The sequence below is a fragment of the Streptomyces sp. NRRL F-5135 genome, assembly GCF_000719775.1.
Classification (GTDB): Bacteria; Actinomycetota; Actinomycetes; order Streptomycetales; family Streptomycetaceae; genus Streptomyces; species Streptomyces hebeiensis.
Genome location: NZ_JOHR01000011.1, coordinates 172666 through 229242, shown reverse-complemented (window position 1 = coordinate 229242; position 56577 = coordinate 172666). Strand labels below are relative to the sequence as shown.

The window sequence follows — 56577 nt, the reverse complement described above, 5'->3', positions numbered from 1 at the left end:
TCGCACATGCCAACCCTTTGCTGTCTTTTCGCAACTCGGGTGTCGAAGGTTGGCCAACTTCTTACTTGATTCTCACATTTGTTGACGCTTAGCGTCTGCGCGATCACATCGTTCAGATGCTTAAGATGGGGGAGAGCTGTGCAGCAACTGTTGAGGCAGTTGCGCTATTTGGGCCACTGGCATAGATCCGTGTCATTCGTGGTCTTCATGGCGTTTTTCATCAACTTCATACCGGCGGACCCGGCAGCGGCCGGATCCGGCAAGGTGCGGCTGGCCGAGTTGAAGCGGGACAAGTCCGTCTCCGGCCGCGAGTTCACGCCGGACCGCCCGCGGGTCAAGGACGACGCCGCCCAGGACTGGCGGCCGGACCGGGCGAAGGTCCCGGTCGGCGAGTACCTGGTCCAGGTGGCCGGCGCCGGCGACGGGAAGTCCGCGGAGCAGTCCGGACGGAAGCCCGTCGGCAAGGGCCTCGGTGCGGGCTCCGACGCGGGCCTCGGCTCCGACACCGGCACCGGCCTCGGTTTTGGCTCCGGTTCAGGTTCCGGTTCCGGGCTGGGTGAGACCCCGGCGAGCGGTCTCACCACCGCCCCGGTGACCCTGCGTCCCACGCCGTCTTCCAAGGCCCAGTCCTCGGCCAGCACGCGCGGCGCCGCCCCCGACGCGTCCGCCGCGCCCGCGGCCCCCGGCACCGCCGCGCGCGTCGCGATGAAGGACGCCGCCACCGCCCGTAAGGCCGGTGTCGACGGCATCGTCCTCACCGCCGCCCCGGCCGGCGAGTCCGCCGAGCGCGCCGCCTCCGGAGCCGTCGAACTGGCCCTGGACTACGCCTCGTTCAAGCACCTCTACGGCGGCGACTGGGGCTCCCGGCTCCGCCTGGTCCAGCTGCCCGGCTGCGCGCTGACCACTCCCGAGCTGGAGCGCTGCCGTACCCGTACGGCACTGCCCAGCACCAACGACGCGACTGGCGAGACCGTCTCGGCGACCGTGGACCTGACCGCACCGGCGCAGGCCAAGGCGGCGTCCGGCGCGTCCGGCGCCTCCGCCGCCCCCGTCGTCCTCGCCGCCGTCGCGGACGCCTCCGGCCCCGGCGGCAGCCACGAGGCCACCTCGCTCTCCCCCTCCGGCTCCTGGATGGCGGGCAGTTCGTCCGGCGGCTTCTCCTGGACGTACCCGATCGAGGCGGCCGAGGTCCCCGGCGGACCGCAGCCCGAGGTCGAGCTGTCGTACTCCTCGCAGGCCGTGGACGGCCGTACCGCGTCCACGAACGCGCAGTCGTCCTGGATCGCCGAGGGCTGGGACTACGAGCCCGGCTTCATCGAGCGCCGCTTCCGCTCCTGTTCCGACGACAAGGGCAAGGTCGACGACAAGGCGCCCAACAACACCGGCGACAGCGGTGACCTGTGCTGGGGCTCCGACCACGTCGTGATGTCGCTCGGCGGCAACTCCACCGAGCTGGTCAAGGAGGTCAAGGACGGCAAGGAGACCTGGCGTCCGGCCGACGACGACGGCTCCCGCCTGGAGCACGCCTCCGGCGCCGAGAACGGCGCCAAGGACGGCGAGTACTGGATCCTGACCACCACCGACGGTACGAAGTACCACTTCGGGCTGAACAAGCTGCCGGGCGCCCCCGCCGACAAGCGGACCAACTCGGCACTGACCGTCCCGGTGTTCGGCAACCACCCCGGCGAGCCCTGCCACGCCACAGCGTTCATGGACTCCGACTGCGCGCAGGCGTACCGCTGGAACCTCGACTACGTCGTGGACCCGCTGGGCGACGCCATGTCGCTGTGGTGGAACAAGGAGACCAACTACTACGGCCAGAACATGAAGGCCGACCAGCAGATCGCCTACACCCGCGCCGGCTACCTCGGCCGGATCGACTACGGCCAGCGCTCGGACACCCTGTTCACCGCGCAGCCCGCGGGCCGGGTCGTCTTCGACACCGCCGAGCGCTGCATACCGGCCGCCGGGGACACCTTCGACTGCGCCGTCTCCAATCGGACCAAGGAGAACAACGCCAAGTACTGGCCGGACGTCCCGCTGGACCAGGAGTGCAAGTCCGGCGAGAAGTGCACCGACAAGTACTCCCCGACCTTCTGGTCCACCAAGCGGCTGACGAAGATCACCACCCAGGTGCTCTCCGGCACCGCGCTGAAGACCGTCGACTCCTGGGCGCTGGAGCAGTCGTACCCGAAGACCGGTGACGGCACCTCCCCGGCCCTCTGGCTGGAGTCGATCACCCGCACCGGTTACGACGCCGCGGGCGCCACGGCCGCCATGCCGAAGGTCACCTTCGCGGGCGTCGAGATGGACAACCGCGTCGACAAGGTCGAGGGCCTGCCGCCCTTCTCCCGCAAGCGGATCCACGCCATCGACACCGAGACCGGCGGCCGGATCGCCATCACGTACTCGCAGCGCGAGTGCTCGGCGCTGGCCCCGGTGAAGATGCCGGCCTCGCCCGAGTCGAACACGATGCGCTGCTTCCCGCAGTACTGGACGCCCAAGGGCGCGCTGAACCCGGTGAAGGACTGGTTCCACAAGTACGTCGTGGAGCAGGTCCGCGAGGAGGACCTCGTCACCGACAGCCCGGCCAAGGTCACCAGCTACGAGTACCTCGACGGGGTCGCCTGGGCGTACGACGACAGCGAGTTCACCGAGAACAAGCACCGCACCTGGTCCCAGTACCGGGGCTACGAGCGGGTCCGCACCCGCCTCGGCGCGGGCGACGACGTCAAGCAGCTCTCCGAGCACCGCTACTTCCGCGGCATGCACGGCGACAAGCTGCCCTCGGGCACCCGTACGGCCCGGATCGAGGACTCCGAGGGCGGCACGTACGACGACCTGCCGCAGTACCAGGGCCAGCTGCGCGAGCAGATCACCTACGAGTCCGACGGCGGGCAGATCGACTCGACGGTCGTGACCACCCCCTGGTCGGTCAAGACCGCCACGCGTCCGCGCACCGGGACCACGCCGCTGGAGGCGTGGATGACCCGGCCCGCGACCGTACGGACCCGGGAGCGCGTCAAGGGCGAGACCTGGCGCACCTCGACCGAGACCACCAAGTACGACGAGTACGGCATGCCGTACGAGGTGGACGAGACGACGCCGGGCGGCACTCGCAAGTGCGCCACGACGACGTACGTCCGCAACGAGAGCGCGTATCTGATGGAGTCGGAGTCCCGCGAGGTGACCCGCCTGGGCGCCTGCGGCAGCACCACCGGCGAGGTCATCGAGGACACCCGCACCCTCTACGACGGCAAGGCGTTCGGCGCCGCGCCCACCAAGGGCCTGCCCACCGAGGTGCAGGAGCTGGACGAGAACGGCACCGGCTACCTGACGATCGACAAAACCGAGTACGACATCCACGGCCGCGAGAGCGCGACCTGGGACGCCGAGAACCGCAAGACGTCCGTCGTCAACACGCCGGCGACGATCGCGCCGCCGGTCAAGACGGTCTCCACCGACCCGCTGGGCTTCACCGAGACGACCGAGTTCGACCCGCTGCGCGGCCTGCCGCTCGCGGAGACGGACACGAACGGCAAGCGGTCGGCGATGGAGTACGACCCGCTGGGCCGGCTCCTGAAGGTGTGGGAGATCGACCGTGACCAGAAGACCCAGACGCCGAACGCGACGTACGACTACACCGTCCGCCGCGACGGCCCGACGGTCGTCACGAACCGCTCGCTGAAGGACAACGGCGAGTACGCGGTCTCCTACGAGCTCCTGGACGGCCTGCTGCGCGAGCGGCAGACGCAGGACGCGGCGGTCGCGGGCGGCGGCAGGATCGTCAACGACACCTTCTACGACTCGGCCGGCCGGGAGTGGAAGACCAACGACGGCTACTTCAACAGCGCCGAGCCGGAGCCGAAGCTGCTCCAGGTCGGGGACAACGAGGTACCGGCCCAGACCCGCACCGTCTTCGACGGTCTCGGCCAGCCCAACGCGGAGATCAGCTACCACAAGGGGAACGAGCAGGTCCGCAGCACCACCGAGCGGGACGGCGACGTCACCACCAGCATTCCCCCGAAGGGCGACACGGTCACGGCGACCTTCGAGGACGCCGAGGGCCGGACGGAGAAGCTCCGCGAGTACACGAAGGAGGACCGCAGCGCCTGGCGGGACACGCTCTACGAGTACGACGCCCTGGACCAGATCAAGAAGATCACCGGTCCCGGCGGCGCGGTGACGACGTTCGAGTACGACAGCCGGGGCAGGCAGAAGTCGATCACGGACCCGGACGGCGGCACCGCCACCTTCGGGTACGACAAGACCGACAACATGGTGTCCACGACGGACCCGCGCGGCAACACGCTGGTCACCACGTTCGACGCGGGCGGCCGGCCCACCACGCTCCGCGAGGGCAGCGAGACCGGGCCCAAGCGGATCGAGTGGACGTACGACACGCTCGCCAAGTCCCTGCCGACGGCAACGATCCGGTACGAGAACGGCCGGGAGTACCGGGACGAGGTCACGGAGTACGACAACGCCTACCGGGTCAAGTCGACCAAGACAGTGATCCCGGCCGAGGAGACCGGCCTCGGGGGCACGTACACCTACAGCTACGACTACACCCCCACCGGACAACTCGCCTGGGCGCAGGTTCCCGGACTCGGCGGGCTCACCACGGAACGAGTGGTGTTCCGGTACAACTCCGACGACCTGCCGATCTACATCGGCGGCGCGTCGACGTACCTGAACGACGTGCAGTACTCGGCCTTCGGCGAGATCCTGCGCACCGAGGCGGGGCCGCTCAACCGGAAGGTCTACGGCTCCTACGTCTACGACGAGTTCACGCGCAGGCTCAAGCAGTCGACGTTCGACCGCTCGACGGCACCGGCCAGGATCACCGACACCGGCTACACGTACGACCAGGCCGGCAATGTCACCAAGATCGTGGACACGCCGGGAGCGGCGACGCCGGGTGACGGCAAGACCGACACGCAGTGCTTCGTTTACGACCAGCTGCGTCAGATGACCTCGGCGTGGACGGCCACGGACGGTTGCGCGGCGGCTCCGTCGAAGGAGACCGTCGGCGGGCCGGACGCGTACTGGCACACGTACGAGTTCGACGAGGCGGGCAACCGCAAGAAGCTGGTCGAGCACGACACCACCGGTGACACCGCCAAGGACGTGACCCGTGACTACACGTACGGCAAGTCCGGTGTCGGCGGCCCGAACGCGCTCGCGGAGGTGAAGTCGGCCGGCCCCGGCGGGGAGCGGCTGAACACGTTCGAGTACGACAAGGCGGGCAACACCACCAAGCGTCAGCAGAACGGCACCACCCAGACGCTGAAGTGGGACATCGAGGGCCAGCTCCAGTCGGTCTCCGAACCGGTGGAGGGCGGCGGCACCAAGACCACGTCGTACCTCTACGGCGCGGACGGCGAGCGGCTGATCCGCACGGGCGCGGACGGGGCGAAGACCCTCTACCTGGGCGAGGCCGAGCTGACGGTCAGCGCGGACCAGCTCTCGGTCAAGGCGGAGCGCTTCTACGGCCACCCCGACGGGTCGACGACGGTCCGTTCCACGGGCGGTGGCCGCCAGCTGATGCTGGCCGACCACCACGGCACGTCGAACACGGTGATCGACATGGTCGGCGCCGCCATGGAGGTCACCCGGCGCAAGTCGATGCCGTTCGGTGACGAGCGCGGTGGGCAGCCGGACTCATGGCCCGGTCATCGGGGCTTCGTGGGTGGCACGGTGGACCAGGACACGGGGCTGACCCGGCTCGGTGCCCGTGACTACGACCCGGCGACGGGCCGGTTCATCTCGGTCGACCCGATGGTCGACTACGCCCAGCCGGCCACGATGAACCCGTACGCCTACAGCAACAACGCGCCGGCCACGTTCTCCGACCCCGACGGGCTGTTCTTCCCGATCCTGATCGGTATCGCGGCCCGGATCGCCATCCAGGCGGCGATCCGCGCGGCGGCCCGCCGCGCGGCGCAGATCGCGGCTCGCAAGGCGGCCCAGGCACTGGCCAGGCGGCTCGCGGCCCAGGCTCGCAAGCGGGCGCTGGCGCTGGCCCGGAAGAAGGCGGCGGCCAAGGCGCGGCGCGAGGCGGCCAAGCGTGCCGCGGCGCGTCGAGCAGCGGCCAAGCGGGCGGCCCAGCGCGCGGCGGCGAAGCGTGCCGCCCAGCGCAGAGCGGCGGCACAGGCCAGGGCACGCGCCCAGCGTGCGGCGGCCAAGCGCGCGGCGGCGCGTCGTGCGGCGGCCCGCAAGGCGGCGGCACGACCGAAGCCGAGGGCGAAGCCCAGGAGCCAGCCGAAGCCGAGGCAGAAGCCGTCCCAGGCGAAGAAGCCGGCGCAGAACCGGGGCTCGAAGATCCGTGAGGAGATCAAGTCCGAGGCCAAGGACCAGGCGGCGGACTCGGTGCAGCAGGACATCGAGCGACGGTCGCAGGGACCCAACCCGCCCTCTTCGTCGGCCGAAGGCGACCGACTCAACGAGCACCTCAGCCAGACGCAGAAGTACGGCAAGGCGGGTGTCCGTGAGCTGGAGGACGGTAGGATCCGCTACTACGGGGAGATCAAACCCCCCAACACACCTGGTGAGATGATCGGCCGGCGCACCGTTCGGGAATGGAATCCGGCGAACGGAAACAAGCGCACGTGGCAGGAGACTCTGGACGGTGAGGGGAGAATCCGTCAGGTCCGGCCGCAGGAGTCGATCACTGGAGGCAAGAAGGTGCATTACGTGTTCGACCGGCTCGGAAAGTTCATCAGAAAATGGTGAGCGACGAGATTCCCACGCTGGACGTGGTCAGGGACAAGCTCGTCGGTCTGATCAACGGGACGATGAACCGGGAACAGGTTGCGAGCTGGGCGTGGCAGTGGATTGCCGAACGGGACGACGAGGTCACGGACCTTCGGCTGCACGACCACTTGGACACGTTGAGCGGCGCTGACAGCAAGGTGGATCCGGAGACGTATCTGTACGACCAATCGGACTTCGAGGACTGGCTCAGAGATCTCCCGACGGAGCAGTGACCGTATGACCGTGTGAACAGGTGGCCGGCCGTCGATATCGATGGCCGGCCACCTTCATACCCGCACGACGACGGAACGCCGGCCGTGACCCTGCCTGCGGATGTCGCAGTGCGACACGCGCGGGCGCCTTCAACGGCGGGTGTATGACGGCTGTGTTCGTCAGCGCGGCGAGATGCCCAGGGGCGAAGCATTGCAACTGAGGCTACTGCGGAGAAAACCATGATGAGCACAGCGCATTACGGAACGCACCCGGAGGTGCTGTCACGTCTCTTGAGCGATCTCACGCCGAAGGAGCGGCGACGGGTGCGCTATCTCGACGCGGCGGAGAACGCGTGCGTCGAGGAACGCAGCCTGAACAGGTACCCGCAGACCGGCGGAAGGCTTGAGTTCCAGGACGAGTCGGTCCTCGAACGGCGCGAGGCGGACACGGAGGTGGTAGTCGCGGAGCTGCTGGCCGAGTGGGTGAACACTCACATCGATCCGGAGACGGAGGTGGTGGCGATGTGGGGCAACTACGTTGTGCCGTCACTCGCGATGCCGTCAAATGTTCTGGCAGATCACGCTGGAGCGGTGGTGGCGTCGAGCAGCGACGTGTGGGTCTATGCCGATCGAGAGAGCCTGATCACCGAGCGCTTTCATGACGGACGCACAACGCTGGCGCGAGTAGAGTGAGTCCACTCCCATCTCATTGCCCCTGGCCGGGACAGGACAGATGAGCGCCCGTCGGAGATGTCCGTCCGGTCTTGCGTCCTGTCTTGTGTTCTGTGTTGCGTTGTGCGCTACGTTCCGCCCGACAGGGCGGTGACAGGCGTCGCGATCGCGGGCCGCGGGGCGGCCCCGGGCCGGAGGGGCGGCGGGGCTGCCGCGCCCAGCACGTGGTGGCTGGTCGGCCGAGTGCCGATGGGGAGGTATCCGGTGAGCAAGAGCTTGGCCGAAATCGAGGTCTCACGGATCGCCTGGGAGGAGTTCCGCACGCTGGGAGACCGGTCGGAGGGCGTCCCGGGCGCCCTGCGGCGGCTGTTCGCCGCGCGGACCGAGGACGAGGCGGCGAGCGCGTACTGGGAGCTTGAGAACGTGGTCGTCGTGCAGGGGCAGTTGTACGCGGCCGCGCTGCCGACGGTTTCCGTGCTGCTGGCGGCGTTGCTGGACGATCTCTCCGCCGACGCGCGGGATCTGGTGCTGGAGCTGATCCACCAGATCGTCGCGGGCGAGGCCGCGGAGGACGAGGTGGCGCGCGGCAACGGGGATCTCGGGGACCGCTGCCGGGAGGCCGCCCGTGCCGGACTGTGGCTTGTGTACCGCGAGTTGGGGACCCGGCGTCGGGAAACGGCGGAGGCCGTCCTGGAGCGGATCGAGGCCGACGGGGCACGGCGCGCCGCGTTCCTCGCGGGGCTACGAGGTAAGTGAGTCAGCCGGGCGGGGGAGGGCTCGTGGACTACGACTGGGCAGCTCTGCGCTGTTTCGCGGGGAGCGCCGAAGGGCTGCCGGCGGCCGTGCGGGATCTGCTCTCCGCCGCGACCGGGGCGACGGCGGAGGAGGCGTACTGGCGTATCGACGGCGTCGCGCTGGTACAGGGCCGGCTGTCGGAGTCCTGTACGGCGGTGTGCGCTGTCTTGGTGAACGGGCTGCCCGGCGCGACGGAGCACGGCCGTCGGCAGGCCCTCGACCTGCTGGCGCAGATCTCGGGCGGCTACGAGGAGCATGTCGATTCCACCGTCGTGGGGCCTGTCTCGTACGCGGCGTGCATGCGGGAGATCGTGCACGGGTTTCCGCTTTACCGGGAGCGTGTTGAGACGGATCTCGACGCCAGTTGTGTGGACCTCGTCCTTATGTGCGGTCTGGCCGACGAGCGGCTGCGGGGCGAGGCGGTGCGGGTGCTGGAGCGCGCTCTGGATGCCGCGTCCGGCCGCGATGTGAGGGGGCTGATCGTCAACTCCCTGGAGGATCTGAGGGGTGAGGCGTTCGACGCGTGAGCCGTTGCGACGGTTCTCCGTTGTTCGGCGCCGACGTACTGGCGGTGGTCGTCGGGTCTTGTGTCCTGCGTTGCGTTACGCGCTACGTTCCACCCGCTTGACGGTGACAGACGTCGAGGAACAGCAGTACGGACAGCAGCCAGGCGACGGTGAGCCCGAGCGTCGTGGCCCCGCGCCGCAGTCGGCGCGCGTGGGCGTGGCCGTGGGCGACGTCCCGCGTGCGGCCCCGCGTGCGCGTCATGTCAGGTCGGCGATGAGCAGGGACGCGGTCGGTGCGAACGCGCCTCGGCACTCCCGTTCGTACACGGTGCGGATCACCGGCGCGACCTTCAGCCGGAAGAAGACGGCCTTGCCGCCGTCCACCGGGCGCGAGCCGTAGTCGGCGGCCAACTCGGCAACCAGGGCGAGGCCGCGACCGCCCTCGTCGTCCCCGGCGGGCTGTCTGGGTACGGGGACGCCGCGCCCGGTGTCGACGACCGCGAGGGTGAACACGTCGGCTGCCACACCGAATTCGACGCGGCAGCCGAGGGTGCCGTGGGCGTGCAGTACGGCGTTGGTGACCAGTTCCGAGGTCAGGAGGGCGGCGGTGTAGGCGGTGTCGCGGTCGTACTCCCAGGCCAGCAGGGCGAATTGGACGGCCCTCCGGGCCTTGCCGGGGGCCTCGTCGGTGGCGTCGAAGCGATAGCCGCGCCAGATGTGGACCTTCATCTCGCTCTCCCGGTGGATGAAGTCGGCCGGCTCGGGCCACGAGGCCGTGAGCGGGCATGGGACGACCCGGCATCCGTTCCGGAGAGTGTCCGTTCGGGTGCGAAGGGTTACCTGTCTGGGGTAACGTAGGGCCGAAACGGATGGAATAGCAAATGATCGATCTGCACTTGTGCAGATCGGGCCGCCTCTCCCCGTCGCAGCGGACGGGCGAGTGGGTGCGCCGCAGAAAGGGGAAGGGCTGTGGCGAGTACGGTGCGAAGCCGTCGACTTGGCGCTGAGCTGCGTAAACTCCGCGAGGCGAAGAAGCTCAAAGCTGACGCCGTCGCCGAGGAGATGGGCTTCTCGCGGCCGAAGCTGAGCCGCATAGAGTCGGGCGAAGTCCGAGTCTCGCTCAACGACGTCAAGGCGCTTCTGCAAGCGTACGGAATGGACGACGAGGCGCAGGTGCGGTACTTCCTGACGGCCTCGCGCGAGGCGCGGAAGGCCGGCTGGTGGCACCGTTACCAGGACTCGCTGCCGCGTGAGTACGCCGAGTACATCGAACTCGAGGCTGCCGCGAGCGAGATCAGGAACTTCGAGCCGATCATGATCCCCGGCCTGCTCCAGACCGAGGCGTACACGCGCGCGGCCATCCTGGCCAACCCCGCGATCCTGCCTCCGGCGGACATTGAGGCACTTGTCGCCATCAGGATCGAACGCCAGAAGGCCGTCGGCGGTGAGAGCCCGGTGCGGCTGTGGACCATCGTCGGTGAGTCGGCGATCCGCCAGGCCGTCGGGGGCGCGGCCGTCCTCCGCGAGCAGCTGCACCACCTTGAAGAGCGCGCGAGGCAACAGCACGTGGTGGTTCAGGTCTTACCGCACCGTGTCGGCGCGCACGCCGGTCTCAACGGTGCGTTCGTAGCCTTCGGATTCCCGAGCGAGCATGAAGCGGACATCGTGTGCGTGGAGAACATGACGGGCACGCTGTACATGGACGAACCAGGGGAATGCGCGGCGTACGGGGTGGCGTTCGACCATCTTCGGGCGACCGCGTTGAGCCCTGACGACTCGCTCACCCTGATCCGGCATGTGGCACAGGAACTTGAGGACGATGAGACGAACGGAACCCGGTATAGCCAGCGTCCCATGGCGTAGGAGCAGCTACAGCGGAGCCAATGGCAACTGTGTCGAAGTTGCCCTTTCTGCCAATGGCCACGTCGCCGTCCGGGACAGCAAACAGCCCGGCCGCCGTACTCGGTTCCAAGCACGCGAGGCATGGCAGTGCTTTGTGTCGGGGGTGTGCTCCGGTGAGTTCGGCGGGTGAGTCGTACGCGGTGAGCGGTGACGTTCCGACGCTGGAGGGCATCAGGGCCCGACTCGTCGGGCTGGCCGACGGCACCGTGGACCGTGAGTCCGCCGGCGGCTGGGCCTGGGTGTGGGTGGCCGAGCGCGACACCGAGGTCACGGATCTGCGGGTCTGGCGTCATCTGGACACGCTGAGCGGGGCCGACAGCAGGGTGGACCCGGACACCTACCTCTACGACCGCACGGACTTCGAGGACTGGCTCCGGAGACTGCCGCCACCGGGTTGGTTCCCGGCGGGTCCGGACTCGTACCGGCTCCTGCTGGACCTCGCCCCGGCCGGGAGCCCGGAGCGTACGGTCGTGACCGCCTTCGGCGCCCCCGACGCCGACGGAGCCTCCGCCGTGCTGGACCTTCTCGCCGAGCGGCTCGTGAGCGTCGGGTACGACGGGGACTGGGAGGAGCCCAACATGACCGGGCGGCGGATCGAGGCCCTCATCGACGCGTTCGGCGGCCTGGGCGAGGAGTGAGGGGGCGATGCGGCGCGGAACTCGCCCGCACCGATGAGGCGGACGGGCCCTGACGGGCCGCCACCACCCCGGCACGCCGATGCGCGGGCGCTCCCGTCGCCGCTGACGACCGAGCCGGGACGCGGCTGTGCCCCGCCGGGTCACCAAGGGCCCGGCGGGGCACAGCCGCGATCGTCGGACCGGACGTCAGTCCTTGATCTCGCAGATCGTCGCGCCCGACGTCACCGACGCGCCGACCGTCGCCGCCAGGCCCTTGACCGTGCCCGAGCGGTGCGCGTTCAGGGGCTGTTCCATCTTCATGGCCTCCAGGACGACCACCAGGTCGCCCTCCTTGACCTCCTGGCCCTCCTCCACCGCGATCTTGACGATCGTGCCCTGCATCGGGGAGGTGAGCGTGTCACCGGACGCCGCCGAGGCGGACTTCTTGGCCGCCCGGCGCTTGGGCTTGGCGCCGGCGGCGAGGCCGGTGCGGGCCAGGGACATGCCCAGGCTGCTCGGCAGCGACACCTCCAGGCGCTTGCCGCCGACCTCGACCACCACCGTCTCGCGGCCCGGCTCCTCGTCCGCGTCCGAGCCGACGGGGGCGGCGAAGGGGGCGATGTCGTTGACGAACTCCGTCTCGATCCAGCGCGTGTGGATCCGGAACGGGTCGGACGTGAACGCCGGGTCGGTGACGACCTTGCGGTGGAACGTCAGCGCCGTCGCCATGCCCTCGACGGTGAACTCGTCCAGCGCGCGCGCCGCGCGCTGCAACGCCTGCTCGCGCGTCGCGCCCGTGACGATCAGCTTGGCCAGCAGCGAGTCCCAGGCCGGGCCGATCACCGAACCCGACTCGACCCCCGCGTCCAGCCGGACGCCCGGGCCCGCCGGCGGGGCGAAGGCGGTGACCGTGCCGGGCGCGGGGAGGAAGTTGCGGCCCGGGTCCTCGCCGTTGATACGGAACTCGAACGAGTGCCCGCGCACCGGCGGGTCGTCGTAGCCCAGCTCCTCGCCGTCCGCGATGCGGAACATCTCACGGACCAGGTCCAGGCCCGTGACCTCCTCGGTGACCGGGTGCTCCACCTGAAGACGCGTGTTGACCTCCAGGAAGGAGATCGTGCCGTCGGCGCCGACGAGGAACTCGACCGTCCCCGCGCCGACGTAGCCCGCCTCCTTGAGGATCGCCTTGGACGCCGCGTACAGCTCGGCGTTCTGCGCGTCGCTCAGGAACGGCGCCGGGGCCTCCTCGACCAGCTTCTGGTGGCGGCGCTGGAGCGAGCAGTCACGCGTCGAGACGACGACCACGTTGCCGTGCTGGTCGGCCAGGCACTGGGTCTCCACGTGCCGGGGCTTGTCCAGGTAGCGCTCCACGAAGCACTCACCGCGGCCGAACGCCGCGACAGCCTCGCGCACCGCCGAGTCGTACAGCTCCGGGACCTCTTCGAGCGTACGGGCGACCTTCAGGCCGCGACCGCCGCCGCCGAAGGCCGCCTTGATGGCGATCGGCAGGCCGTGCTCCTCGGCGAACGCGACGACCTCCGCCGCGCCCGAGACCGGGTCGGGGGTGCCGGCCACCAGCGGGGCGCCGGCGCGCTGCGCGATGTGGCGCGCGGCGACCTTGTCGCCGAGGTCGCGGATCGCCTGCGGCGGCGGGCCGATCCAGGTCAGGCCCGCGTCCAGGACGGCCTGGGCGAACTCGGCGTTCTCGGACAGGAAGCCGTAGCCCGGGTGGATCGCGTCCGCCCCCGAGTCCTTGGCGGCCTGGAGCACCTTGGCCATGTCCAGATAGCTGGCGGCCGGGGTGTCACCGCCCAGGGCGAACGCCTCGTCTGCGGCGCGGACGTGCAGGGCGTCCCGGTCCGGGTCGGCGTAGACGGCTACGCTCGCGATCCCGGCATCCCGGCAGGCACGGGCGACGCGGACAGCGATTTCGCCACGGTTGGCGATGAGCACCTTGCGCACGATGGCTCCCTCCTTGAATCGAGCTGAGTTTAGGGACTGCCGACACGCCCCATCGAGCAGTCCCCACTGGTGAGCTTGCCCACACGGAGCGTGATCCGGCGCGATCCTGGGCGTGCCCAAGCCGGGAAATCCCTTGTGACCCCACGGTACGCCGGGAATCCCCGTCGCACAGTAGCGGGCGAGTGTGCGACGACTCTCTGTCCGAGTGCCCCTCGGCGCGCGGGGTTTCTTTGTCGAGTCCCTACGAACGGACCAATGAATCTTTGCCGTCGGGCGGACCCTTGTCCGACGGTTTACCCGTGAGTAGCGTGCGTGACGGGTGCCGTACCGAGGTCCCGTCGACGGTGACACGAGAGGAAGGGGCGGCCGTGATGAGCGGACGGACACGCCGGGCCGTGGCCGGGACGACCGCGGTCGTCCTGCTGCTGGAGGCCATCGGCGTCGTCTTCGTCAACGGCGTGCTGGCCACGGTCGTCGACAACCAGCGGATGTCCCTGGCCGGCCTGGACCCGTCGGCCATGTCCGCCGGCACCTGGGTGACGGGCGGCGGCTTCGGCGGCTGCCTGTTGCTGTGCGCGGGGGTCCTTGCCCGTACGGGGATACGGGACCGGGCCCCCGGCCGCTTCGGCAGGACCGTGCTGGTCGGCTGCGCGGTGGCGCACGGGGTGCTGGGTGCGGTCGCGGTGGGGCTGGTGGGCTGGACGGCGTTCGGGGTGCTGATGGTGGTCCTGGGGCTGTTGGTGCTGACGTTGCTGGCGTACGAGCCGACGCCGACGCCGATGCCGTCCCCGATGCCGACGCCGTCCCCGGGCAGGTCTGCCGAGGGTCCTCACGGTCCCGACGACACCCCGGACGCGGTCAGACCCACAGGTCCGTGATCGTGACCCCGTGCTCCCCGAGCAGCCGACGCAGCAGCGGCAGCGACAGGCCGATCACATTGCCGTGATTGCCCTCGATCGCGTCCACGAACGGCGCCGAGCGGCCGTCCAGCGTGAACGCGCCCGCGACGTGGAGGGGTTCGCCCGAGGCGACGTACGCGGCGATCTCGGCGTCGGACGGGTGACCGAACCGTACGGTGGTCGACGCCGTCTCCGCCGCGTCGGCGCCCGTCACCGTGTCGATCACGCAGTGCCCGGTCCGCAGCACGCCCGCGCGGCCGCGCATCGACTTCCAGCGCGCCGTGGCCTCCTCCGCGTCGGCGGGCTTGCCGAGCGCGTCGCCGTCCAGTTCGAGGACGGAGTCGCAGCCGACGACCAGCGCGCCCGCCGCCTCGGGGCGGGCCGCGACGGCGGTGGCCTTGGCCCGGGCCAGGACGAGCGCCAGCTCGGTGGGCGTCGGCGCGGACAGCGCGTCCTCGTCGACCCCGCTGACGATCACCTCGGGGGCGAGCCCGGCCTGTCGGAGCAGCCCGAGGCGGGCGGGGGACGCGGAGGCGAGCACGAGCCGGCGGCGCGGCGCGGTCTGCTGATCGGTCATGGGGCCATCGTAGGAGCTTCGTGCTCGGCGCCGGTCGGCGGAGTGGTTCCGTACGGACGCCGATGCCGGGGGCCGCCCGCACCGCGCCCGCCGGGCGCGGCCCCGTACCCGCCTTTGGCGGGGGCCGAGGAGCCCCCGTACCGCCCGTCCTGCTGGAGAAGCCGCCGCCTCTCAGCGCAGGCCCAGAACCACCATCGCCAGCACCACCGCCAGCGCCAGCAGCGGCCCGGCGCGGCGCATCATGCCCTGCGCCTCGCGCATGTCCTCGGGGGGCCTGTTCTCGGGTTCGGACCACAGCATGTCCTCGATACTCCGGCCGATGGGGCCCTGACGCCTGAGTACCCGTACTCAGGGTGCGGCCGGGCGCCCCACCCGCTCAGGGAGCGCCCTGCCGGCCCCTGCGGCCCCGGCCCCCGCCCGCACCGGCGCCCGCCGCCACTCCCGTACCCATGCCCGCGCCCGCACCCGCGCTCATACCCGCGCCCGTACCCGCGCCGACCGGTGTGCGGCGGCGCGGGTGGGGGATGCCGGGGAAGCCGCCCGTGCGCCGGGGGAGCACCGACTGGAGGCGGATGACCGCCTTGAGGCCACCGCCCGGCGCCGGGAGCAGAAGCGCCTCGCCGCCGCCGGCCAGGGTCAGGCGCTGGACGAGGGCCAGGCCCAGGCCCGTACCGCCCTTCGGCGAGTCCGGCGCGCGCCAGAACCGGTCGAAGGCGCGGCGGCGCTGTTCCGCCGTCATCCCCGGGCCCTGGTCGGCGACATGCAGCTCCGCGCCGGTCGTGCGCAGCCGCCGGCCGACCGTCACCGCGCTGCCCCTCGGGGCCACGCGCAGGGCGTTCGAGAGCAGGTTGTCCAGGATCTGTTCGACGGCGCCCGGCACGGCGAGGGCGGTGCCGATCGGGTTGCCCACGGCCACGAGCCGTACCCCGTACCGCTCGAACAGCCCGGACCAGGCAGCCACCCGCTCCTCCACCGCCAGGTCCAGGTCCACGGGCTCCGGCGTCAGCGCCTTCTCCTCCATGCGCGCCAGCGCCAGCAGGCCCTCCACCATCCGGGCCAGCCGCTCGGTCTCGGTCATCGCCGCGGTGAGGTTTCCGCGCAGATGGGGCGGGACGTCGGCCTCCAGGTTGTCCAGCCGCAGGCGTAGCGCGGCGAGCGGGGTCTTGAGCTGGTGGGACGCCTCGCCCGCGAACGCGCTCTGGGAGGCGAGCAGTTGTTCCAGCAGCGCGGCCGTACGGTTGAACGTGGCGGCCAGGACGCGCACTTCGGGCGGGCCCGTCGTGACCGACGCCGGGGTGGCGAGGCTGCCGCTCGCCAGTGTTTGCGTGGCCCGCTCCAGTTCACGGATGGGCCGGCCGATCCAGCGGGCGAGAGCGAAGGCCACCGTGGCCACGGCGACCAGCACCCCGAGTCCGCCCAGCGCCAGGCCCAGCCACACGCGGTGCACGTCGGAGGCGATCGCCTCGGTGGGAACGGCCAGGCGTACGGCACCCTGCAGCGTCCGGCCGTGCTTGACCGGGACGGCCACCGAGAGCCAGCTGACGCCCCCGACGCTGGTGGTGTGGACATCGGCGCCGCTGCCGCCGCGCAGCGCCTCGGCGATCTCGGGGCGGTTCGCCAGAGCAGCCTGTTCGTCGGCGGCGAGCGGGTGCGAAGTGGCGATCAGGCCACCGGCGGCGTTCACGACGAGGACCTGGCCGCCGATCCGGTTCGCGCAGGTGACGACCCGTGCGGCGAGTTCGCCCGAGCCGTCGTACGCGAGGGAGAGGGAGGCGTAGTCGGCGACCGACTCGGCCTCCTGGTGGGCCGCGTTGGTGGCGCGCTCGCGCTCGGCCCGGCTGTAGACGTAGCCGAGCGGCAGCTCCAGGCAGAGGAGGACGAGGGCGGAGAGGGTCAGGTAGCTGAGCAGCAGTCGGCGCGTCATCCTGCCCGCTTCTCCCGGTAGTCGGAGCCCGTGTACGTGCCGGAGCCCGTGTACGTGCCGGAGCCCGCGTACGAGCCGGAGGCCGAGGGGGAGCCTGACGGGGATTCCGCGCCCGGGGCGGGGACACGGACGGCCAGGCGCAGCCCGACCCCGCGCAGGGTCTGGATCCAGGCCGGGTTGCCCAGCTTGCGCCGCAGGGTGGCCACGTGCACGTCCAGGGTCTTGGTCGGGCCGTGGAAGTTCGGGTCCCAGACCCGGTCGAGGATCTGCTGCCGGGAGTAGACCGCTCCGGGGTCCTCGGTCAGCAGGGCCAGCAGGTCGAACTCCTTGGGGGTGAGGCTGACCGGCGTCTCGCCGACCCAGACCTGGCGGGTCCGCCGGTCCACGACCAGGGCGCCGGCGGGGGACGACGCGTCCTGGCCGGCCGATGACGCGGTGCCGGTGCCGGTGCCGGTGCCGGTGCCAGTGCGGGTGCTGGTGCCGGTTCCGGGACCGCTCTCGGCGCCGGGGGTCTGCTTCCGGCGCCTCCGCTGCCCGGACTCCCGCGCGGCTTCGGACCCTGGCTGTGGTTCCCGTGTTTCCCGTGGTTCCCGCGTTGCCCGCGCTTCCGGTGCTTCCGTCACGGGGGCCGGCCCGAAACCCGGTCCGGCCCCCGGTCCGGGCGGCCCGTAGCCCGGCCCGAAGTCGTGCCCGTAGCCCGGGCCGTACCCCTGGCCGACGCCCTGGCCGGGGTCGCCCCAGCCCGGAGCGGCCGGCGGCCGCTCCGGGCCGGCGGTCGCGTACGGCGAGGACGCGACGGGCGGGAAGGGGGCCGAGTACGGGAAGGTCCCCGTGACCTCGACACCGATGGCGGCCTGCGTGCCCCCGAAGGCCCCGGAGCCCATGGACGGGGTGCCCTGGGGAGGCGTTCCGCCGCCCGGAGTGCCGACCGGAGTGCCGACCGGAGTGCCGTGCGGAGGAGTGCCTACGGCGTGCTCCCGGCCCTGGCCCTGGAGCGGCGGTGTCTGCCCTTGGAACGCCGCCTGCCCCGTGTTCGCCCAGGCCGCCGTGCGCCGGGTCACGGCCCGGATGCGGGCGATCAACTCCCGTACGCTGAACGGCTTCGCGAGGTAGTCGTCCGCGCCCAGTTCCAGACCCAGCACCCGGTCCGCCTCCGTGCCCCGTGCCGTGAGCATGATGATCGGCACGTCGGAGACCTGGCGGATGCCCCGGCAGACGTCGATGCCGTCCATGTCCGGCAGCCCCAGGTCGAGCAGGACGATGTCCCCGTACGGGCCGCTCAGCCCGGCGGCGCCGGTGGACACGTGGTGCACCGTCAGCCCGTAGCGGCCCAGCCCCTCGACCAGCGGCTCGGCGATCGTCTCGTCGTCCTCGATGAGCAAGGTCCTCAGTGTCATTAAGTTCCGTCTCTCCGTGAATTCGGACGACGCATGTTCCTGGATATGGCGCGCCGGGCGAACACCGTACAAGAATCGAATTCGATCCACACGTCTTTTGCTCGACTGGGAGGCAGGTCACAGTTCCTGGTCAAATTATGGCGTCGCGTTAGTGTCCTTCTAACCTTCGTCTTGCATGACACTCTCTACGGTGTTGAGGCAGGTCCAAGCCCCAACAGGTCGCTGGGAGGCATCACATGCAGGCTCTGCTCGAACGCGCCCGCTCGTTCCGTCGCCGGGTGGATTTCGAAAGCGATACATACCGGAAACTGGCCGACGGGCAATTCCCGGAAGCCCTTTTCGTGGCATGCTCGGATTCCCGTGTCATTCCTGCTCTGATCACGGGTGCGCGGCCCGGCGAGGTATTCGAGATCCGCAATGCGGGCAACATCGTGCCCCCGCACCGGCCGGACCAGGCGTGCGGTGAGGGCGCCACCGTTGAGTACGCGGTGGAGGTGCTGAACGTTCAGGACATCGTCGTCTGCGGTCACTCGCACTGCGGCGCCATGGGCGCGCTGGCCAGCCACCAGGACCTCTCCGCCCTGCCCGGGGTCGGCGCCTGGCTGGACGTGGCGCGGCCCCGGCTGGCCTCCGTACTGGAACGCGAGCCGACCGGACCGGCCGCGACCTCGTCCGAGGGGTGGAAGGAGCTGGTCACCGAACTGACGCAGCTCAACGTGCGGGCGCAGCTCGCGGCACTGCGGGAGTACCCGGCGGTACGGCGGCGGCTGGACGAGGGCAGGCTCCGGCTGCACGGCTGGTACTACGAGGTGCACACGGGCCGGGTCTGGGAGCTGGACCCGAGCGGCGAGCACTTCCTGGTGCACGCGTCATGAGCACCGAACGGGACTGGGGCCCGGCCGGCTACCCCGGACAGGGGCCCGGAGGCCGGGGCGGCTCCGGCGGCACCAACGGTGGTGGCGGCGGCGGTGATCGCGGCCCGGGCCGGGCGTACGGCGACGGCCGGGGCGGTGAACGGGCGTACAACGGCGGCGACGCGTACGGGGAGTCGTACGGGGAGTCGTACGGCGGCCCGTACGCGGACGAGGCGTACGGGGGCGGTTCACCGTACGCGGGCGGTCCGTCCTACGGCGCGGACGGGGGGTACGGCGAGTCCTACGGCCGGCCCTACGGCGCGGCGGAACCGCACGGACCGGCCCCCTCCTACGGGCCGGACCCCTCGCACGGACCGGGGGGCCCCTCCCACGGAGGCGGCTCCCGGCCCGGCTACGTCAGCCAGGGCTACGTCGGCGAGGGCCACCCCGGCACGGCGGGCGGTGGCCGCCACCGCGCGGGCCCGGCGGGCCGGGGGCCCGCGGCGCCCCCCGTGCCGGGGGCCGGCTCGCTGCCGCCCGACCCCTTCGAACCGTACGACTCCTCCTTCGAGGCATCCGTCGCCGCCTTCGACGGGTTCGACGCGTTCGGCTCGCACGGTGCCTCCTCCTTCGCGGAGGGCCGGGAGGCCGGGCCCTCCCACGGGAAGCCCCCGTCCGAGCCGCCGCGCCAGGACCGGGCGCCGCGCCAGGCGGCCGACGGGGCGCGGCGGGGCGGGCGGACCGGTGCGGAGCCCGGCGGCGGAGCCGCGGGCGGCGGGCCGGGCGGGAAGTTCCCGGGCGGTACGTTCGTCGAGGGGCTGCTGGGCAACACCCAGGGCGTCAACATCACCAACGAGATCGTCGCGTCCTTCGTCGTCTTCCTCGTGGCGCTCCCCCTGTGCATCGGCGTGGCCGTGGCCTCCGGCGCCCCCGCCGAACTCGGCATCATCTCCGGGGTCATCGGCGGGCTGGTGGTCGGCGCGGCGCGTGGCAGCACCCTCCAGGTCAGCGGCCCGGCCGCCGGTCTCGCGGCGCTGGTGGCGGAGGCGATCGCGCAGCACGGGCTGGCCATGCTCGGTGTGATCGTGCTGGCGGCCGGTGTGCTCCAGATCGGGCTCGGCCTGATCCGGCTCGGCCGGATGTTCCAGGCGACGTCGATCGCCGTGGTGCAGGGCATGCTGGCCGGTATCGGACTGCCCCTGATGTTCAGCCAGGCGTATCCGATGATGGACGCGAAGGCCATCGGCGTGGCCTACGAGAACATGCTCGGCGTCCCCGGGCTGATCGCGGACACGCTGTCCGATCCGCAGAAGACCATCGCGGCGGCCCTCGGCATCGGTACGGTGGTCCTGAGCTTCATGTGGAAGAAGGTGCCGGCGCCGCTCAACAAGATGCCGGCCGCGCTGGTCGCGGTGGCCGGCGGCATGATCGTCGCCGCCCTGCCCGGGGTCCAGATCAACACGCTCCAGGTCGGCAACCTGCTGGCGTCCGTGCAACTCCCCGGCCCCACGCAGTTCGCGGCCCTCGCCAACGGCGCCGTCCTGACCACCGTGGTCACCTTCACGATCATCGCCTCGGCCGAGAGCCTGTTCACCGCCGCAGCCGTGGACCGGATGCACAGCGGCGAGCGGACCCGCTACAACACCGAGCTGATCGCCCAGGGCGCGGGCAACACCGTGGCCGGCCTCCTCGGCGCGCTGCCGATCACGGCCGTGGTCGCCCGTAGCTCGGCCAACGTCGCGGCGGGTGCCAAGACGAAGATCTCCCGCACGCTGCACGGTCTGTGGCTGCTCGCCTTCGCGCTGCTCCTGCCGAACGTGCTCGCGCTGATCCCCATCTGCGTGCTGGCGGGGGTGCTGGTGCACAGCGGCTGGAAGCTGTTCGCGCCCGCGGAGTTCCCGAAGATGTGGAAGCAGGACCGGGGCGAGTTCGCGGTCATGACCGTGACCACGGTCGTGATCGTCGCGACCGCGCTGCTGGAGGGCGTCCTGGTGGGCCTGGCGGCGGGCATCGTCCTGGCCGCGCTGCGGATGTCGCAGACGTCGGTGCGCACCACCGTCGAGGGCGACACCGCGAAGCTGGTCATGACCGGGAACGTGACCTTCCTGCGGCTGCCGAAGCTGATCGACGCCCTGGAGGAGGTCGCGTCGGCGGGGATGCCCAGGATCCGGCTGGACCTGACCGGGGTGACGCACTGGGACCACGCCTGCCGCAGCCAGGTGGACGAGTTCGTGGCGCAGCAGCGCGGCACGGGCGAGGTACGGGTGGAACTGCTCCGCCCGAACCTGCCGAACGCCCCCACCCCTCCGGCGGCCCCGCCCGGCCCGGCGGGCGGCCCGGCGCACGAGCCCGGCCCGACGGCGGAGTGGTTCTACCTCGACCCGACGCCGATGGAGGACGTCATGGAGTCGATGGGCGCGGGCGCGGGCGCGGGCGCCGGAGCCGGCGCGGGAGGCGGATACGACGGCGGCCAGGTACGCATGCGCTGAGCCGCCCCGTGCGGCCGGCGGCCCCCGTACCCCGTGAACCCGTAGGCCTTGGTACGCCCGGTACGCCCCCACGGAACAGAAGGCGCCGTCGCCCCCATGGACGGCGCCTTCTTCACGCCCGCTCCTGTCAGCGCCTCGCGCCCCCCGTCCGCTAACCGGGCCAGTACGTGCGGGCCCAGGCCCGTGGCCCCGGGCGGGGCAGGGGGCGGCGGGCGATTCTGTCCGGTGCCGACCAGGCGGCGGCGGGGCGCCCGCCCGCCGGGCCCGGCGACGGCGCCTCGGCAGCCGCGGTGGCGCGGGCCCGGACCACCGCCAGCGCGGCGGCCAGTTCCTCGCGGGTCGGGTTGCCGCGTACGACCTTGATCATCAGCAGCTCCTGAGCTCGGCGCGGGTTCACAGCGGGATGTTGCCGTGCTTCTTCGGGGGCAGGCTCTCGCGCTTGGTCCGCAGCTGGCGCAGCCCCTTCACGATGTGCGCCCGGGTGTCCGACGGCATGATCACCGCGTCCACGTATCCGCGTTCCGCCGCCACGTACGGATTGAGCAGGGCGTCCTCGTACTCCTCGATCAGCCGGGCGCGGGTCTCCTCCCGCGCGGCCTCGTCACCGGCGGCGGCGATCGTCCGGCGGTGCAGGATGTTCACCGCGCCCTGCGCGCCCATGACCGCGATCTGCGCGGTGGGCCACGCCACGTTGAGATCGGCGCCCAGGTGCTTGGAGCCCATGACGTCGTAAGCGCCGCCGAACGCCTTGCGGGTGATGACCGTGATCAGCGGGACGGTGGCCTCCGCGTACGCGTAGATCAGCTTGGCGCCGCGCCGGATGATCCCGCCGTACTCCTGGTCGACGCCGGGCAGGAAGCCCGGCACGTCCACGAACGTCAGGACGGGGACGTTGAACGCGTCGCAGGTACGGACGAACCGCGCCGCCTTCTCCGAGGCGTTGATGTCGAGGCAGCCCGCGAACTGCAGCGGCTGGTTGGCGACGATCCCCACCGGGTAACCCTCGACGCGGCCGAAGCCGGTGATGATGTTCGGCGCGAACAGCGCCTGGGTCTCGAGGAACTCGCCGTCGTCCAGGACGTGTTCGACGGCGGTGTGCATGTCGTAGGGCTGGTTCGCGGAATCCGGGATCAGCGTGTCCAGCTCGCGGTCCTCGTCCGTCACCGCCGGCTCGGCCTCCTCGGGGAAGGCGGGCGGCTCGGAGAGGTTGTTGGAAGGGAGGTAGGAGAGCAGGGACTTGACGTACTCGATGGCGTCCTTCTCGTCGCCCGCCATGTGGTGGGCCACGCCGGAGGTCGTGTTGTGCGTACGGGCTCCGCCCAGCTCCTCGAAGCCGACGTCCTCACCCGTCACCGTCTTGATGACGTCGGGCCCCGTGATGAACATGTGCGAGGTCCGGTCCACCATCACCGTGAAGTCGGTGATGGCGGGGGAGTAGACGGCGCCTCCCGCGCACGGGCCCACGATCAGGCTGATCTGCGGGACGACCCCGGACGCGTGCACGTTGCGACGGAAGATCTCCGCGAAGAGACCCAGCGCGGCCACGCCCTCCTGGATGCGGGCGCCGCCGCCGTCGTTGATGCCGATGATCGGGCAACCGGTCTTCAGCGCGAAGTCCATGACCTTGACGATCTTCTCGCCGTAGACCTCGCCGAGCGAGCCGCCGAAGATCGTGAAGTCCTGCGAGTACACGCAGACCGGGCGGCCGTCGACCGTGCCGTAACCGGTGATGACGCCGTCCCCGTACGGGCGGTTCTTCTCGATGCCGAAGCTGGTGGAGCGGTGCCGGGCGAACTCGTCCAGTTCGACGAACGACCCCTCGTCCAGCAGCAGCCCGATCCGCTCGCGGGCCGTCAGCTTGCCCTTGGCGTGCTGTTTCTCCACGGCGCGCGCGGATCCGGCGTGGGTGGCTTCCTCGATGCGGCGCTGTAGGTCCGCGATCTTGCCCGCGGTGGTGTGGCTGCTGGTGCTGGCTTCCTGCTGGGACATCGGGGTGCGGCTCCCTGCGGGTGTCGAGGTCGGTTCCTGCTGGGCCGTTCTGCTGATCCGTCGCTGATGAACGGTGCTGGTCGCTGCTGCTGACGGTGGAGCTGACGGTGGAGCTGATGGCGATCTGGTGGTTGCTACTGATCCGTAGCGTATAGCCGCGGATGCGGGATCGGCGGTGCGGTGTTTGCCACATCTAGGGTGGCTCGTATGACGGAGCCGAACACCCCGGGGGAGACCCCGCCGAGTACCCCCGCCGGCCGCTGGTCGGACCTGGAGCGCCCCCCGCTGAACGCGCGCTCGCTGCGCCGCGGGCTGATCAGGCCGGGCGGGCTGTGGACCTCGTTCGACGTGGTCGACGCGACGGGCTCCACCAACTCGGACCTCGCCGAGCGCATCACGCGGGCCGCCGCGCGCGGGGAGCCGGCCCTGGCCGAGGGCGCGGTGCTGGTCGCCGAGGAACAGACGGCGGGCCGGGGCCGACTGGACCGCCGCTGGTCGGCGCCCGCGCGCTCGGGCCTGTTCTTCTCCGTCCTGCTCCGGCCGGGCCCGGCCGTGCCCGTCGAGCGGTACGGTTGGCTGCCCCTGCTCGCCGGGGTCGCCGCCGCGACCGGGCTGGCGCGGGGCGCGGGCGTGGACATGTCCCTGAAGTGGCCGAACGACCTCCTGGTGACCGTGGCGGGCGAGGAACGCAAGGCGGGCGGCATCCTCGCCGAACGCGCGGGCGAGGACGCCGTGATCATGGGCATCGGCCTGAACGTCTCCCTGCACGCCTCGGAACTGCCCGTCGCCACGGCCGGTTCGCTGGCCCTGGCCAACGCGGTGTCCCTGGACCGCGACACCCTGCTGCGGTCCGTCCTGCGGTCGCTGGAGAGCTGGTACGAGCGCTGGCGCGAGGCCGCCGGCGACCCGGCCGCGTCGCGCCTCCAGGAGGCGTACGTGGCGGGCTGCGCGACGCTGGGCCGTACCGTACGGGCCCAACTGCCGGGGGACCGCGAACTGGTGGGGGAGGCGGCGGCGGTCGACGGCGACGGCCGCCTGGTGGTACGGACGGCGGACGGCACCCGGCATCCGGTGGGGGCGGGGGACGTGGTGCACGTACGGGGGGTCTAAGGCGGGCCGTTCGGCGGCGGGGGTCCGGTCGCGCGGCGGGCGTGACAGGCGGACAGGCGTGAGCGGTGACGGCGTGAAGCCCGGCCGGGCCGTCACGCGTCCCGGAAGCGGCGGCGGTCCGCGCCCCGGCGCGGCGGCGTCTCCGCCAGGCGCAGCACCTCGTCGTCGCGGCCCGCCACCACCAGCGCGCCCCGCGTCCGAGCCGCCTTCGCCCGGTACTGCGCCGCGTCCGCCAGGCGGAACAGACGGCGGGCCGAGCGGACCTCGCCGATCGGGTCGCCCGTCGACGCCATTCCGCACGCGACGCCCTCGCCCGTCTCCAGTTCGTCCGCCCGCGCGCACAGCTCCGTGACCGCGGCGATCACCTCGTCCGGTCCCGGCCCCACGGCCACGAGGCAGAACTCGTCCCCGCCCAGCCGCCCCGCCAGCGCCCCCGGCAGGCGGGCGCCGCATACGGACAGCAGCGTGGCGAACCGTTCCAGCAGCCGGTCGCCCACCGCGTGGCCCTGGGTGTCGTTGACCCTCTTGAGGCCGTTGAGGTCGCAGACGACCAGGCTGACCACGACGTGTTCCGTGCGGTGCCGGCCGATCGCCTCGTCCAGCAGCCGGTCCACCGCACGCCGGTTCGCCAGCCCGGTCAGCGGGTCGGTGAAGGCGAGCCGGCGGACCTCTTCGAGCCGTTCCGTCTGGGCGATGCCCGCCGCGACCGCCGACGCGACGACGGTGGCGAAGTCCGCGTCGTCCGCGTCGAAGACGGCGGCGCCCCGCGGCCGGGCCACGTACAGCTCGCCCCACGCCCGGCCGTGGCAGACGACCGGCGCGACGACGCAGCTGCCCCGTCCGCGCCGCCACAGCGCGGCGGCGCGCTCACCGCGCCCGTGGGGGGCGGCGGTGGGCTCCGCGGCGGCGGCGAGCGGCGTGGTCCGGCCGGTGGCAAGGCCGGTGGCACGGCCAGGGGTGGGCCCGCCGTTCCCGCCTCCGGTACGGCCGGCCGCCGGGTCCGGCGGCGGCAGGCCCCCGCCCGTTTCCGCCTGCTCTTCCGCCTGCTCGGGAAGCGGCAGGCTGTCGCCCGGCTCCACCTGCTCGGGCCCGGCCGGGCCCGGTCCCGTGCCCTCCGCTCCCGGCACGGTCCGCTCCGGTCCCGGCTCCGCCGTCTCCACCCACGCGCCCGGCGCCGCGTCCGTGATCTCCGGGAACCGGTGGACCGGGTAGGTCTCGTCGTCCGGGAACTCCTCCTCGCCCTCCGCCAGGGCCCCCACGTTGACCAGCACCCTGAGCCGGCCCAGGTCCCGCTCCCACAGCGACAGCGCCGCGAAGCTCCCGCCGAGCGCCTCGCACGCGCCGCGCGCCGCCGCCCGCCAGACGTCCTGGGGTGTGACGGCCGACGCCATCGCCTGCGACAGGGCCACCACGGCGCGCAGTCGCCGATCCACTGCCATCACCCCAGCCTAGGGCGTGTTTGAGAGGTCCCGCCCGCTCGGCGAGGCGTGGCACGCGTCCCCCGGCTGCCGCTGAGAGGGGTCCCCTGCCGCGTTGTCGGAGTCGCCCGAGTGCGTCCGGTCCGTCGGCGACGCCGATCCTCCGTCTCGCGATCGCACGCGCCGGACGCCGCCGAACCCGCCCTTCGGGCGCACGGCGCCACTCAGCGCACGCTGAGCTTCGAATCTGCCGCGACGAGAGCGACCGACTCTCTGACCGCCTCCAGCGCCGCTGCCCTTTCCTGGTCGGTCATGCGTGCCGGCCCATAGGTGACCACGGGGTCGAGGACCTGGTAGCCGACGAACTCGAGCATGCCGCGGTGGATGTGAAACAGGAAGTCGTCCATCGGTCCGAAGGCACCGCCGGGCAGGAACGACTCACTGGGGCCGCCGGTCGTGAGCAGCAGCATCGCTCGCTTCCCGGCGAGCGCCGCGTCGCCGAAGAGTCCGAAGTCCCCGCCGAAGACCCCGCCCATCACGAAGACCCGGTCCACCCACCCCTTGAGGATGGCCGGCAGCGAGAACCACCACATCGGGAACGACAGCACGAGCAGGTCAGCGGCGAGCAATCGGTCGAGATGGGCCTTGACGGCCGCGTCGAGCGTCCCGTCCTCGACCGCGCGCATCTGCTCGGCTTGCGGCTTGAACGGGCCGTCCGCCGGCGCGAATTCCTCACGGGAGAGTGCCGGGGCCCAGGCATCGGCATAGAGGTCGAGGACGTCGACGCGGTAGCCGGCGTCGCGCAGGGTCTGAGCCGCGGTGGCCATCTGGGCGGTGCTGAACGAGCGGGGCTCGGGGTGGGCGTGAACGAACAGGGCGGTCGGGGCAGCCTCAGAGGTCGACATGAGGAAATCATATCGACATATTGCGATGTGTCAATCAGATGGTGGTGCTGATCGCCCGTGCCACCTGCTCCAGCCGCTCTTCATCGCGCCGGAAGTGAGTCCACTTGCCCACCCGGGTGGGACGCACGAGTCCCGCCCGCTCCAGCGTGCTCATGTAGCTGGAGACGGTCGACTGTGCGAGCCCCGACTTCGCCTGAATGTGGGTGACACACACACCGACCGACTGGCGGTCCGCGATCGGCTCGTACTCGCGGAAGTGCGTGTCGGGATCCTTCAGCCACCGCATGATCTGCAAACGGGCAGGGTTGCCGAGAGCCTTGAACACCTCGATCAGATCCGCCCCCGACCCTGGTCCCGCCGTCACGGCCATGAGCCGCCTCCCTCGCCAGACACTCCGACACACCACGATATCTCGATGCCTGCTCGTTGCCTAAGCTGCGTCGATGCCCGAGGAAACAGACACCCGGCCATGGGGTGACGGCTTCGTACGACCGTCCGAGGCCGCCGATTGGGAGCATCTCCTGAGTGCCGTGACCGATCTGCCGTGGTCGCTGCGCTTTCCGTCGCCGTCCCCGCCATCACCGCCGTCCCCGTCCCCGCCGTCGGACCCGGACCGGGGCCGAGCGGTGGTCCGGCGTCGTTGGATCGATGACATCGCCCTGGTGGACTGGGAGTCCGGCCCGTTCAGTGGTGTACGCGGCGCCCGTCAGATCGCGGAGACGGGAGACGACTACCTGATCGTCTCCGTGATGGGCGCGGGAAGCGCGGTCTTCCGTCAGGACGGTCACGACTGGCTGCTGCGCCCGGGCGACGCCCTCTTCTGGGAGAGCCGCCGTCCGGCGCGGGTGACGGCGCGCGAGCCCGTCGTCGCGCGCAGTGTCATGGTGCGACGCCGTCTCCTCGAGGACGCGGGGTGCTGGATGGGCGGGGGTGAGCCGGCGCGCGGCCCGGTGCCCGAGACGCAACTGCTACGGAGCTATCTGGACTCCCTCGGCGCATCGCTTCCCCGGCTGTCGGGCGCGGCCGTGGTCGCGGCGCGCAACGCCCTGCTCGAGCTCGGCTGGGGTGCGCTTCAGTCGGCGTCCCCACCCGCCCGGCGGGTGGCGGTGGAACGCTACCTGGAGAGCCACCTTGGCCGCAGGGACCTGTCAGCCGAACAGGTGGCGGCGGCGAACAGCATCTCGGTGCGCACCCTCACGCGGCTGTTCCACGATGCCGGTGACACGTTCACGGGGGTGCTGCGCGCCAAGCGGATCGCCCGGGTGCGCGAGGAACTGCTGACCGGGGACGCGACGGTCGCGGCGCTGGCGCGGCGGTGGGGCTTCGTCGACAGCAGTCATCTGAACCGGCGGTTCCGTGCCGTGCACGGGATGTCCCCGCAGGAGTACCGCGACAAGGGCGCGCGCACGCGCGAGGCGTCACTGGCCGAACCCTCCGAGCGGGCCTGAGCGGGTCCGGCAGCCGGGACGGCCCGCTCGTACCGCCCCGCGGCGTGCGCGTACACGGTGGCGCTGGCCGGGCCCGCATACGTTGGCGGTGGCGGCCCGGAGCGGGACGCCGCGGTCGGCGCGTGCGGGCCGCAGGTGCCGGTCCGGGCGGCTTCGCCGCGCCCGGACCCGACAGTGAACGAGGAGACGCGGATGCCCGCCGCCGAGAGGAACCGAGCGTTCAGGCTGAGCAAGCGCCCCACGGGGCTCACCGAGGAGCCCGGCCTGGAGCTGGTGACGACGGAGGTACCCGAACTGGAGGACGGCCAGGCCCTGGTCCGGACGCTGATGCTCTCCGTGGACCCGTCGAGCCGGATCTTCATGAGCGACATCCGCAGCGACCTGCCTCCGGTGCGGGAGGGCGCGGTGATGCGCGGAGTGGGGATCGGCCGGGTGGTCGCCTCACGGCGCACCGATCTGCCGGTCGGCACGCACGTGCTGGGGTTCACCGGCTGGCAGGACTATCAGGTAGCCGATGACGCCGAGCTCGAGATGCCGTTCACCGTGCTGCCCGAGCCTCTGCCCGCATCGCTCGAGGACCTGCTGGGTGTACTGGGCCTGACCGGCATCACCGCCTGGCTCGCGGTCGAGATCGCCGACCCGCGGCCGGGCCGTACGGTCGTGGTCTCCGCGGCCGCCGGCGCGGTGGGGTCGATCGCCGGCCAGCTCGCGAAGGAACGCGGCGCGCGGGTGGTCGGGCTGGCCGGAGGGCCGGACAAGTGCCGTTACGCCGTCGAGGAACTGGGCTTCGACGCCTGCGTCGACCGACGCGACCCGCACTGGCGCGACCGGCTCGACGAGGCCACCCCCGACGGCATCGACGCGGACGTCGAGAACGCCGGCGGGGAGATACTGGACCATGTGCTCAGCAGGATCAACACCGGAGCGCGGCTCGCGATGTGCGGCATGATCGCCGACTACAGCGCCGACCCCGCCCAGCGCCACGGCATCCGGAACCTGGTGGAGCTGGTCGAGCAGCGTGCCACCGCGCGCGGTTTCCAGGTCGCCGACCATGTCGACCGCTTCGACGAGATCACCGGGGAACTGGCCGTCCGGCTCGGCGACGGCCGACTGCGGCACGAGCGGGTCGTCCTGGACGGGCTGGAGCACGCGCCGGAGGCGCTCGCCCGCATCTTCCGGGGCGACAGCCGCGGCAAGGTCCTCGTCCGGGTCGCATCCGACGATGCCCCAAGCGGCACCGACTGACGGCGGACCGACGCGGCCCGGGCGCCTGGCCCCCCGGTTCAGGCGCCGGGCCACTCCGGCGTGCGCTTCTCGTTGAACGCCGCCACGCCCTCCGCCCGATCCCCGGAGAACGCCACCGTCCGCCACGCGGCGTCCTCCACCTCCAGGCCCGCCCGCAGGTCGAGCCCGTGCCCGAGCCGCAGGGCGCGTTTGGCGGCGCGCAGGCCGACGGGGGAGTTCGCGGCGATACGGTCCGCCAGGGCGAGGGCCTCGTCCCGGTCCGCCCCCTCGTCCACCAGCCGGTCGACCAGCCCCAGCCCGGCCGCCTCCGCCGCCGCCACCCGCCGGGCCGTGAACACCAGCTCCGCGGCCCGCGCCGCGCCGACCCGCCGGGGCAGCAACTGCGTACCGCCGCCCCCGGGGATCACCCCGACCGACACCTCGGGCAGCCCGACGACCGCCGTCCCGTCCGCGACGATCAGGTCGCAGGCCAGCGCCAGCTCGAAGCCGCCGCCCAGGGCGAAGCCGTGCACGGCGGCGACGGTCGGCATGGGCAGCTCCAGGACGCCGGTGTACGCGGCGCGGGCGGTCGGCCGCTGCCGTACCAGTTCGGCGTCCGTCAGCGCGTTGCGCTCCTTGAGGTCCGCGCCGACGCAGAAGGCGCGCGCGTGCGTCGAGGTCAGGACCGTGACCCGTACGGTCCGGTCGGCGGCCAGCGCGTCGCACGCGGCGGTGAGACACCGGGCCATCTCGGTCGAGACGGCGTTCATGGCCCCGGGCCGGTCCAGGACCAGTTCCGCGACGTGCCCGCGCCCGTGCCGCCGCACGGCGACGAACTCGCCGAACCGCTGCTCGGCCCCGGGCCCCGGGCCGGCCCCGGCCTCGTGCCCGGTCCTGTGCCCGTCCTCGTGCCCCTGCTCGGTCCCAGTCACGTGCTCGGTCCCAGTCACGGCGTCTCCCGGTTGCGTTAACGACGGTTCACGTGTTGCACCGGGAGGAGAGCCTAGCGCCGGGAGGGCCGCCGGCCGGGTTCGTTCGGATCGTCAGATCGTTGATCGAAACGAAACCGCACAGTCGTGGTCAGTGGTCAAGCGTCTTCGGGATCCAGCTCGAACGTGAAATAGACGCTCAGACAGTAGGGCTCGTCCTCGTCGTGGAAGAAATCCCACGACACGTCTGCCACGCGGATTTTTTGTTCCCGCACCCACTCATGGGCTTTCTTGAAGACTTCCGCGGCGGTTGTGGCGAGGAACAGCTTCCTGGCGATGGGATGCACCCCGGTCTCAGCGTCCGAGTCGTCGAAACCCTCCGGAACATCCAGGCAGAAGTTGGGATCCAGCACCATGGAGTACGCCCTTCCCGTCGGTCTACCAGTACGAGTCGACAGAGGCCGATCCTCTGAGCACGACGCCTGGTAAGACCGCCGCACGCCCAGGAAGGGTTGCTTCCGCCGACTGTGCGGCGAGGTGACACAGCCGGTGCGACGCGCGGTGATCCGAACGACGCGGCCTGGTGCCGCGACGGGGCGAACCTCGCCGGGAGAGGTACTGGCTAGGACTCGCGTCGGCCCAGGAGCCATGGCTCGACCACGCCGAGCCCGCGCACCGGCCGCTGCCACATCGGGCGGAGCCCGAAGCGGTACTCCGGCGCGGTCTCGCCCTCCTTCTCGGCCTTCGCCGCCGCCTCCGCCGCCTCCGTCTCGGAGGCGGGCGCGTCGCCCGTGCGGATCAGTTCCTCCGCGAACGCGCCGTCGACCAGGACCGTGTCCTTCGGCGCTATCGAGGTGAGCCGGCTCGCCAGGTTCACCGTGGTGCCGAAGACATCGCCCATCCGGGTGGTGACCGTCCCGAAGGCGATGCCCACGCGCAGCGCCGGCATCGTCGCGTCGTGCTTGAGCGTCTCGATCAGCCGCAGCGCGATCTCGGCGGCCGTGCCCGCGTCGTCCACCGCGTACAGCACCTCGTCGCCCAGCGTCTTGACCAGTCGGCCGCCGTGCGCGGCGACCAGGTCGGCGGAGGTCGTCTCGAACGCCTCGACCAGCTCGCCGAGCTCCTCTTCCTCCAGCCTGCGGGTCAGTCGCGTGAACCCGACGAGATCCGCGAACCCGACCGCCAGCCGACGGTCCACCATCTCCTCGTCGTCGGCCGCCTGGACCACCCGGCCGGTCGCGGCGGCGAGCTGGCGCCGCCAGACGTAGACGAGGAACTCCTCCAGTTCCGGCAGCAGCAGCTCGACGAGGGGGTAGGTGACCTCGGTGCGGGTCATCCCCGGCTCGGGGGGCTCGGTGAGCCCTTCCAGGAACGAGTCGATCTGCCACTCCGCCAGCCGGGCGGTCGTCTGCCCCGTCGACCGGGCGACCTGGATGGCCATCGGCTCGCTGAGCAGCCCCGCCTCCACCAGACCCGCCAGCCGCCGCAGCGCCAGGACGTCGGCCTCGGTCAGCGCGCTGGCCTGCCCGATGTCCGCGAAGCCCATGGCCCGCCAGAACCGGGAGGCGAGATCCATCGAGACCCCGGCGGTCCGGGCGGCCTGGAAGGGGGTGTAGCGCCGTTCCGCGCCCAGGATCAGCTGTTCGAGCCGGATGGCGAGGGGATCGTCCGTCGGCGCGGCCGTGTGGTCGACGTCGTGGTGCGGGGTCGGATATCCGGCGGAGTCCGACGGCGGCGGGGTGTCCTCTCCGGAATTCGAATCGTCGACGGTCACCAGCCGCCTCCTGCCCGTTCCCTGCGCACTGCCCTGCCGATCTGTCGTGGACCGCCTCAACGATACGGCAGATGTGCCCTGGCTCACGTCTCGCGTCCCCACCTGCCAGCGTAGGCGGCGGCCGTGCTCCGGCGCCGGGATATGGAGATACGCGGCTTCGGGGAGGGCGGTGACGAGGCTTTACGAGGGCGGGGCCGGGGTCTCCGGGGAGCGGCGGGAGCCGGCCGCCACCGGCGGCCGGTGCCCGCCGACGGCCGGTGCCCGTCGGCGCTCGGTGTGCGCCGGTGGTCGGTGCCCGCCGGTGGTCAGTGCCCCGTACCCGCCGCCCACAGCGGTGGTTCGTTCTCCCGGCCGACCACCACGTCGCCGTTCGCCTGGAGGATCAGGTTCGCGCCGTCGTTGCCCGCCGTGTTCGAGGCCCAGACCGGGCTGTTCTCGGCGTTGTAGACGACCAGGTTGCCGTCCGGCTGGAAGAGGGCGCGGTTGCCCTCGCCCATGGCCATCGAGGCCCAGCGGACGGTGCCGTTCTCGTCGTGGACCACCAGGTTGCCGTCCACCTGCATGATCAGCTTCGCCCGGGCGGACTCCAGGAACGTGCCCGCGGTCAGTTCACGCGGCGCCTGGACGACCAGGACCTCCGGGGGTCCGGCCGGTTCCTGGGGAGCCCCTGCGCCGGGCGGTGCGGGGGCGTCGGACGGGTCGGTCCGCTCGTCCTCGTCGGCCGGGCCGTCCACCTTGGCCGGGACCTTCGCCGCGGACGAGGACGTGGCCCGGGGCTTCTTCGGCCGGTCGTCCGCGCGGTCGTCCGAGCGGTCCCGGGCGATGAGCAGAACGGCTGTCGTCGCCATGATCGCCATGACAACGGCCAGCGCTAACACAGGCCATATCCATCGTCTGCGCCGGACCGGCTCCGTATCCGCCGGCGCCTCACCCGGTACCGCACCGACCGGTACCGCACCGACCGGTACCGCACCCGCCGGTACCGCACCGCCGGGCACCGCCCCGGCCGGCATCCCGCCCGCCGTCCGGGCCGGGGGCGTCGCGACCATCGTCGCGGCCATGTCCGTCGGCTCGACCCGCGTCGGGATCTCCGCCACGTCGACCCGGGTCGGGGTTTCCGCGACCTCGACCCGCGTCGGGGTCTCCACGAAGGCGCGCACCGGCTCTTCCCGCGCCTCCGCCTCCCCCTCCAGCGCCGGGGGACACACCTCGGACCACCGGCCGGGCACGGCGCCCACCCGCTCCAGGCGCTCGCCGAGCTGGTCGGCCGTGGGCCGGGCGGCCGGGTCCTTGGCCAGGCAGTCCCGCAGGATGGGCAGGAGCTTCTCCGGTACGCCCGCGAGGTCGGGCTCCTCGTGCACGATCCGGTAGAGCAGCGCGGGCGCGGCCGAGCCGCCCGTGCCCGTGGGGGAGAAGGGGCCGCGCCCGGTGGCCGCGCAGGCCACCACGGCCGCCAGCGAGAACACGTCGGCGGGTGCCCCCACGTCCGTGCCGACGGCCTGCTCCGGCGCGAGATAGCCGGGCGAGCCGATCACGCCGCCCGTCCGTGTGTGCCGGGGATCGTCGGCGGCGCGCGCGACACCGAAGTCGATCAGCCGGGGCCGCTCGCGCGCCAGCAGCACGTTGCTGGGCTTGACGTCCCGGTGGACCATGTCCGCGCCGTGCACCGCCCGCAGCGCGCCGGTCAGTTCGGCGGCCAGCGACAGCAGGGCCGGCTCCGGCAGCGGTCCGTACCGCTCGAGCCACTCGCCCAGCGACGGCGCGGGCACGTACTCGGTCGCCAGCCACTGCGGGCGCGCGCCGGCCGGGCTGTAGTCCACGACCGTCGCGGTCCAGGGCGACCGCACCCGGTCGCTGTTGCGTATCTCCCGGACGAACCGCTCCTCGAACCCCGGCTCGTCACCGAGTTCGGCGCGGATCGTCTTCACCGCCAGCGGCCGGCCCGAGGCCGTGCGCGACAGGTACACCTGCCCCATCCCGCCACCGCCGAGCCGGGCGAGCAGCGGGTAACCGCCCACAACGGACGGGTCCGCGGGATCCAGGTCTTCCATGGGGTGTGCGTCCTCCCGGTCCTCGCGCGCCGATCCGGTCCGCCGCGCGTCGTAGCGTCGTAGCCCCAGCAGAGTACGGGCTGGCTCGGACACCCGTTGACGCGCTCCCCGGCGCCTCGCGCCCGGCTTCCGGGGGCCGCCACAGCCGTTCCGGGGCCCCGCGCAGCCGTAGTGACACCCCCGGATTCAATCCGTAGGCTCCTGAATATGGATATGCACACAGTCGTGGTGGGGACGTCCGGGGTCACCGCCGAGGACGTCGTCGCCGTGGCCCGGCGCCGGGCCCGCGTGGAACTCTCCGGGGAAGCCCTCGACGCGCTCGCCGCCGCGCGCGAGATCGTGGACGCGCTCGCCGCCGAACCCGAGCCGGTGTACGGGGTCTCCACCGGGTTCGGCGCCCTCGCCACCCGGCACATCGGGCAGGACCTGCGCGCACGCCTCCAGCGCAACATCGTCCGGTCGCACGCCGCCGGCATGGGCCCGCGCGTCGAGACCGAGGTCGTCCGCGCGCTGATGTTCCTGCGGCTGAAGACCCTGGCCTCGGGACGCACCGGCGTACGCCCCGAGGTGGCACGGGCCATGGCCGGACTGCTCAACGCGGGGATCACCCCGGTCGTCCACGAATTCGGCTCCCTCGGCTGCTCCGGCGACCTCGCGCCGCTCTCGCACTGCGCACTGGCCCTCATGGGCGAGGGCGACGCGGAAGGGCCGGACGGTACGGTGCGCCCCGTCGCCGAACTCCTCGCCGAGCACGGCATCGAGCCCGTCCGGCTCCGGGAGAAGGAAGGGCTCGCCCTGCTCAACGGCACCGACGGCATGCTCGGCATGCTGGTGCTGGCCATCGCCGACCTGGGCCGCCTGTACACCTCGGCCGACATCACCGCCGCCCTGACCCTGGAAGCGCTCCTCGGCACCGACCGGGTGCTGGCCCCCGAACTGCACGCCATCCGCCCGCACCCCGGCCAGGGTGCCAGCGCCGCCAACATGCTGCGGGTGCTCGCCGGATCCGAGCTGACCGGCCACTTCCAGCAGGAGGAGGCGCCCCGCGTCCAGGACGCCTACTCCGTGCGCTGCGCCCCGCAGGTCGCCGGAGCCGGCCGGGACACGCTCGCGTACGCCTCCGTGGTCGCCGGCCGCGAACTGGCGTCGGCCGTCGACAACCCGGTCGTCCTGCCCGACGGACGGGTCGAGTCCAACGGGAACTTCCACGGCGCGCCCGTCGGCTACGTCCTGGACTTCCTGGCCATCGCCGCCGCCGACCTCGGCTCCATCGCGGAGCGGCGTACCGACCGGCTCCTGGACCGCAACCGCTCGCACGGCCTGCCCGCCTTCCTCGCCGAGGACCCCGGGGTGGACTCCGGCCTGATGATCGCCCAGTACACCCAGGCCGCCCTGGTCAGTGAGATGAAGCGGCTCGCGGTGCCCGCCTCGGTCGACTCCATCCCGTCCTCCGCGATGCAGGAGGACCACGTCTCGATGGGCTGGTCCGCGGCGCGCAAGCTCCGTACCGCCGTCGACAACCTGACCCGGATCGTCGCCGTCGAGCTCTACGCGGCCACCCGCGCGATCGAACTGCGCCACGGCCTGACGCCCGCGCCCGCGTCCCGCGCCGCCATCGCCGCGCTGCGCGCCGCCGGCGTCCAGGGGCCGGGGCCGGACCGCTTCCTCGCCCCCGACCTGGCGGCGGCGGACGCGTTCGTACGGGAGGGAGCCCTCGTCGCGGCGGTGGAGCCGGTGACCGGGCCGCTGGCGTAAGGACGACGAGTGCGACGGGGCGGCGGGTGCGACGGGGCGGCGGACAGGTGGGCGGGCCGGACGGACCTGGCGTCGATCGTGTCGATGGACGTCACATCGGTGTCGACGGACGTCAAGGGGCAGGCAAGAGACGTCAAGGGGCAGGCAAGAGACGTCAAAAAGACCCTAAAAAGGCGCCAGGGACGTCACGCGGGCCGAAGTCGCCGGACGCCGAAGACGCGTCAGAGCGGGGTCCGGGCTCCCCGGTGGACGGAGTACGTCACGAACCCCGCGCCGACGAGCAGGAAGGCGGTCCCGCCGAACAGGTACGGCGTGGTGTCCACGGCCCCCGTGTCCGCGAGCACCGGCGGCGGGGCGTCGCCCGACTCCCCGCCGGTGTCCGCCGCGTCGTCACCGGTGACCTCCGCACCGGCCGCCCCGGCTCCGCCCGTCCCGCTCGTCGCGCCCGTCTCGCCGGTGGCGTTCGCGGACGGAACGAACCACAGGGCGCAGAGCAGGGTTCCGGCCGCGGTGGCCGTCAGCAGCGGTCGGCGTGCGACGGACACGTGATCGATCCCCCTTGTGGCGGCCTTGTGTGACGGCCCTTGTGACGGTGCTGAATTGGGCCGAGCGCCGATGCTAGTGAAAGCGGCGGGTCAGGGGAAAGTCGCGGTGCTCCGGAACCTTCCGGTCCCCGTCACGGAAGGCAGGGGAGATGGAGGTCTATGGGGCGATATGTCCTGGCGTGAAGATGTCCATGGTGGCGACGGCTGTTCGGGGGTGGTGCGCGGACGTGACACTCTGGTAGGCCCGGACGGTCGCGACAGGCGGGCCGAGCCTGGCGCATTCCCGTCGGCGAGTGGTGTCCACCACACCTCCCGCCGGAGTGGAACCGGACGAACCGGAACAGGCGTTCTTAACGATTATCGGCAGGGTAAGCGGCGATGATGGAGAAGCGTGTGATGACGGACAGCAAGCGGCGCAAAGGTCTGATGGCCGCGTCCGCACTGCTCGGCGGCGTTCTGGTCCTTTCAGCCTGCAGTGACGAGGGCGGCGACAAGAACGCCGACGACTCGAAGAACTCCTCGTCGCAGGCCCAGGTGGACGAAGCGGCCGCCAAGGAGACGTCCGAGGCCCAGATAGCCATCTCGCCCAAGAACGGTGCGACGAACGCGGGCATCAACAACGACGCCAAGGTCACGGTCAGCAAGGGCACGCTGACGAACGTGACCATGACCACCGCGGACGGCACCGATGTCAAGGGCACCCTGTCCGGCGACTCGAAGAGCTGGAAGCCGGACGGCCAGCTCGAACGCTCCACCGGCTACAAGATCGTCGCAACGGCCAAGGACGCCAAGGGCCGTGAGGCCCACGAGAACTCCTCCTTCACCACCGTCTCGCCCGACAACAGCTTCATCGGGAACTTCACGCCCGAGGACGGCTCCACGGTCGGTGTCGGCATGCCGGTCTCGATCAACTTCGACAAGGCGATCACCGACAAGAAGGCCGTGCAGGACGGGATCGAGGTCACGTCGAGCAGCGGCCAGGAGGTCGTGGGCCACTGGTTCAGCCAGCAGCGCCTCGACTTCCGCCCGGAGGAGTACTGGAAGGGCGGCTCCACGGTCACCCTCAAGCTGAACCTGGACGGGGTCGAGGGCGCCCCGGGCGTCACCGGCGTCCAGCAGAAGACGGTCACGTTCAAGATCGGCCGCAACCAGGTCAGCACGGTCGACGCCAAGAGCAAGATGATGACCGTCACCCAGGACGGCAAGACGATCAAGACCATCCCGATCTCCGCCGGTTCGCCCGAGAACACGACCTACAACGGTCAGATGGTGATCTCCGAGAAGTTCAAGGAGACCCGGATGAACGGTGCCACGGTCGGCTTCACGGACGACGACGGCAAGGGCGAGTACGACATCAAGGACGTCCCGCACGCGATGCGGCTGTCCACGTCGGGCACGTTCATCCACGGCAACTACTGGGGCGCCAAGTCCATCTTCGGCAAGGTCAACACCAGCCACGGCTGTGTGGGCCTGTCGGACACGAAGGGCGCGAACGACCCCAACACCCCCGGCGCGTGGTTCTTCAACAACTCCATGGTCGGTGACGTCGTCATCGTCAAGAACTCCGACGACAAGACCATCAAGCCCGACAACGGCCTCAACGGCTGGAACCTGAACTGGGCCGACTGGCAGGCAGGTTCGGCGGCCTGATCCGGCCTCGTAGCCTTCCCTCCCCTCCTGACACCTCGACGGCGGCGGCACCCCACGGTGCCGCCGCCGTTCGCATGCGGTCCGCGTTCCCGTCGCGTACCGGGAGGGCGGTGCCGGCAGGGCGGCCAGGGACGGATGCCCGGGGCGCCGGTACGGGTACGGGGACGACGGGCACGGGTACGGGCCCCAGGGCCGGTCAGCCGCAGCCCGCGCCGCCTCCGAAGCCGTCACGGAGGCGGTCGGCGTACCCCGAGCCCAGGCGGTACTCGCCCGCCGTCCGGACCGTCAGCCGGGTCCAGCCGTCCGCCGCGCGGCCCACGCACGCGCCCGGGGCCGTGAGCCAGGGGGAGTACGCCACACGTACCGTCACCGACCCGGCGGCCGGCATCCGCACGACCAGGTCCGCCGCGCCGGTTCTGACGACGGTGCCGGGCGCCGACACCAGCGGTACCGCGTCGCGGACGCGGTAGACGGTCCAGTCCTCGTCCTGCCAGAGCCGCTCCAGCCACTCCGGTTCGCTCCGTACCAGCGCGGCCTCCGCCTCGGCCGGCCCGTCCGGCCGCCCGTGGTGCAGGACGACCAGCCCCACCGCGAAGCGGTCCAGCCAGGCGCGGTACGTGGCCGGCGTCAGCGTGCCGTCGTAGAACAGCCGGCCGCGTTCGACGTCGAGCTGCCGGTTCCAGCCGCGCGCCATGGTGATGTGCGGGGCGAGGACGTCGGCCTCGCGGTGGTTGCGGGCCGGAACGGCCTCCACCCGGGTCCGGTCGGCGCCGAACCGCTCCAGGGCGGCCAGCAGACCGTCGGTGCGCGCGGCCCACGAGGGCACGGTGTTGGAAACGGCGAGGTCGTCCTCGGTCTTGTCGACCAGCCAGCCCGTATTGACGCAGACGGCGACCGCCAGCACCAGCCCCGGCAGAGCGGCCCGCGCGGTACGGAACCGGGGCGCGCCGTCGTTCGCGGCCCGCCCGGCGGGGGACCGGCGCCCGCCCGGCCCGGTCACCGCCTCTCCGACAGGGCCCGGCACACGGGCCAGCAGCGCCGCGAGCAGCACCGGCGGGCCCGCGAGCCCCACCAGCCGCTCCACGTTCGTCCCGATCGGCGAGCTGACCAGGAACGTCAGGACCACCCCGACCGCGTACACGGCCGCGCCGTAGCGCACCGTACGCCAGCCGCGCGGCACCGCGAGACACACCGCCGCGCAGACGAGGAGCGGCATCGTGAGCTTGCCGGGCGCCATCGGCTGCTCGCCGTGGAAGGGGAAGAGCACGGTGACCGTGGCGACCACGGCGAACGGCGGCACGATCAGCGCGGCGCCCCTCGCCCACCGCCGCTCCAGCAGGTACGCCGCGCCCGCCACGACCAGGAACAGCCCCGCCACCGGACTGGCCAGGGCGGTCAGCGCGGCGGCCGACCACGCCTGGACGGGGCGCCGCAGCCGGCCCAGCGCGACCAGCCCGAGGGCCGTGCCCAGCGCGAACGTCGTCCGCCCCGACGCGACGTTGCACCACAGGGCCGCCGCGCCGAGCAGCGCGGGCCACACCGGGTGCCGCACCCCCGCCCGTACGAACAGCTGCGCCAGCACCCAGGTCCCGGCGAGCCCGGCCGCGACCGACACGGCGCGCACGCCCAGAAACGCCATCAGCGGGGGAGCGAGGACGCTGTAGTTGACGGTGTGCGTGCCGCCGTACCAGGCGAGGTTGTACGCCGATCCCGGGTGCCGGTCCGCGAAGGACGCCCACGCGAACTGCGCGGCCAGATCGCCCCCGCCGGTGGCGAGCACGGTGGCCCACAGGACGTAGGCCGGCACGGAGAGCGCGGTGACGAGGAGGGGGACGCGGGGGACGCGGGGGACGCGGGGCAGCCGTCGCCAGGCCCGGCGGGCGGCCGGCTCGCGACCGTCCGCCGTACGATCCGTCAGGAGCCCCGCGCTGCTCCCCGTACGCTCCGTGCGCTCCGCCGCCGGCACCTGGGCCCGCGGGAGCAGCACCCCTTTTCGCACCCACTGGAAGATCTCCACCGCGCCCACACTATGCGGTGCCGCCGCACGCCGGTTCGGAGTCGGGCACAGGGCCGGGGCTCACTCCGGAGGCAGCGCCTTCCCCTCCCGCAGCTCCAGCCGTGTCCCCGCGAAGCCGTCCCGGAAACGGCGGTCGTGGGAGACCACCACGATCGTCCCCTCGTACCCCCGCAGCGCCTCCTCCAACTCCTCCACCAGGGACAGCGCCACGTGGTTCGTCGGCTCGTCCAGGACCAGCAGACCGGCCGGGCGGGTCACCAGGCGGGCGAGAGCGAGCCTGCGGCGCTGGCCCGCCGAGAGCGCGGCCACCGGCACGGACAGGTCGTCGGGGCGGAACAGCCCGAGCGCCAGCAGTTCGTCGGCGTACTGCTCGTAGCCCGCGTGTTCCCCGCGTTCCCCGCGTCCCCCGTGTTCCTCCGTTACGCCGGGGCGTCCGGCCGCGAAGGCGTGCAGCAGGGGGAGCGGAGAGGGCACGGCGGGCAGTTCCTGCGGCAGGTAACCGACCCGGGCGGTGCGGCGCACCGTACCGCGGTCGGGCAGCAGGTCACCGGCCAGGACGCGGAGCAGCGTGCTCTTGCCGGCGCCGTTGGGGCCGGTCACCAGGAGCCGTTCGCCGGCTGCCAGTCGCAGGGCGGACAGCCGCAGCCGGTCGCCGACCACGATGTCGGTCAGTTCGGCGACCAGGCTGCCACCCTTGCCGTCCCCGCTGTCTCCGCCGTCCCCGCTGTTGCCGCCCGTACCGCTTCCGCCCGCACCGCCTCCGTCGCCGTCGGATGTGAACGGCGCCGTGAACCGGAGGGGTTCCGGAGGAGGCGGCACCGGCGCGGCGCGCAGCCGCCACAGCCGCTGCCTGGCCGCCCTGACCTGCCCCGACAGCTTCGCCTCGTGCGAGCGGCGGTGCTTGCCGAAGCCTTGCCCGGGGTCCTTTCCGGTGGCCGTGAGCCGCTTTCCGGCCGCTGCGAGAAGCTCCTCGGTACGGGCCAGTTCGGCCAGGTACTCCAGGTGGTCCTGTTCCCAGCGGCGGCGGGCGGCGGCCTTCGCCGTACGGTAGCCGTGCCAGCCGTCGCCGTACCGGGTGACCGCTCGGGTGTCCCGGTCGACCTCCAGGATCGTCGTCGCGATCCGCTCCAGGAACACCCGGTCGTGGGTGACCGCGACCACCGTGCCCCGGTGCGCCCTGAGCTGGTCCTCCAGCCAGGTGGTGGCCCGCAGGTCGAGGTGGTTGGTCGGCTCGTCCAGCAGCAGCAGTTCCGGCGCGGCGGCCAGCACACAGCCGAGCGCCAGCCGGGACCGCTCGCCGCCCGAGAGCGTGCCGAGCGGGCGGTCGCGGCCGGTGCGGGCGAGGCCGAGGGCGTCGAGCGCGGCGTCGACCCGGGCGTCCGCCTCGTAGCCGCCGCGTTCCTCGTACGCCGTCAGCAGGTCCCCGTACGCGGCGAGTTCCGCCTCGTCCGCGTCACCGAGTGCCGCCTCGGCCGCCGCGATCCGGCGCTCCAGCTCGCGCAGGTCGGCGAGGGCCGAGTCGACGGCGTCCTGGACCGTCAGGGCGGGGTCGAGGTCGAGGGTCTGGGCGAGGTGGCCGACGCCCCCGGGGAAGACGACGGTGATCTCGCCGGTGTCCGGCCGCTCGGCCCCGGCGATCAGCCGGAGCAGGGTGGACTTGCCGGAGCCGTTCTCCCCGATGACACCGGCCTTCTCGCCGGGCCGTACGGTCAGGCCGACCTGGTCGAGGACCGACCGGTCGCCGTACGTCTTCGAAACGTCCTTCAACGCCAATTGGGCGCGTTCGCGCATGACTTTCTTCCTGTGATGTGCCGCCCGGGCATGCCGAGGCGCCCGCGTCACGGCGGGGGCCGGTGCCGGGCAGGGCTGATTCCGTCAGGGCCTGAAGGGAAGGCCCGGAATCACAGGAAGTAGTAGTGCGCGAACATGGGGCAGATGGTAGCGGCGCGTTCCCGCACGCGGCCAATGGTTATCGCGGGGCGCGGGGCGCGGGGCGCGGGGCGCGGTGCGCGGGCCGGAGGCTGGGCGTGGGCCGGGAACGCCGGGTGGACGTGGGTCTAGGCGTGCGCTCGGGGCACGGCGTGCGCCGGGGGCGCGGCGTGGACCGGGGGCCGCGCGTGGGCCGGGGGCCGCGCGTGGACCGGGGGCCGCGCGTGGGCCGGGGGTCGGCCGGGGCGGGGAGGCCGTACCGCCGGGACCCGGTTCCGGTAGTCGAGGGCGTAGGCGAGCTTGCCCGGCTTGGCGTCGGTGAGCGGCGCGCTCAGCTTGCCGAACTCTCCGCCGGTCGGCTTCTTGCCGGCGTTCCACTCGGCCATGCGCCCCAGTTCGTCGGCCGTGCGGCCGTCGGCGATGACGGTGTCGCCGTCCGTACCGGACATCTCCTCGGAGGCGGCCCGGACGGCCGACAGGTACGAGGCGTGGTCGGTCAGGTCGTACGCCTTGAGGTCCACCCGCCCGCGCAGCCAAGTGCCCCACAGGAATTCCAGGTACTCCGCCGCGTCGTCCGGCGCCTGGTAGCCGATGTCGCGGGTGAAGTAGACGAGACCGCGGTAGCGGTCGTCGTGGAACCGGGCGAGGCCGAGCCGACGGGGGAGCTGGTCCGTGGTGATGGGCCGGTCGTTCTCGTCGCGCAGCCAGACCCACTTCCGCTCCCGCATGGTCCGCCAGAAGGCGTCGGGGGTCAGCGCGCTGAGGTTGTCCGCCACCAGCAGCCGGATGTGCAGACCGGGGCCGCCGTCGGGCGTTTCGAGGAACGAGGTCAGCGTGTGGTGCCCGTCGGTGAGGTAGAGCGCGCCACCGGGGCCGACGACGACCGTCTTCATCGCCGCCCGGGTCTCGTCCGTCTCCTCGCCCACGGCGACGGTGCAGCGGAAGCTCGCGGGGTCCGAGAGCGAGGCGCCGGGCGGGACGCTCGCCGCCTCCTCCTGGCCGTTGGTCTCGCACCAGTCGTCGAACCGCTTGTTGACGTTCCCGGCCTGCTCGTCCTTGGTGCTGCCGTAACGGCCGAGCTTGTAGTAGATCTGGTCGAATCCGACGGAGGGCTGGGTGGGACGCAGCTGGTCCAACGTCACATCGAGGAGGTCACCGGCCCGCGCGCACCGGGCCGACGCCACCGCCGGGCCCGGGCGCGGGGAGCAGCCCGGGGCCTGCGACGAGCCGTGTGCGGTGCCGCGCGTGGGGCCGTACGCGGCGGCTGTGGCGCCGCCCGCGGGGAAGACGCTCCCGAACGCCACGCTCCCGAGGGCGATCGCCCCCACGAGCAGACGGCGGGCGAGGGGCCGGAACCGGTGCGCACGCGCTTCCGAGTGGGTGCGGATGCCGGGATCGGCACCGACGGCGGCGGTGGTAACGGTGGTGGCTGTGGTGATGGTTGCCGTGGCGGCGGATCTCGGGCCGGAGCCGGTCATACGGCCTCCCCTGTCGGGCGTTGTCAGGACCGCGCCATCCACTCATCCCCGCCCCGACCACTCGGTGTGCGCGAGGCGTCGCACGGATGAAGGCGGGGTTAACTCCGCTCCGAGGAGAGGGAGTTGGCGGTTCCGGGTGTACGGGCGCCTGTGCGGGCGTACGGCACCGCCGCGTACGGTACAGCCTCCGCGGCCCCCTCAGCGGTGGGTGCCGAGGAGGCTGTACGCGGTCCGTCGCCGGACCACGACCAGTGCGCCGAACGCTACGAGGGCTCCCCAGACCGGCAGGGCGTCCGCTTGGAGGGCGACCGGTGTTCCGCCGACGGCCATGGTCGGCGCGACGATCACACCCGCCCAGGCCGCGACCAGCGCGATCGCCGCCCTGGTCATCCCGATCAGCCCGCCGAGCGCGAGCGTGCCCGTGGTGAATGCCAGGCAGGGCAGGAGCCACTGGCCCACCGTGGTGCCGGTGACGGCCCCCGCGAGCAGCAGGGCGGAGCCCACCACGGCGAGTATCGCGGTCGTGCGCCGGAGGACGAGTTCCAGTCCGGCGCGTGGGGTCGCGGCGATGAGTTCGTACGCCGGGTCGACACCACGGGCCCAGGCGGTGGCGACGCCCAGCACGGGCAGTACGGGAGCCACCAGGAGGACGGGCGGGACGGCGGACGCGTCCATCCGGTCGAGGACCACGGCGAACAGTGTGACCAGGACCGTCATCCCCAGCCACGGCAGCGTCACCGGCGACGCCCACGCCGAGAGGGCCGGCACCCAGCGGCGGCGTCGGCGCGCGGGCGGTGTCGTCGGCAATCGGGCCGCCAGTTCCGCCCAGACGCCCTCGACCAGCGTGTCCACGGTCGGCGCGGTGATGCGGGCGGCGGTGCCGAGCCGGGCACGGCAGAGCGCGCAGCTTTCCAGGTGGGCCTCGACGGCCCAGAGCTCGTCGGGGTGGATGTCGGAGTCGCCGCGTGCGTACCGGCTGATCAGCGACTCGGAGACGTGGTGCGGGCGGGGAGGAGCCGTGGGCCCGGGGAGACCGGGTACGTGCGTGCTTCCGGCAGGTTGCCGGTCTCCCGCACGCCCTGTCTGTTCCGTACGCCCGGCCTGTCCCACACGCCTTGCCCGTGCCGCACGTCCCGCCTGTCCCGTACGCCCTGCCTGTCCCTTCGGATCTTCTGTGCAGTCCTCTGCGCTCATGACAGCATCTCCCGCATCACCCTCCGTGCCCGCCGCGCGCGAGTCTTGACAGTGCCCTCCGGTACGCCGAGCAGGACGGACGTCTCCCGTACCGACAGTCCGTCGAGCACCATGGACCGCAGCACGTCGCGCAGTTCCGGCGCCAGCCGCCGCAGGGCGTCACCGACCTCGCCCTCGATCCCGGCCGCGAGCACCTCGTCCTCGGCGGCGGGCGCCACGGTGCCGGCCGGGGACGACGCCGCGATGGCGCCGGGCAGCTGTGCCTGGTGCGCGCGGCGGCGGAAGGCGTCGACGAGCCGCCGCGCCGCGATCGTCCACAGCCAGCCGACGGCCGTACCGCCCACCGCGGACCCCGCGAACGCGCTCGCCGCGCGCCACACCGCCAGATAGGTCTCCTGCATGACCTCGGCCACGATCTGCTCGTCGGAGCAGCGCCGGCGCAGCCGTACGGCGAGCCAGGGCGCGGTGCGCCGGTACAGCTCCTCGAACGCGCCGCGGTCGCCCTTGGCGATCAGCCGGACGAGGCGCGCCTCGTCGAGTTCCGCCGGTGTTCTCCTGAGTGGTCCCACACCGGCAAGACGCCGGGGCCCGGCGCGAGGTTTTCGAACGGGTGTGGCGTGTGCCACAGCATGGCGGACGGGCGTCTCAGGCCGCCCGTACCGGGCGCACCCGCCGGATCCGGTCCAGGTCGCCCGCGAGCAGCGCGTCGTGGCCGAGCGCGAAGTCGCCGTCGGGCAGGGCGCGGCCGGTGACGTACTCGCCCATGACGGCGTCGGGGAGGAAGCGGCGCAGACTGTGGCGCATGTCGGCCCGGTACCGTACGAGGGCTCCCCTGGATGTCTGCGCGTGCCTGTGCGCGGCTCAGCCCCGGTCCGCCTTGAGCCGCGTGGCGAACTCCGCGCGCCAGTAAGGATCCTGGCGCCGTATCAGGATGTCGGCGGCGGCATCGCGCGGTGGCAGGCGAAGCAGGCCGAGAAGTGCGGTGGCGGCAGCGGCCCGGTCCTCCCAGGCCCGGTACTCCTCGTAGCTGACCAGGCGTTCACGGTTCTCGTCAACGGGGTGGTGGCGGCAGGCCGCGGTGTCCGCGAGTACGGTGCGCAGACGGACACCGAGAGGTGATTCGTCCCCGGTGTCCCCATCGCTGAGCTCTTGCTCGCGGTGCAATCGGTTCAGCACGTCCGCCACCTCGGGATACGCGTCCAGACCGGTCTCGGTGGCCAGGGCGGCCATCTGGGCGGCCAGCGCGGTGCGCAGGCCTGGTTCCGGCACCGCGGCCATGCGGTCCTCGAGGCCGGTCGGCCGGAGCCGTCTCACCTGCGGTGCCGGCAGCACCGGAAGCAGTGTGGCGCTGGTCAGCGGGCCTTTCAGCGACTCCGGTGGGAGGTCGATCCCGAAGTGGTCGGCGACCACCCGGCACACCTTGCGGCAGATGTCGCGCGGGCCCGTGGTCGCGTCCGCCTTGCCCGGCGCGACACCCCTGCCGAGGAGAACGCGGCCGTCCGCCAGCCGCCGGCTCGCGTGCCGGCTGTGCGGGGGCAGTCCCGGCAGCAGGCTGAAGGGGTCGCCCTCGCCCGGCATCCGGTAGGAGCGCCGCGTGTCGTAGACCGTGACCAACTCCCCGTCCTCGTACCAGGACATCTCCGTGAAGTGCCCACTGAAGAAGATCGAGACCGCTTGCGTGCCCCGGGACAGGCGGCGCATCACCTCGCTCCTGCTGCCTTCCCAGTGCCCCTGCTCGATGCCGAAGGCCCAGTCCCCGCAGCGGCCCGCGCGCACCACGGGCAGGAAGCCGGAGGTCCACCGCCGGGAGTCCTCGTACGCCTGTTCCCGGGTGCGCGGACGCGTCCGCGGTCCGTCGGCGTCGGTGAGTGCCCCGAACCGGCTCAGCACCTCCCGCTCGTCCACGCCTCGCACGAAGCTGAGGCAGAACTCGCCGTATTCCCCTGCCCAGCCGTCCTCCTGGACGGGACGGACGCGATCATCATCGATGTCGGGAGGCGCGGGTGCCGTGGCGCTCGCGCCGAGTTCGAGCAACGAACGGAGAGCCGGCCGCGGGACGGGCAGGGGTTCCCAGATCAGCTCGCCGTCCCAGGCGATGGGCACGTATTCGTCCGCCTTTCCGCAAGCCAGCGGCGACCCGCTCTCCAGGCTGTTCGCGAGTTCGTGGAGGAGGACCGCGAGCGAGGCCCAGTGCCGGAAGGTCGTCCCTCCGCCGTTGAAGAACAGACCGACCGCGCCGAAACGGGGGCCCCGCCGGCAGTCGAGGACCAGCCCGTCCGCGGTGACCCGGCGCGTGAACATCAGGAACTCCGGGTGCCAGTAGTCCTCGTCGGGAATCTCCTGGCTTCCTTCCTCACCCCACAACTCCTTGTGCATCCGGCCGGTTTCGAGCAGTCGGTCGACCCCGAGCAGCTCGTCGCCGGAGGGTATGAGGAAAGCGCCCGCGCTCTCCCGCGTGACACCGTCGTGCCGCAGCAGAGAACGGACGAGGTCGGCCGGCGGCTCCAGCCCCAACTCGTCCCCCAGGGCCCGGACCGCCTCCGCCGTGGCCGGCGGCCGGAGCGACTCGTACGTACGCGGCGCGTGCTCGGCCAGCCACGCGTCGATCCGGTCCCAGGATCGGTCCACAGATGCGACAGTCATGTCTGGATGATCACACCCGCCACTGACATCCGGACCGGCTCGATCACCCCGACCACGCGTTGCGGAGCCGACGTATGAGGGTGCGGACGTGCGGGGGCCGCCCGTTCCACCGCTCGCCGGCCATGGATTTCGCCGGGGGCGGAACGCCGCTCGGGGCCGGTCCGGGGGCGGGCCTCATACTCTGGAGCGGTGAGCAGCCACGCGCCGAAGCAAGCCCGCGTCATTCCGTTGCGCCCGGTTCCCTCGGCGCCCGAGCCCCCTGCGCGGCGGCCCGGTGTGCGGCAGCCGATGGGGCGGGAGCCTCTGTGGCGGCATGTCGTGGGTGGGGTGTTGCGCCGTGAGCGGCTTGCTCAGGAGCGGACGCTCAAGGACGTGGCCGAGGCGGCGCGGATCTCGATGCCGTACCTCTCCGAGCTGGAGCGCGGTCGCAAGGAAGCCTCGTCGGAGGTCCTCGCGGCCGCCGCTCGTGCCCTGGGGCTCGGGCTGGCCGAGCTGCTCTCCCTGGCACAGGGTGAGTTGGCCCGGGCCGGACGGGCGAGGCGTGGCCGCGGTGACGTCGCGCCGGGCGGGGCGGCCGGGCGGCGTCCCGGCGGCCCGGACCGGGGGCACCCGGAGGCGGGGGCGGAGGCCGAGGCGGAGGCGCCCGCGTCGAGGGCCACGTCCGTCGTCGAGCCGTCCCCCGAACGCGCCGGGAATCACCGGGCGACCACCTCGCGGCACGACGGGCTCTGCCTCGCCGCCTGAGCGTCGTACCGCGTGGGGAGGGCCCGTACCGCCAGGACGTCAGGCAGGACGTCAGGCAGCGCGTCGGGCATACGCCAGACCGCGCGTCAGGCAGTACGCGCGGCAAGGCGGCGCCTGTGGTCAGGACGTCCCATACGCATGGGTAGCGGTGGCGGCGGGCGTCAGACGCTGACGGCCCGGCGTCCGAGCACCTCGTCGGCCAGCCCGTACGCCACGGCCTCCTGGGCCGTGAACACGCGGTCCCGGTCCATGTGTTCGCGCAGCGTCGCCACGTCGTGGTGCGTGTGCCGGGACAGCACCTCCTCCACCTGGGAGCGGATCCGCATCATCTCCTTGGCCTCGAGCGTGAGGTCGGACACCGTTCCCCGCCGGCCGCCGCTCGCCGGCTGTCCCAGGAGCACCCGGGCGTGGTCGAGGACGAACCGCCGCCCGGGATCGCCACCCGCCAGCAGCACCGCCGCGGTTGAGGCCGCCTGCCCGACGCAGTACGTCGATATCGGTGCCCGGACGAAGGTCATCGTGTCGTAGATCGCCATGAGCGAGGTGTACGAGCCGCCGGGTGAGTTGATGTAGATCGCGATCTCGCGCTCGGGGCTCGACGACTCCAGGTGGAGCAGTTGGGCGATGACGACGTTGGCCACGCCGTCGTCGATCTCCGTGCCCAGGAAGATGATCCGCTCGGACAGCAGCCGGCTGTAGATGTCGTACGCCCGTTCCCCCTGCGGTGTGCGCTCCACGACCGTCGGGATCGTGTACTGCCCCATGTCAGAGCCCCACCTTCCGCGGCCGCCCGGCCGGGCGCACGTCCTCCAGCGACTCGACCACGTGATCGACCATCCCGTACGCCTTGGCCTGTGCGGCCGTGAACCACCGGTCGCGGTCGCCGTCGCGCGAGATCGTCTCCTCGGTCTGGCCGGTGTGCTCGGCGGTGATCCGTTCGATGGCCTTCTTGGTGAACTCGAGGTTCTCGGCCTGGATGGCGATGTCGGCGGCGGTGCCGCCGATGCCGGCGGACGGCTGGTGCATCATGATCCGCGCGTTCGGCAGCGCGAAGCGCTTGCCCGCCGTGCCGACGGTCAGCAGGAACTGGCCCATGCTCGCGGCGAACCCCATGGCCAGCGTCGACACGTCGTTCGGGATCAGCCGCATCGTGTCGTAGATGGCCAGCCCCGCGGTCACGGAGCCGCCGGGGCTGTTGATGTACAGGCTGATGTCGGTCCGCGGGTCCTCCGCGGACAGGAGCAGCATCTGAGCGCAGACCCGGTTCGCCGACACGTCGTCCACCTGCGTGCCGAGCAGCACGATCCGCTGCGTGAGGAGTTGCGCGGCGAGGTGGTCGTCGAACCGGGTCGCGGGCGTGTCGCCCTCCGCGGCGCGAGGGACCGGGGCGGAGCCCAGGCCGGTGAACAGTGGTGACATCGGACCTCCCGAAGTGGCGCGGCGCCCGTCGCCGCGGTCCCCTCCACCCTTGCCCCGCCCCGCCGTCGGCGTCGGAAATCTCGGCCGGGAGCAGATTCGCCGAGGGCAGAGCGCGCGGTCGGCGTGCCACGGGCTCCGGGGCCCCTGACGCGGCCCGAACCGTCGGAGGGTTCCACCTGATCTGGGGGCCGGGCCCCGCCTGATGCCCGTACACCTCCTATCGGACGTCAGCGCCGCGCCAGCGCCAGCACGCTCAGTCCGAACATCAGGACGCCCAGGGGGAGATGGAGCGACGGGATGTGCGCGATGCCGAGCACGACCTGGACCGAGGCGAGGGCGAGGAAGCCGGACGCGTGCCGGATGGGCCGGGGCGAGCCGCCGCCCGGCTTCCACGCCAGCACCGCCGCGAGCACGTACAGCATCGACGCCCCGTACATCACGCGGGCTCCGGCGCTGTGCAGGGCCTCTCCGTAGGACGAGGTCAGCAGCAGCCCGGCGGAGACCGCCTGGAGGAAGATGGTCAGGGTCTGCAGGGTGATCGCGATCCGCAGATACGAGAAGCGGCGCTGTGCCGTCGCCTGGGTTGCCATGTCACGGTCCCCATTTCTTTTCCGCCCGGGGGCAGTGGATCGATAAGGTCTCACCAACCCCGACGACGCGGGCCGGCGAAAGGTAAGGCGAGGAGGCGCGGTCGGGAGCATGGGGACGGATGGGGCGGTTGATGCCGCTGGAACGGCTGAAGCGGCTCGAACTGCTGGGGCGGTTGGAACGGCTGGGGCGGGCGCCGACGGGACAGCCGGTGAGGTGGCCGGCGAGCGGCGCCAACTGATCAATGTCGCCTATCGGTTGCTCGGTTCACTCGCCGAGTCCGAGGACGCCGTACAGGAGGCCTACGCGCGTTGGTACGCGCTGCCGCGCAGCCGGCAGGACGAGATCGTGTCCCCCGGCGCCTGGCTGACGACGGTGACCGGCCGCATCTGCCTGGACGTGCTCGGTTCGGCACGGGCCCGGCGTGAACGCTATGTCGGCGCGTGGTTGCCCGATCCGCTGCCCGACCACGCCGAGTGGGACCACGGCCACGCCACCGGCCCCACCGACCCCGCCGACCAGGTGGTCCTGGACGAATCGGTGACCATGGCCTTCCTCGTCGTCCTGGAGTCGATGACACCGGCCGAGCGGGTGGCGTTCGTCCTGCACGACGTCTTCCGGTACCGCTACGCCGAGATCGCCGGCATCCTCGACCGGACCCCGGCGGCCTGCAAGCAGCTCGCGGCCGCAGCCCGGCGGCGGGTGCGCGTCGCGCGGGCTCCGGTGACGGCGGCCGGGCGGGCCGACGCGGTGCGGCAGGTCAAAGAGGCGTGGGAGGCCAGGGACATCGTGGCCCTCGTCGACCTCCTCGACCCGGCCGCCGTGATGACCGCCGACGGCGGCGGCATGGCCGGCACCGTCCTGCGCCCGATCGAGGGCGGCGCGCGCATCGCCCAGTACATGGTCGCCATCGCCGACAGGGCTCCGGGACTCCAACTCCTGGAACGGTCGGTCAACGGTGCGCCGGGTCTGGTGGCCCGGCGGGCCGGCACCGTACTGACCGTGGCCTCGTTCGATGTCGTCGACGGCCGCGTCACCCGGATCTGGGCGGTCCGCAACCCGGAGAAGCTGCGGCCGTGGGGACGGGACGGCTAGGGCGTGTTTCGAAAGTAGACGCCGCGAGCCCCGCCCTGCGGGCGGACGGCGCTACTTTCGAAAACGCCCTAGGCCCTGCCCGGCGCGGGGCGCGGCTCACGGGGACGGGCCGGTGACGGACCGGGGCCGGACCGGGGCCGGCCGGAGCCGAGCCGTCCCTCGGGCCGGGGCCGGGGCCGGGGCCCGGGCATGGACCTGGGCCGGGCGGTGCGGCGCGCTGATCCTGTCGGGTCCGACCACGCCCTTGACGCAACGCCTGACGCAAAAGACTCGATACGTCCGGTCTCAGCCCTCTGCCAGCACCGCCCGGATCACGTGCCGGGCGTTGTGCGCCATCGCCGGGTTCGTGTTCCGGTAGTACGGAAGGGCGACCAGCGCCTGCGAGAGCGTCCGTCCTCGGCCGCGGGTCCAGGTCGCGTCGTCCGCACCCAGCGCCTCGCGGAAGACTTCCCTCGCATCGGCCGGCAGCAGATTCCACGCCGGGAACAGATCGCAGGCCGGATCGCCCGTCCCCAGGCATCCGAAGTCGATGACCGCGGTCAGCCTGCCATCGTTCACCAGCAGGTTGCCGGGCATGAGATCGCCGTGCAGCCATACCGGCGGCCCGTCCCAGCCCGGGGCCCGCAGCGCCTCCTCCCATACGGCGGTGGCGCCGTCGCAGTCGATGCCCTCCTGCGGGATCCCTCGCAGTTGCTCGATCGCCGCCCGGGTGTCCGCGTCGAGCGAGGCGACCGGCCCGCCGCGGTGGGCCCGCGGCGCGCCCGGCAGGGTGACGCGTCGCATGGCCGCCACGAACCGGGCCAGATCCCCGGCCAGCGGCACCGGCCGGCTCAGGGCTCCCGCCTCGGGATTGTCCCCCGCCAGCCACCGGTACACCGACCAGGGCCACGGGTACCCCTCGGCGGGCTTTCCGTCCCCGAGCACCTCGGGCACGGGCGTGGGGAGGTGGCGCGCGAGCCGGGGCAGCCACGTCCGCTCCAACGACACGTCGTCGGCCCCGCCCCGCACCAGCGGCAGCCGTACGACCATGTCGTCACCCAGCCGGTACATGGCGTTGACCGTGCCGCCGGACGGAAAACGCTCGATCGCCAGGTCCGCCCACTGCGGGAACTGCCCGGCGACCAGCCGCCGTACGAGGTCGTCGTCGATGGGGTGCGTGCCGGGATGCATCTGCCCTGCGTCCATGGCACGTCATCCGACCGCCGGACGCCGGCAGGCGTCAAACCCATTTCCGTCGGCAGCACACACTCGACGCCGCAGGTGATCAAATCAACGGGGACGGGCGCGGGCGGTTCAACCACCCGCCGCCGTCAAGCTCTCCGGGCCGGGCACCCACACCACGCGCGCGCTGACCTCCGTCCCCCACCCGACCCTCCCGGCGGCGCGTTCCTTTCGGACGGGCGCATCGCGTTCCGGGACAGCGAGAATCCGCAGGCGGGTGTCCTGCTGTTCGCCGGTGCGTCGGCGGCGTCGTGGCGCGAGAGGGTCAAGTCGGGCGCGTACGGGGGCGCAACGGCTGAGCTCAGCGAATGAGGTGAGGGGCTGTTACGGCAGTGGATCAAGGGCGCGAGCAATCGGGTGCTGAGGCAGTTCGTGGACTGACATACTCCGCGGCGTGACGACTGACGGCAGTTCCGCTCCGAGCTGACCACCGGCGAACGCGATCTCGAGTTGAACGACCGGCTGACCGAGAACTGATCGCCTTCAACACGTCCGCCACCGGTGCGGCCGATCGCGGCTCGTTCTCGGTCAAGGTCACCGATGAGGCCGGTGAACTGGTCGGCGGGTTGGCCGCCTGGACCTGGGGTGGCCCGTGCGGCATCGAATTGCTGTGGGTGCGCGAGGACAGCCGAGAGGACGGCTGGGGCAGCAAGATCATTCGAACCGCCGAAGCAGAGGCGCGGCGGCGTGGCTGCGACCGGGTGGCCGTTTCCTCCTTCACCTTCCAGGCCCCTGGCTTCTACCAGCGCCACGGCTATGTCGAGACCGGACGGACCCTGGGCATTCCCGGCGGGTACGCGGACGTGCACATGTTCAAGTCGCCGGCATGGGACTCCACGTCTTCAGGTCGGCCATGAACGCCACGAGCGCTGTGGCCCGACACGGGCGGAAGGACACCTTCACGGCCTCTTCCGAGCGGTATCCAGACGGGCCGGGCCTCCCAGGCGCGGAGGTCAAGCGGCGCGCGGCACGAAGGACAGCTGCGTTTCTTCCGTGTCGATGGATACGTCCAGCTTCGCGTCCAGCGCCAGCGCCAGGGCGCGCATCAGCTGGAGTGTGGGAGCGATTCCGCCGCCCTCAATGCGCTCGATGTCCTCCATGGAGAGGGCCGCCCGTTCGGCGAGTGCTGCCTGGTCGATGCCCAACGCCGTGCGGCGGTCGTAGACAGCCTGCCCCAGAGCGATGGCAGCGCCGGCCTCGATGTACGACTCGTCGGCCCGGTGTTCCTCGGGAACGGTCCACGAAGAGTGGTATCCCCTGCTCATCCTTGCTCCTCGAACGTCCGGTGGTACATGGCTGTTGCAGTCGGGTGTGACCCTTCACATTCCTTCTGTGCCCACAGCGCTCGCTGGACCTGCCGTTCTTCGCGCATCCGCGATTTCCTGAAGACCGTCAGGAACACGATACGTCGCCCGGACGCCAGCCAGTAGGTGAGCCGGACGGCATCGGATCCCAACTGGAAGCGAAGTTCCCTGACGGGGCCGCTCAGGTGCCTGGACTATGGTTCGCCGAGCGTGGTCGGTGACTCGGCGAGCCGATCGGCGTGCCGTTCCACCACGCGGTAGTGCTCGCGTGGCAGGCCTGCCAACCAAGCCCTGACCTCGGGTTCGATCTCGATGCTGTAGCGGTGCTTCACCGAAGAGAGCCTGGCGACGACTTAGGCGATTGTCCGCCGATTCGGGCGGTGATCACCCGAATGGGGCGTCCCCGGCGCTGCGGAGGGCTCGGACTACTCCCCGGCCGGGGCCACGCCGATCGGGCAGGAGACGCCCGTGCCGCCCAGGCCGCAGTAGCCCGCCGGGTTCTTGTCCAAGTACTGCTGGTGGTAGTCCTCCGCCGGGTAGAACGCGCGGCCGTCCGCCGGCAGGATCTCCGTCGTGATCGTGCCGTAGCCGGAACCCGTGAGGACCCGCTGGTACGCGGCGCGGGAGGCCTCGGCCGCCGCTGCCTGGGCGGGGGAGTGGGTGTAGACGGCCGAGCGGTACTGCGTGCCCACGTCGTTGCCCTGGCGGAAGCCCTGGGTCGGGTTGTGGGACTCCCAGAACAGCTTCAGCAGCTCATCGTACGAAACCGTCTTCGGGTCGAAGACGACGCGAACCGCCTCCGTGTGACCCGTCAGGCCCGAGCAGACCTCCTCGTAGGTCGGGTTCGGCGTGCTGCCGCCCTGGTAGCCGACCAGGGTCGTCCACACGCCCTCACGCTGCCAGAACGTACGCTCAGCGCCCCAGAAACAGCCGAGGCCGAAGTCCGCGACCTCCAGGCCGTCCGGGTACGGGCCGAGCAGGGGGTTGCCGAGGACCGTGTGGCGGGAGGGGACGGTGAAGGACGGCTCGGGACGGCCCCGGAGCGCCTGCTCGGGGGTGGGGAGCTCGGGGGTGCGGCGGGACAGGAACATGGGGGCGGTCTCCTCGACGTCTCCTCGGCGGCTTTCGGGCCTGTCCGGACAACGCGCGAGGGCGCCGGGACATTCCGCTCGGCGCGTGGCGGCCCGGCGCGTTTCCGCTCGTCGCGCCCCCACGTCCGTGTCCCGGCGCGTCGCGTTCCCACGCCCGTCCCGGGTGCCCGGTGTCCAGGGCGCCCCGCGTCCCGGGCGCCCGGCGTCCAGGCTCCCGGCTTCGGTCTCCCGCCCCGCCTCGGGGGCGTGGGTCACTGCGGCAATGTCGCCGGGCTCCCGCCGTTCGCCTCGTACCCCGCCACCGCCAGCGCGCGGTACACCGCGTACTCCGCCGCCGGATCGCCGTCGTGCGTCCACGGCAGCGCCCCGACATGGCCGTCCACCCGCACGATCTGGTTCATCGCCTCCGCCCAGCGCTCGCTCCGGACCAGGAACAGCACCAGCAGGTGCCGTACGTGCGCGAGCATCGGGTCGTCCGGGCGCGCGGCGTGCACCGCGTAGAGCGCGCCCTCCACCGCCTTCGTGACCGTCTCGCCCTCGTAGAAGCCGCGCACGAGATTGACCTCGGGCAGGTGCTCGAACAGCGCGAACAGGGGCAGCGCCGCCAGCAGCGAGCCCTGTGGGGCGCGGGCCGCGGCCGCCGTCGCGAACCGCTCGGCCTCCTGGCGCGAGCCGTGCCACTTCTCGCACCAGTAGTGCAACGCGGCCAGATGCGCCCCCATGTGCGCCGGCGCGCGGTCGATCACGTTCGCCCACAGCTGGTCGAACTGCTCGTGGGAGTAGCCGAGTCCCCGGGCCACGGCCAGTTCGATGATGTACGGCACGGGGTCGCCCGGCGCCGCCAGCGCCGCTTCCCCGCAGACCGTACGGGCCTCCTCCAGGATGATCCGGAACTCGTCCGTACCGCTGGACGAGGACCGCCAGGCCTGCTGGACCAGGAACTCCGCGTACACCGCCGCGCAGCCCGCGTCCTCGGGCGCCTCCGACCGCCACGCCCGCAGCCAGGCGCCGCCCGCCGGCCGTCCGGCCGCCGCGTCCGCCCGAGGCTCCTCGTACGGCCCGTCGTGCTGCCCCTTGCGCAGGTCGACCCGTCCCTCGTGTCCCTCGCCTCCCTGGTGCGGGGGCCGCTCCTGGAGCTCCAGCGACGCCGCCCCGGCGAACGCCTGCACCCGCTGCCAGCGCACCTCCCCCTCCTTCTCGGTACCGGCGAGCAGCTGCGAGGCGGCCCGCCAGTCCTGAGTGCGCTGAACGAGATCGAGCACGTCGAGGAGATCCTGGTCGGGGCCGGGCAGCCGGACGTCGAGCTCCTCCTGGCGTGCGAAGCCGTACGCGGCCGGATCGGCGGCATCGGGTGAACCGGGCGCGACCAGGCGAATTCCGCCACGGCGACGTCGGACGTACGGGACGACGACCGCGGCCAGCAGGCCCATGGCGATCAGGAACCAGAGAATCTCCATGGCCCCATTGTCCCGGACGGCGTACCGACCCGGGTCC

At 72.1% G+C, this 56577-nt stretch carries 50 protein-coding genes and 1 pseudogene; 19 read left to right on the top strand and 32 right to left on the bottom strand.

Annotated elements, in window-relative coordinates:
• Positions 1-189 precede the first annotated feature (189 nt).
• The 5 genes from IG02_RS43500 (at position 190) to IG02_RS0120985 (ending at position 8962) form a co-directional block, all read left to right on the top strand.
• Positions 190-6735, top strand: a complete 6546-nt coding sequence (locus IG02_RS43500) for an RHS repeat domain-containing protein (RefSeq protein WP_051765415.1) — start codon at positions 190-192, stop codon at positions 6733-6735.
• Entirely contained in the window at positions 6732-6989 is a 258-nt protein-coding gene (locus tag IG02_RS0121000) for a hypothetical protein (RefSeq protein WP_158712354.1), read from the top strand. Before IG02_RS43500 ends, IG02_RS0121000 begins: the two co-directional genes overlap by 4 nt.
• Positions 6990-7208: 219 nt before the next feature.
• Positions 7209-7661 (top strand): hypothetical protein, encoded by a 453-nt coding sequence (locus IG02_RS0120995; protein ID WP_158712353.1) that lies wholly within the window; start codon positions 7209-7211, stop codon positions 7659-7661.
• Positions 7662-7904: 243 nt separating this feature from the next.
• On the top strand, positions 7905-8396 hold the full coding sequence (locus tag IG02_RS0120990; RefSeq protein WP_051765409.1) for a hypothetical protein: 492 nt from the start codon (positions 7905-7907) through the stop codon (positions 8394-8396).
• Positions 8397-8419: 23 nt separating this feature from the next.
• Positions 8420-8962, top strand: a complete 543-nt coding sequence (locus IG02_RS0120985; protein ID WP_030750207.1) for a hypothetical protein — start codon at positions 8420-8422, stop codon at positions 8960-8962.
• Positions 8963-9044: 82 nt separating this feature from the next.
• Here the strand turns inward: IG02_RS0120985 and IG02_RS41675 are convergent, their stop codons facing one another.
• Positions 9045-9203: a hypothetical protein gene (locus IG02_RS41675; RefSeq protein ID WP_158712352.1), complete on the bottom strand. Its 159-nt coding sequence runs from the start codon at positions 9201-9203 to the stop codon at positions 9045-9047.
• Complete coding sequence (locus tag IG02_RS36730) at positions 9200-9670, bottom strand: ATP-binding protein (RefSeq protein WP_051765407.1); 471 nt, start codon at positions 9668-9670, stop codon at positions 9200-9202. The genes IG02_RS41675 and IG02_RS36730 overlap by 4 nt, the downstream gene beginning before the upstream one ends.
• A 240-nt stretch (positions 9671-9910) precedes the next feature.
• On the opposite strand from IG02_RS36730, the gene IG02_RS0120970 reads away from it, so the two are divergent.
• From IG02_RS0120970 to IG02_RS37910, 3 genes are read left to right on the top strand one after another with little or no spacing between them, the layout of a single operon-like run.
• A complete protein-coding gene (locus tag IG02_RS0120970) occupies positions 9911-10804 on the top strand; it encodes a helix-turn-helix domain-containing protein (RefSeq protein WP_030750200.1) in 894 nt (297 codons plus the stop codon).
• Positions 10737-10973, top strand: coding sequence for a DUF397 domain-containing protein (locus IG02_RS39610; protein WP_324604738.1), 237 nt, complete (start codon positions 10737-10739; stop codon positions 10971-10973). The genes IG02_RS0120970 and IG02_RS39610 overlap by 68 nt, the downstream gene beginning before the upstream one ends.
• Positions 10957-11481: a hypothetical protein gene (locus tag IG02_RS37910; protein ID WP_051765403.1), complete on the top strand. Its 525-nt coding sequence runs from the start codon at positions 10957-10959 to the stop codon at positions 11479-11481. The genes IG02_RS39610 and IG02_RS37910 overlap by 17 nt, the downstream gene beginning before the upstream one ends.
• Positions 11482-11667: 186 nt before the next feature.
• Here IG02_RS37910 and IG02_RS0120960 read toward each other — a convergent pair whose 3' ends face one another.
• Entirely contained in the window at positions 11668-13422 is a 1755-nt protein-coding gene (locus tag IG02_RS0120960; RefSeq protein WP_030750197.1) for an acetyl/propionyl/methylcrotonyl-CoA carboxylase subunit alpha, read from the bottom strand.
• A gap of 371 nt (positions 13423-13793) precedes the next feature.
• Between IG02_RS0120960 and IG02_RS0120955 the strand changes: the two genes are divergently transcribed.
• Positions 13794-14300 carry a hypothetical protein gene (locus IG02_RS0120955; protein ID WP_063756825.1) on the top strand — a complete coding sequence of 169 codons (507 nt, stop codon included), beginning with the start codon at positions 13794-13796 and terminating at the stop codon, positions 14298-14300.
• On the opposite strand, the gene IG02_RS0120950 is transcribed toward IG02_RS0120955, so the two are convergent.
• The 4 genes from IG02_RS0120950 to IG02_RS43955 form a co-directional block, all read right to left on the bottom strand.
• Positions 14281-14898 carry a Maf family protein gene (locus tag IG02_RS0120950; RefSeq protein ID WP_030750191.1) on the bottom strand — a complete coding sequence of 206 codons (618 nt, stop codon included), beginning with the start codon at positions 14896-14898 and terminating at the stop codon, positions 14281-14283. The genes IG02_RS0120955 and IG02_RS0120950 overlap by 20 nt on opposite strands.
• A 171-nt stretch (positions 14899-15069) precedes the next feature.
• Positions 15070-15198, bottom strand: coding sequence for a morphogenic membrane protein MmpB (mmpB, locus tag IG02_RS43495; RefSeq protein WP_267958523.1), 129 nt, complete (start codon positions 15196-15198; stop codon positions 15070-15072).
• A gap of 76 nt (positions 15199-15274) precedes the next feature.
• Entirely contained in the window at positions 15275-16822 is a 1548-nt protein-coding gene (locus IG02_RS0120940; RefSeq protein WP_063756824.1) for a sensor histidine kinase, read from the bottom strand.
• Positions 16819-18204: a winged helix-turn-helix transcriptional regulator gene (locus IG02_RS43955; RefSeq protein WP_420707775.1), complete on the bottom strand. Its 1386-nt coding sequence runs from the start codon at positions 18202-18204 to the stop codon at positions 16819-16821. Before IG02_RS43955 ends, IG02_RS0120940 begins: the two co-directional genes overlap by 4 nt.
• Positions 18205-18455: 251 nt before the next feature.
• Here IG02_RS43955 and IG02_RS0120930 point away from each other — a divergent pair, with 251 nt between their 5' ends.
• Both IG02_RS0120930 and IG02_RS0120925 read left to right on the top strand, forming a co-directional pair.
• Positions 18456-19094 (top strand): carbonic anhydrase, encoded by a 639-nt coding sequence (locus tag IG02_RS0120930; protein ID WP_030750181.1) that lies wholly within the window; start codon positions 18456-18458, stop codon positions 19092-19094.
• A 797-nt stretch (positions 19095-19891) separates the two neighbouring features.
• Positions 19892-21562: a SulP family inorganic anion transporter gene (locus tag IG02_RS0120925; RefSeq protein ID WP_107055661.1), complete on the top strand. Its 1671-nt coding sequence runs from the start codon at positions 19892-19894 to the stop codon at positions 21560-21562.
• Positions 21563-21713: 151 nt separating this feature from the next.
• Here IG02_RS0120925 and IG02_RS0120920 read toward each other — a convergent pair whose 3' ends face one another.
• Both IG02_RS0120920 and IG02_RS0120915 read right to left on the bottom strand, forming a co-directional pair.
• The gene (locus tag IG02_RS0120920) at positions 21714-21929 is read right to left on the bottom strand and encodes an acyl-CoA carboxylase epsilon subunit (RefSeq protein WP_030750173.1); all 216 of its coding nucleotides are present in this window, start codon (positions 21927-21929) and stop codon (positions 21714-21716) included.
• A gap of 26 nt (positions 21930-21955) precedes the next feature.
• Positions 21956-23551: an acyl-CoA carboxylase subunit beta gene (locus IG02_RS0120915; RefSeq protein ID WP_030750170.1), complete on the bottom strand. Its 1596-nt coding sequence runs from the start codon at positions 23549-23551 to the stop codon at positions 21956-21958.
• 207 nt (positions 23552-23758) lie between these two features.
• On the opposite strand from IG02_RS0120915, the gene IG02_RS0120910 reads away from it, so the two are divergent.
• Entirely contained in the window at positions 23759-24661 is a 903-nt protein-coding gene (locus IG02_RS0120910; RefSeq protein ID WP_030750168.1) for a biotin--[acetyl-CoA-carboxylase] ligase, read from the top strand.
• 92 nt (positions 24662-24753) lie between these two features.
• On the opposite strand, the gene IG02_RS39605 is transcribed toward IG02_RS0120910, so the two are convergent.
• From IG02_RS39605 to IG02_RS0120895, 3 genes are all read right to left on the bottom strand, one after another.
• Positions 24754-26052: a diguanylate cyclase domain-containing protein gene (locus IG02_RS39605; protein WP_420707776.1), complete on the bottom strand. Its 1299-nt coding sequence runs from the start codon at positions 26050-26052 to the stop codon at positions 24754-24756.
• Between the two features lie 251 nt (positions 26053-26303).
• Positions 26304-26984 (bottom strand): NAD(P)H-dependent oxidoreductase, encoded by a 681-nt coding sequence (locus IG02_RS0120900; RefSeq protein ID WP_030750163.1) that lies wholly within the window; start codon positions 26982-26984, stop codon positions 26304-26306.
• A 34-nt stretch (positions 26985-27018) separates the two neighbouring features.
• Positions 27019-27354, bottom strand: coding sequence for an ArsR/SmtB family transcription factor (locus IG02_RS0120895; RefSeq protein ID WP_030750161.1), 336 nt, complete (start codon positions 27352-27354; stop codon positions 27019-27021).
• 73 nt (positions 27355-27427) lie between these two features.
• Between IG02_RS0120895 and IG02_RS0120890 the strand changes: the two genes are divergently transcribed.
• A complete protein-coding gene (locus IG02_RS0120890; RefSeq protein ID WP_078854653.1) occupies positions 27428-28432 on the top strand; it encodes an AraC family transcriptional regulator in 1005 nt (334 codons plus the stop codon).
• A gap of 192 nt (positions 28433-28624) precedes the next feature.
• On the top strand, positions 28625-29677 hold the full coding sequence (locus tag IG02_RS0120885) for an NADP-dependent oxidoreductase (protein ID WP_030750154.1): 1053 nt from the start codon (positions 28625-28627) through the stop codon (positions 29675-29677).
• 38 nt (positions 29678-29715) lie between these two features.
• Here IG02_RS0120885 and IG02_RS0120880 read toward each other — a convergent pair whose 3' ends face one another.
• The 4 genes from IG02_RS0120880 to IG02_RS37900 all read right to left on the bottom strand — a co-directional run bounded on the left by IG02_RS0120880 (position 29716) and on the right by IG02_RS37900 (position 34503).
• Complete coding sequence (locus IG02_RS0120880) at positions 29716-30483, bottom strand: enoyl-CoA hydratase/isomerase family protein (RefSeq protein WP_030750152.1); 768 nt, start codon at positions 30481-30483, stop codon at positions 29716-29718.
• A 260-nt stretch (positions 30484-30743) separates the two neighbouring features.
• Complete coding sequence (locus IG02_RS0120875) at positions 30744-31001, bottom strand: hypothetical protein (protein ID WP_030750146.1); 258 nt, start codon at positions 30999-31001, stop codon at positions 30744-30746.
• Between the two features lie 206 nt (positions 31002-31207).
• Complete coding sequence (locus IG02_RS0120870; protein ID WP_030750143.1) at positions 31208-32359, bottom strand: adenylate/guanylate cyclase domain-containing protein; 1152 nt, start codon at positions 32357-32359, stop codon at positions 31208-31210.
• A 305-nt stretch (positions 32360-32664) separates the two neighbouring features.
• Complete coding sequence (locus tag IG02_RS37900) at positions 32665-34503, bottom strand: protein kinase domain-containing protein (protein ID WP_158712351.1); 1839 nt, start codon at positions 34501-34503, stop codon at positions 32665-32667.
• A gap of 120 nt (positions 34504-34623) precedes the next feature.
• Here IG02_RS37900 and hutH point away from each other — a divergent pair, with 120 nt between their 5' ends.
• Positions 34624-36165: a histidine ammonia-lyase gene (gene hutH / locus IG02_RS0120855; RefSeq protein WP_030750135.1), complete on the top strand. Its 1542-nt coding sequence runs from the start codon at positions 34624-34626 to the stop codon at positions 36163-36165.
• A 221-nt stretch (positions 36166-36386) separates the two neighbouring features.
• On the opposite strand, the gene IG02_RS42200 is transcribed toward hutH, so the two are convergent.
• Complete coding sequence (locus IG02_RS42200; RefSeq protein WP_030750133.1) at positions 36387-36710, bottom strand: hypothetical protein; 324 nt, start codon at positions 36708-36710, stop codon at positions 36387-36389.
• 381 nt (positions 36711-37091) lie between these two features.
• Here IG02_RS42200 and IG02_RS0120845 point away from each other — a divergent pair, with 381 nt between their 5' ends.
• Positions 37092-38360, top strand: a complete 1269-nt coding sequence (locus IG02_RS0120845) for a L,D-transpeptidase (protein ID WP_030750129.1) — start codon at positions 37092-37094, stop codon at positions 38358-38360.
• A 196-nt stretch (positions 38361-38556) separates the two neighbouring features.
• On the opposite strand, the gene IG02_RS0120840 is transcribed toward IG02_RS0120845, so the two are convergent.
• The 7 genes from IG02_RS0120840 to IG02_RS37895 form a co-directional block, all read right to left on the bottom strand.
• Complete coding sequence (locus tag IG02_RS0120840; protein ID WP_030750124.1) at positions 38557-40221, bottom strand: hypothetical protein; 1665 nt, start codon at positions 40219-40221, stop codon at positions 38557-38559.
• A gap of 216 nt (positions 40222-40437) precedes the next feature.
• The gene (locus tag IG02_RS0120835) at positions 40438-42168 is read right to left on the bottom strand and encodes an ABC-F family ATP-binding cassette domain-containing protein (RefSeq protein ID WP_030750122.1); all 1731 of its coding nucleotides are present in this window, start codon (positions 42166-42168) and stop codon (positions 40438-40440) included.
• Positions 42169-42434: 266 nt separating this feature from the next.
• Positions 42435-43784: a ParB/Srx family N-terminal domain-containing protein gene (locus tag IG02_RS36710; RefSeq protein WP_078854651.1), complete on the bottom strand. Its 1350-nt coding sequence runs from the start codon at positions 43782-43784 to the stop codon at positions 42435-42437.
• Positions 43785-43982: 198 nt separating this feature from the next.
• Complete coding sequence (locus IG02_RS0120825) at positions 43983-44978, bottom strand: zf-HC2 domain-containing protein (protein WP_324604737.1); 996 nt, start codon at positions 44976-44978, stop codon at positions 43983-43985.
• On the bottom strand, positions 44975-45547 hold the full coding sequence (locus IG02_RS0120820; RefSeq protein ID WP_030750115.1) for an RNA polymerase sigma factor: 573 nt from the start codon (positions 45545-45547) through the stop codon (positions 44975-44977). Before IG02_RS0120820 ends, IG02_RS0120825 begins: the two co-directional genes overlap by 4 nt.
• 76 nt (positions 45548-45623) lie before the next feature.
• Positions 45624-45782: a hypothetical protein gene (locus IG02_RS41670; RefSeq protein WP_158712350.1), complete on the bottom strand. Its 159-nt coding sequence runs from the start codon at positions 45780-45782 to the stop codon at positions 45624-45626.
• 57 nt (positions 45783-45839) lie between these two features.
• Positions 45840-47621 (bottom strand): DUF6461 domain-containing protein, encoded by a 1782-nt coding sequence (locus IG02_RS37895; protein ID WP_107055653.1) that lies wholly within the window; start codon positions 47619-47621, stop codon positions 45840-45842.
• A 189-nt stretch (positions 47622-47810) separates the two neighbouring features.
• On the opposite strand from IG02_RS37895, the pseudogene IG02_RS42970 reads away from it, so the two are divergent.
• Positions 47811-48164 (top strand): annotated as a pseudogene (locus IG02_RS42970) (helix-turn-helix domain-containing protein); the annotation flags it as partial.
• 362 nt (positions 48165-48526) lie between these two features.
• On the opposite strand, the gene IG02_RS0120800 reads toward IG02_RS42970, so the two are convergent.
• From IG02_RS0120800 to IG02_RS0120790, 3 genes are all read right to left on the bottom strand, one after another.
• On the bottom strand, positions 48527-49129 hold the full coding sequence (locus IG02_RS0120800) for a ClpP family protease (protein WP_030750108.1): 603 nt from the start codon (positions 49127-49129) through the stop codon (positions 48527-48529).
• A gap of 1 nt (position 49130) precedes the next feature.
• On the bottom strand, positions 49131-49784 hold the full coding sequence (locus tag IG02_RS0120795; RefSeq protein ID WP_030750107.1) for a ClpP family protease: 654 nt from the start codon (positions 49782-49784) through the stop codon (positions 49131-49133).
• Positions 49785-50011: 227 nt separating this feature from the next.
• Entirely contained in the window at positions 50012-50374 is a 363-nt protein-coding gene (locus IG02_RS0120790; RefSeq protein WP_030750104.1) for a hypothetical protein, read from the bottom strand.
• A 214-nt stretch (positions 50375-50588) separates the two neighbouring features.
• On the opposite strand from IG02_RS0120790, the gene sigJ reads away from it, so the two are divergent.
• On the top strand, positions 50589-51467 hold the full coding sequence (gene sigJ / locus IG02_RS0120785; protein ID WP_051765396.1) for an RNA polymerase sigma factor SigJ: 879 nt from the start codon (positions 50589-50591) through the stop codon (positions 51465-51467).
• A gap of 285 nt (positions 51468-51752) precedes the next feature.
• Here sigJ and IG02_RS0120780 read toward each other — a convergent pair whose 3' ends face one another.
• Positions 51753-52652 (bottom strand): aminoglycoside phosphotransferase family protein, encoded by a 900-nt coding sequence (locus tag IG02_RS0120780; RefSeq protein ID WP_030750100.1) that lies wholly within the window; start codon positions 52650-52652, stop codon positions 51753-51755.
• Positions 52653-53089: 437 nt separating this feature from the next.
• Here IG02_RS0120780 and IG02_RS43665 point away from each other — a divergent pair, with 437 nt between their 5' ends.
• Complete coding sequence (locus IG02_RS43665) at positions 53090-53545, top strand: GNAT family N-acetyltransferase (RefSeq protein WP_051765394.1); 456 nt, start codon at positions 53090-53092, stop codon at positions 53543-53545.
• A gap of 96 nt (positions 53546-53641) precedes the next feature.
• Here the strand turns inward: IG02_RS43665 and IG02_RS0120770 are convergent, their stop codons facing one another.
• From IG02_RS0120770 to IG02_RS0120760, 4 genes are all read right to left on the bottom strand, one after another.
• Positions 53642-53953, bottom strand: a complete 312-nt coding sequence (locus tag IG02_RS0120770; protein ID WP_030750089.1) for a helix-turn-helix domain-containing protein — start codon at positions 53951-53953, stop codon at positions 53642-53644.
• A gap of 233 nt (positions 53954-54186) precedes the next feature.
• Positions 54187-54324, bottom strand: a complete 138-nt coding sequence (locus tag IG02_RS43950) for a hypothetical protein (RefSeq protein ID WP_420707774.1) — start codon at positions 54322-54324, stop codon at positions 54187-54189.
• Positions 54325-54417: 93 nt separating this feature from the next.
• Positions 54418-55083, bottom strand: coding sequence for a peptide-methionine (S)-S-oxide reductase MsrA (gene msrA, locus IG02_RS0120765; RefSeq protein ID WP_030750086.1), 666 nt, complete (start codon positions 55081-55083; stop codon positions 54418-54420).
• Positions 55084-55334: 251 nt separating this feature from the next.
• Entirely contained in the window at positions 55335-56540 is a 1206-nt protein-coding gene (locus tag IG02_RS0120760; RefSeq protein ID WP_030750083.1) for a hypothetical protein, read from the bottom strand.
• Positions 56541-56577: the final 37 nt, after the last annotated feature.

Bases quoted from the DNA above. Each gene is read 5' to 3' on its own strand.
- IG02_RS0120995 (WP_158712353.1), top strand. From the start codon at position 7,209: ATGATGAGCACAGCGCATTACGGAACGCACCCGGAGGTGCTGTCACGT.
- IG02_RS41675 (WP_158712352.1), bottom strand. From the start codon at position 9,203: ATGACGCGCACGCGGGGCCGCACGCGGGACGTCGCCCACGGCCACGCC.
- IG02_RS36730 (WP_051765407.1), bottom strand. From the start codon at position 9,670: ATGAAGGTCCACATCTGGCGCGGCTATCGCTTCGACGCCACCGACGAG.
- IG02_RS39610 (WP_324604738.1), top strand. From the start codon at position 10,737: ATGTGGCACAGGAACTTGAGGACGATGAGACGAACGGAACCCGGTATA.
- IG02_RS0120955 (WP_063756825.1), top strand. From the start codon at position 13,794: ATGAGCGGACGGACACGCCGGGCCGTGGCCGGGACGACCGCGGTCGTC.
- IG02_RS0120950 (WP_030750191.1), bottom strand. From the start codon at position 14,898: ATGACCGATCAGCAGACCGCGCCGCGCCGCCGGCTCGTGCTCGCCTCC.
- mmpB (WP_267958523.1), bottom strand. From the start codon at position 15,198: ATGCTGTGGTCCGAACCCGAGAACAGGCCCCCCGAGGACATGCGCGAG.
- IG02_RS0120940 (WP_063756824.1), bottom strand. From the start codon at position 16,822: ATGACGCGCCGACTGCTGCTCAGCTACCTGACCCTCTCCGCCCTCGTC.
- IG02_RS0120930 (WP_030750181.1), top strand. From the start codon at position 18,456: ATGCAGGCTCTGCTCGAACGCGCCCGCTCGTTCCGTCGCCGGGTGGAT.
- IG02_RS0120920 (WP_030750173.1), bottom strand. From the start codon at position 21,929: ATGATCAAGGTCGTACGCGGCAACCCGACCCGCGAGGAACTGGCCGCC.
- IG02_RS0120915 (WP_030750170.1), bottom strand. From the start codon at position 23,551: ATGTCCCAGCAGGAAGCCAGCACCAGCAGCCACACCACCGCGGGCAAG.
- IG02_RS0120910 (WP_030750168.1), top strand. From the start codon at position 23,759: ATGACGGAGCCGAACACCCCGGGGGAGACCCCGCCGAGTACCCCCGCC.
- IG02_RS39605 (WP_420707776.1), bottom strand. From the start codon at position 26,052: ATGGCGTCGGCCGTCACACCCCAGGACGTCTGGCGGGCGGCGGCGCGC.
- IG02_RS0120900 (WP_030750163.1), bottom strand. From the start codon at position 26,984: ATGTCGACCTCTGAGGCTGCCCCGACCGCCCTGTTCGTTCACGCCCAC.
- IG02_RS0120895 (WP_030750161.1), bottom strand. From the start codon at position 27,354: ATGGCCGTGACGGCGGGACCAGGGTCGGGGGCGGATCTGATCGAGGTG.
- IG02_RS0120890 (WP_078854653.1), top strand. From the start codon at position 27,428: ATGCCCGAGGAAACAGACACCCGGCCATGGGGTGACGGCTTCGTACGA.
- IG02_RS0120885 (WP_030750154.1), top strand. From the start codon at position 28,625: ATGCCCGCCGCCGAGAGGAACCGAGCGTTCAGGCTGAGCAAGCGCCCC.
- IG02_RS0120875 (WP_030750146.1), bottom strand. From the start codon at position 31,001: ATGGTGCTGGATCCCAACTTCTGCCTGGATGTTCCGGAGGGTTTCGAC.
- hutH (WP_030750135.1), top strand. From the start codon at position 34,624: ATGCACACAGTCGTGGTGGGGACGTCCGGGGTCACCGCCGAGGACGTC.
- IG02_RS0120845 (WP_030750129.1), top strand. From the start codon at position 37,092: ATGGAGAAGCGTGTGATGACGGACAGCAAGCGGCGCAAAGGTCTGATG.
- IG02_RS0120835 (WP_030750122.1), bottom strand. From the start codon at position 42,168: ATGCGCGAACGCGCCCAATTGGCGTTGAAGGACGTTTCGAAGACGTAC.
- IG02_RS36710 (WP_078854651.1), bottom strand. From the start codon at position 43,784: ATGACCGGCTCCGGCCCGAGATCCGCCGCCACGGCAACCATCACCACA.
- IG02_RS0120825 (WP_324604737.1), bottom strand. From the start codon at position 44,978: ATGAGCGCAGAGGACTGCACAGAAGATCCGAAGGGACAGGCAGGGCGT.
- IG02_RS41670 (WP_158712350.1), bottom strand. From the start codon at position 45,782: ATGCGCCACAGTCTGCGCCGCTTCCTCCCCGACGCCGTCATGGGCGAG.
- IG02_RS37895 (WP_107055653.1), bottom strand. From the start codon at position 47,621: ATGACTGTCGCATCTGTGGACCGATCCTGGGACCGGATCGACGCGTGG.
- IG02_RS0120800 (WP_030750108.1), bottom strand. From the start codon at position 49,129: ATGGGGCAGTACACGATCCCGACGGTCGTGGAGCGCACACCGCAGGGG.
- IG02_RS0120795 (WP_030750107.1), bottom strand. From the start codon at position 49,784: ATGTCACCACTGTTCACCGGCCTGGGCTCCGCCCCGGTCCCTCGCGCC.
- IG02_RS0120790 (WP_030750104.1), bottom strand. From the start codon at position 50,374: ATGGCAACCCAGGCGACGGCACAGCGCCGCTTCTCGTATCTGCGGATC.
- IG02_RS0120780 (WP_030750100.1), bottom strand. From the start codon at position 52,652: ATGGACGCAGGGCAGATGCATCCCGGCACGCACCCCATCGACGACGAC.
- IG02_RS0120770 (WP_030750089.1), bottom strand. From the start codon at position 53,953: ATGAGCAGGGGATACCACTCTTCGTGGACCGTTCCCGAGGAACACCGG.
- msrA (WP_030750086.1), bottom strand. From the start codon at position 55,083: ATGTTCCTGTCCCGCCGCACCCCCGAGCTCCCCACCCCCGAGCAGGCG.
- IG02_RS0120760 (WP_030750083.1), bottom strand. From the start codon at position 56,540: ATGGAGATTCTCTGGTTCCTGATCGCCATGGGCCTGCTGGCCGCGGTC.